This is a genomic window from Rhodoferax sp. LB1P47 (assembly GCF_056521445.1).
Genome location: NZ_JBWMAU010000005.1, coordinates 57672 through 114543 on the forward strand (window position 1 = coordinate 57672; position 56872 = coordinate 114543).

Here is a 56872-nt window from a genome sequence, read left to right on the forward strand (position 1 = left end):
GCGCCAGGTGTCCCCCGCGCCCTGGCCGGTCACCGTCACAAAGCCAAAATTGCGGATGGAAGCGCCCACGCAGGCGGCATCGCGTTCGACCACACACACACGCAAACCACGGCGGGCGGCGGTATACGCATGGGCCAGGCCGACGATGCCCGCGCCCACCACGATCACATCAAAATTCTGAGGATTCTGCATAGAGGAAAACATGGAAGTCATACAAATAGGGGGCCTTTACCGTTCCGTGTTGCGCCACGCCTGGGTACGGACATCGACCCACCGGCCCACGGCCATATAGAGCAGTGTGGCCACGATGGACACTGCCGCGATCAGCACCGCCATAGCCGCCGCCGGGCCGGTATCACCGGCTTCGTCCAGGTTCAAAATGGCGACCGAAGCCAATTTGGTGTCGGGTGCATACAGAAAGACCACGGCCGAGATGGTGGTCATGGCGTTGATGAAAAAATAGCGCGACACGTCCAGCAAGGTGGGCAAGCACAGGGGCAGCGTGACCCGGAAAAACGTCACGTAAAACGGCCGCTTGAGCGAGCCGGACACCGCCTCAAATTCAGGATCTATCGCCTTCAGTGCGGTCAGCATCGTCAAATGGCCGGTGGTGTAGAAATGGACGATGGTGCACAGCACCAGCAGCGCTCCAGTCTGGTACAGGAAGTTCAACGGGTTGTACGGCGCATTGAAAAAGAAGATGTAGCCCAGACCCAATACCAGGCCCGGCACGGCCATAGGCAGTATGGCCACCAGCCGGATCAGCGGGCGCGCCCAGTCCAGCCCGCGTGTTTTCTCCAGCAGATACGCGCCCACAAACACCAGCACCGGGCCGATCAATGCCGTGCCTGCGGCCAGCTGTAGGCTGTTCCCAAAAGCCTGGCCCAACTCGGCATCCACCAGGCCGGACACATAGTGGGTGAGGCTGGGCGCCAGGTTGTACGGCCACAGCGTGGCGAACGAGGCGAATACCGCCATGCAGAACACCGCCAGCATGAGCGCGCAGATGGCGCAGCAAAACAGGGTCATCAGCGCATCAAATCCCCGCGCAGGCCGGGGCACCAGGGCCACAGCCCGCGCGCTGAGCATGGCGGTCTGCTTGCGTTGCACGAAATGGTCTACGGCGAATGTCAGCACGGCGGGAGCCAGCAACAAGAGTGCCACCACCGCGCCGCGCTGAAAGTCTTGCTGGCCAATCACCAGCTTGAAGACATCGGTGGCCAGCACATTGAAGTTGCCGCCCACCACTTTGGGAATGCCGAAATCGGTCATTACCAGGGTCAGACTGATCAGCGCGGCCGAAACCAGCCCGTATTGGGCCCCCGGCAAAGTAATGGTGAAGAACTTGCGCCGCATGCCGGTGCCCAGCGCGTCGGCCGCTTCGTACAGGCGCGCATCGGCCAGGCTCAGCGCCGTCACCAGCACCATCAGCACATGGGGAAACACCGCAAAACATTCGGCCAGCACAATGCCCGAAGCACCGTAGATGCCATCAAAGCCCAGCGCGCGCCAAAATTCCTTGGCGACACCCTGGTTGCCAAACCAGTAGATCAGCGAGATGGCCGACAACAGCGACGGTGCCAACAAGGGCAGCAAAGTAATGGCCCGCAACAGGCCCTTGAACGGCATGCAACTGCGCGTAAGGGCATAGGCAAAAGTGAAGGCCAGCGGCACCACGATCACAGTGACCAGTACCGACACCCACAGGCTGTGCCACAGACTTTGCAGCAGCGCGGGCGATGCCAGGTAGCGGCTGAAGTTGCCCAGGCCGCTCTGTCCCCCGTCGCCCCCCAGGGCCTGCGACAGGATGAACAGCAAAGGGGCCACCAAACCCAGGGCGAGCAGCAGCAGGATGCCCAGCAGCGCGGCATGGGCGAGTCGGTCGCTCCAGGCCATGCGTAGCCGCAGGGGTGCAGATACAAGTACAGCAGACATAGGGGAATCAGGCCGCAGCGACGGGAAACACGCGCAAGCGGTCGGTGCGCAAGGCGAATCGCAGGCGGCCGCCCTCGCGGATGCCGTATTCGTCCATCTGGTTCAATGAAAACTGTAGCTGAATGGCTTGCCCGGGCATCGCATCCACGTCCATCCGCGCCAAGCAGTTACCGCCCAAAAATTCCACCTGCTGCACCGTACCCATGCACAGGCCGGGATCATCCTCGCGCAAGCCGTCGAGGCGGCGGTCTTCGGGCCGCAGGTACAGGTGCACCGCGCGGCCAGGACGGAAATCACCGCCATGGCCCGGCGGGCACGGCAAGCGCATATCGCCACAGCGGAACCAGTGGTCACCCTCGGCCACGGCGCACAGCTTGTTCACCTTGCCCACAAAATCAGCCACAAACGGCGAGGCGGGCTCGCGGTAGACCTGCATGGGTGTGCCCACCTGCTCGATCACGCCGTGGTTCATCACCACGATGCGGTCAGCCACAGACAGCGCTTCTTCCTGGTCGTGCGTCACCATGATGGTGGTCACGCCCAGCTTGCGTTGCAGGGATCGGATTTCATTGCGCAAATGGACCCGCACGATGGCATCCAGCGCCGACAAGGGCTCGTCCAGCAGGAGCAAGCCCGGCGCGGTGGCCAGCGCCCGTGCCAGCGCCACCCGCTGTTGCTGGCCGCCGGACATTTGCGCCGGGTACTTGGCACCCGTTCCCGACAGACCCACCAGTTGCAGCAACTCCTGGACCCTGGCCGTGCGCTGGGCGGTCGGCACACGGCGATTGACCAGGCCGTAGGCAATGTTGTCGGCAATGGTCAGATTGGGAAACAAGGCGTACGACTGGAACACGATGCCGTAATCCCGCTGTGCAGGCGGCAGCACCGAAATATCGCGCTGGCCCTGCACGATGCGCCCGGAGGTTTGGGTTTCCAGCCCGGCAATGGTCCGCAGCAAGGTGGTTTTGCCACAACCCGAGGGGCCCAGAAAACAGACAAACTCGCCCTGCCGTACCGACAGGTTGATCTGCTCCAGCGCCTGAAAGGCACCAAAGCGTTTGTGGATATTCTCCAGCCGAAGATACGCAGGGTCGTGCAGCCCGCTCTCCCCGCGCAATGCGAGGGATTCACCGCCCAGAGGATTACGGGGTGCCAGCACGCTTACTTCTTCTCGCTCTTGGCGTCGTAGCGCTTGGACCATTCCGCCAGGATGCGGTCACGGTTGGTGGCCGAGTGGTTGAAATCCATCTTGATCAGGCGCGACTCGTAATCGGCCGGAATATCGGCCAGCTTGGGCGCAACGCCGGGTTGTGCAGTGATGGCGAAATTCTTGCCGTACAGCACCATCGCGTCCTTGCCAGATGCCCAGTCGGCCAACTGCTTGGCGGCTTCCAGTTTCTTGGTGCCCTTGTAGATGGCAAAGCCTTCCAGATCCCAGCCCAGACCTTCTTTGGGAAACACCAGTTCGATCGGCGCGCCCTTGGCCTTGTTGGCATGGGCCCGGTACTCGAAGGAGATGCCGACTACGTATTCGCCCGCCGCCGCCATGTTGCAGGGCTTAGAGCCAGAGTGCGTGTACTGGCCGATGTTCTCGTGCAGTGCGTCCATGTATTTCCAGCCACCGCCCTTGCCGTCATCGTCGCCCCACATCTGCAACCAGGCCGCAACATCGAAAAAACCGGTCCCGGAAGAAGCTGGGTTCGGCATCACCACCTGGCCCTTGAACTCAGGCTTGGTGAGATCCTTCCAGGTCGTGGGCAGGGCGATGCCTTTCTTCTTGGCTTCTACCGTGTTGAAGCACACCGTGGCACCAAACACGTTCATTCCCCACCAGGCGGGCACCTTACGGGCATCCCGGTACTTGGACATGATGGCGTCGAGGTTGATGGGCGCATAGGGTTCCAGCATGCCGTTTTTATCGAACAGCGCCAGACTGGATGCCGCCACACCCCAGATCACATCCGCCTGGGGGTTGGCCTTTTCGGCCAGCAGCTTGGCGGTCACCACGCCGGTTGAATCGCGCACCCATTTAATTTCAACATCAGGATGGACCTTGTTAAAGGCAGTCTGGTAGGCCTTGATCTGGTCCACCTCCAGGGCGGTGTACACGGTGAGCTGCGTTTTTTCCGCATAGGCGGCACCGGCAAAACCGAGCAGGCCCAACGCGCCGGCCAGAGTGAATTTCCAAAAATACATACGGAAGACTCCTTGTGAAAAGAATGCACTTTGACCATGCCTTGTGTCATCTTGATGAAACATGCCGCACGCAAAATCAATGCCACTCGCTGCTCTAATCGTCTTTTGCATATTGAGAATCGTAGACAATCACCCATAAATCACTATGTTCTTGCTATGCTAAAACCGCCATCACCCCACCCGCACATCGCACTGGTTCAACACCATTCTCTGGCGAGTTTGGTGCAGACCGAAATCGAACGCATGATTTTGGAAGGCCAATTCAGCTCGGGTGCCAAGCTCACCGAATCTACATTGGCCACCCAGCTGGGCGTATCCCGTGGGCCGGTACGCGAAGCCCTGCGCATGCTGGAAGAGTCCGGCCTGGTGCGGACCGAAAAGAACCGGGGTGTCTTCGTACGCGACGTGCCCATCGAAGAAGCCCTGGAGATTTTTGAACTGCGTGCCGTCATGGACCAATACGTAGGGCGCAAGCTGGCACAAACGGCCAGCACCGCGCACATCAAGGAGCTGCGCGTGTTTGTGGATGCCATGGAACAGGCCAGCAAGGCCGGCAATGCACAGGACTACCACCGCCTCAACCTCGGCTTCCATGACCGCCTGCTGGAACTCACCGGCAACTCCAAGTTCAGCGCAACGTACCGCAAGCTGGTCAACGAACTGTCGTTGTTCCGCCGACAAAATCTGACCGACGAATCTATGGCGGTGTACTCGCGTGAGCACCGGCAGATCGTCAAGGCCATTGCCGCACGCGATACCGATGCCGCAGGCCAGGCCATGTTCCAGCACGTCATGAACAGCCGCGAGCGCACCTTGCAAAACTACCAGAATCATCCTGCCGCCGCACACACCAGCGTGGCCGTCGCTGAACCGCGTTACGCCTGACGCCCCCGTCCGTCGCCACACCATGCCATTGCACCTCTGCCCCATGAAAGCTCGGCGTTGGAACTGACCGGGCCTATCGTCCTCGCCGTGCTGCTCGGTGCCGTGCTCCATGCATCATGGAACGCGCTCATCAAATCGGGCCGCGACAAGCAGCTGGACACCGCACTCATCCACAGCATGGGTTTCGTAATTGCGCTGCCGCTGGTGCTCTACGTTGGCCTGCCAGACCGGGCAGCCTGGCCTTACATCGCCGCCACCACCGTGATCCACCTGGGCTACTACATCGCCCTGGCAGGCGCCTACAAACACGGTGACCTGGGCCTGACCTACCCGGTAATGCGCGGCACCGCACCCCTGCTGGTCGCCTTGGGCAGCCAAGTATTTATCGGGGAACGCATCTCGCTGATGGCCTGGGTGGGCGTGGCCTCGATCTGCGTGGGCGTGCTGGCGCTGGGCTTGGCGCCCAGTGCCCTGCATGGCGAAGAAGCCCAGCGCCGCACAGCCTTGCGGTTCGCGCTGTGCAACGCGGCCATCATTGCGCTCTACACCGTGGTGGACGGCCTGGGCGTGCGCGCGTCCGGCAATGCGCTGGCCTATGTGGCCACGCTGTTCCTGTTCGACGGCATTCCCTACTTGTTGCTGGTGATGTGGCAGCGCGACACCAACCGCAGCGCCGCGCTGGCCTATATGGCGGGCCGATGGAAGATGGCCGCCGTGGGCACCGTGGCGTCCCTCAGCAGCTACGGCATCGCCCTGTGGGCAATGACCCGCGCCCCCGTGGCCACCGTCGCTGCGCTGCGCGAAACCTCGGTGCTGTTTGCCGCATTGATCGGCACGGTGTTTCTGGGCGAACGCTTTGGCTGGCAGCGGGCCGCCGGAACAGTGGTGATTTTGGGCGGCATCATGCTGCTGCGTTTTGGTTGAAAATAATGGTAAAAATAGCCTCTAGCGCATATTCCACCTGCGCTAGCAGCTACTTTTTAAATAGCAACCCTAGCGCGCCAGCACCGGCTGCAATGCCAGCCCGGTAGCCGTGCCCAGCTGAACCACAGCCTCCGGCGCAGCCGCCGCAACGATGTGGCCACCGCCATTACCGCCGTCCGGCCCCAGGTCGATCACCCAGTCGGCCTCGGCGATCACGTCCAGATCGTGCTCGATGACCACCACGCTGTGGCCGCCGTCGACCAGGCGGTGCAGCACGCGGATGAGCTTTTCCACGTCGGCCATGTGCAGGCCCACGGTGGGTTCGTCCAGCACGTACAGGGTGTGCGGGGCTTTTTGGCCGCGCTTGGTGATGTCGTCGCGCACCTTGGCCAGCTCGGTCACCAGCTTGATGCGCTGGGCCTCGCCACCGCTGAGCGTGGGCGACGGTTGGCCAATGGTCAGGTAGCCCAGGCCCACGTCTTTCAGCAGTTGCAGCGGGTAGGCGATGACCGGCATCACGGCAAAGAAATCGACGGCTTCGTCCACCTCCATTTGCAGCACGTCGCCGATGCTTTTGCCGCGCCAGGTGACGGCCAGCGTCTCGGGGTTGAAGCGTGCGCCATGGCAGGTTTCGCACTTCACCTTCACGTCGGGCATAAAGCTCATGGCGATGGTACGCAGGCCCTGGCCTTCGCAACTGGGGCAGCGGCCCTCCCCCGTGTTGAACGAGAAGCGCGCCGGGCCGTAGCCGCGTGCCCGGGCTTCCAGCGTTTCGGCAAACAGCTTGCGGATGGTGTCCCAGAAACCGATGTAGGTGGCGGGGCAGCTGCGCGGGGTTTTGCCGATGGGGGTTTGGTCCACTTCCAGCACGCGGTCAATGGCGGCGAAGCCCGCCACGTCGGTGCAACCCAGCCAGGGCGCGTGTTGGCCTGCGGCCCAGCTTTCGCGTCCAGCCTTGGTACTGCGCTGGACGACCGCCGTTTGCACGTTGGCCAGCAGCACGTCACGCGCCAGCGTCGACTTGCCGGAGCCGCTGACCCCGGTAACGGCCACCAGCCGCTTCAAGGGCACGTGGGCGGTGACGTTTTGCAGGTTGTGCAGGGTGGCACCGGTGACGACCAGCCATTGCAAAGGTTCGGCCACGGCGACCGCTTCGGGCTCGGCAGCCGCTTTCTTTTTGGCAGCCGCTTTGCTCTTGGCGGTGGGGGCCACGTAGGGCAGATCGGCCACCGGCAGCGCCACCGCAGCCGCGTCAAACTCGCCCACGGCGCGCCGCGCTTGCAGCGGGTGGCGCATGGCGTGCAGCAGGTAGCGACCTGTGACGGACTCGGCCGCGCCCGAAATATCGGCCACGCTGCCTTGCGCCACCAGCCGCCCGCCGCGCTTGCCTGCGCTGGGGCCTATGTCGATGATGTGGTCGGCGCGGCGGATGGTGTCTTCGTCGTGCTCCACCACTACCAGGGTGTTGCCCTTGCTGCTGAGGGTGTGCAGGGCATTGAGCAGGATGTGGTTGTCGCGGGCGTGCAGGCCAATGGTGGGCTCGTCGAGGATGTAGCACACGCCTTGCAGGTTGCTACCCAACTGCGCGGCCAGCCGGATGCGCTGGGCCTCGCCGCCGCTCAGGGTGGGCGCGCCCCGGTCCAGGGTCAGGTAGCCCAGGCCCACCTCTTCCAGAAACTCCAGGCGACTCTGGATTTCGGGCACCAGGTCGCGGGCGATGTCGCCCTCGCGCGGGCTCATCTGCCCGGCTACTTGCAGGGCCTGCACCCAGACGCGGATATCGCTCACGCTGAGGCGGGCCAGGTCGGTGATGCCCACCCCGGCAAAACGCACGGCGCGGGCGGTGGCGTTCAGGCGCGTGCCCTGGCAGGTGGGGCAGGCGACATCGTGCAGGTCTTCCACCTCGGGCTCGGCAAAGGTTTGCTCGCGGCCCCCGGTGTCGTCGGCGCGCACCGAGTCGTCGAACACGGCCCGCTGGTCGCGGGTGAGCTTTACGCCCGTGCCCACGCAGTCGGGGCACCAGCCGTGCTTGCTGTTGTAGCTGAACAAACGCGGGTCCAGCTCTGCGTAGCTGGTGCTGCACACCGGGCAGGCGCGCTTGGTGGAGAACACCATCACCTTGCCAATGTGTGCGGTGGGTTCACCCGCATCCATCGCGGCCTTGAGCCCGTCAATGTTGACCAGCACGTGCACCACGCCCTTGCCGTGTTCCAGCGCCGTCATCAGGCCCTCGCGCAGGCGGGCTTCGCTGCCGGGGTTCACGTCCAGGCTCAACACCGGCAGCTCGACGGTGTGCTCCTTGAAGCGGTCGATGCGCGGGAAGTTGGTGGTGGGCAAGAAGTCGCCATCCACCCGCAGGTGGGTGTAGTTGCGGGGCCGCGCCCAGTCGGCCAGCTCGGTGTACACGCCCTTGCGGTTCAGCACCAGCGGGGCCATCAGGCCGATGTGTTGGCCTCGGAAGGTTTTGAGCAACTGCGCGGCAATGCTGTCCGGCGTTTGCGGCTGCACTGCCGTGCCGTCATGGATGCAGTGCTGCGTGCCCAGCTTCACATACAGCAGGCGCAGAAAATGCCACACCTCGGTGGTGGTGCCAACGGTGGATTTGCGCCCGCCCCGGCTAAGGCGCTGCTCGATGGCCACTGTTGGCGGGATGCCGTAGACCGCGTCCACCTCGGGCCGACCTGCCGGTTGCACGATGCTGCGGGCGTAGGCGTTGAGCGACTCCAGGTAGCGGCGCTGGCCCTCGTTGAACAGAATATCGAAGGCCAGCGTGGACTTGCCGGAGCCGCTCACGCCGGTCACCACATTGAACTGGCCGCGTGGAATGTCCACGCTCAGCGACTTGAGGTTGTGCTCTTTGGCGTTGACGATCTGGATGGCGTTGGGTGGCACGACCTTGGGCGGGCTAGCCCATGCCGCCGACTTTTCGCGGGCCACCGGCACGCCCATGCCCAGCGTGGATTCGTACTCGCGCAGGGCTGCACCGGTATGCGATGTGGGGTGGTGGCGCACATCCTCGGGCTTGCCCTCGGCCACGACCAGGCCACCGCCATAGCCGCCCTCGGGGCCCATGTCGATCAGCCAGTCGCTGGCGCGGATGACATCGAGGTTGTGCTCGATCACCACCATGGAATGGCCCGCATCCAGCAGCTTGCGCAGCGCCCGCATCAGCTTGGCGATGTCGTCAAAATGCAGGCCGGTGGTGGGTTCGTCAAACAGAAACAGCGTGCCTTTTTTGGCCAGCGGCTGGCGGCCACTGCTTTTGGCGGCCTCGGCCAAGAAACCCGCCAGCTTGAGGCGCTGGGCTTCGCCGCCACTCAATGTGGGCACGGGCTGGCCTAGCTTTACATATTCCAAACCTACATCCAATATCGGCTGTAGCGCACGTATCACATCCCGGTCACCATCAAAAATGAGAGCAGCCTCGCTCACAGTGAGGTTCAGCACATCGGCTACGTTGAACTGCTGCACGCGGGCATCGGCAGCGGCGCGGCGCTCGATGGTCACCTCCAGCACTTCGGGCCGGTAGCGCTTGCCGTCGCAGTCCGGGCAGCGCAGGTACACGTCGCTCAAAAACTGCATTTCCACATGTTCAAAGCCCGAGCCACCACAGGTAGGGCAACGGCCATCGCCGCTGTTGAAACTGAACTTGCTGGCGGTGTAGCCGCGCTGGCGCGACTGGGGCGCGTTGGCAAATATCTCGCGGATGGCATCCCAGGCCCCGACGTAGCTGGCGGGGTTGGAACGGGCGGTTTTGCCAATGGGCGACTGGTCCACAAACACCACGTCGCTCAAAAAGTCGGCGCCCAGCAGGCGGTCATGCAGACCGGGGGCATCGGTGGCCTTGCCGAAGTGGCGCAGCAAGGCCGGGGCCAACACGTCCTGGATCAGAGTGGACTTTCCGGAGCCGCTGACACCGGTGATGCAGACCAGGCGCTGCAAGGGAAATTCGACCGACACGTTTTGCAGGTTGTGTTCGCGGGCGCCTTCCAGCACCAGGCGAGGTGTGCTGTCGGTGACCAGTTTTTTGAAACCCATGCCGATGGTCTTGCGGCCACCGAGGTAGGCACCGGTCAGGGTGTCGGCGCGGCGCAAATCATCGGTGCTGCCGTCAAACACGATTTGCCCACCGCGCTCGCCGGGGCCGGGGCCCATGTCGATCATGCGGTCTGCCGCCAGCATCACCGCCGGGTCGTGCTCCACCACCACCAGGGTGTTGCCCGCATCGCGCAGGCGCTGCATGGCTTCGATGATGCGGTGCATGTCACGCGGGTGCAGGCCGATGCTGGGCTCGTCCAGCACAAACAGCGTATTGACCAGCGAGGTGCCCAGCGCCGTGGTGAGGTTGATCCGCTGCACCTCGCCGCCGCTGAGGGTGCGGCTTTGGCGGTCTAGCGTCAGGTAGCCAATGCCCACGTCGCACAGGTATTTGAGGCGGGTGGTGATCTCGTCCAACAGCAGCTTGAGCGCCTGCTCGTCGCCGCCGCCTTTGCCACCGCGTTCCGCACGGCCGCCCAGTATGCGGTCGGCTTGCAGGTCGAAGAAGCGGCGCAGGCGGTCGATGGGCAAGAGCATCAGGTCGTGCAGGCACAGGCCGGGCAAGGCTTCGAGTTGGGCACGGCTCCAAGACACGCCTTGGGGCAAGTGGCGCTTGGCCGGGTCCAGCACCGTGTTGGCATCCTCCGCACTGCCCAATCGCCACAGCAGGCTCTCGGTTTTGAGGCGCGCGCCCTCGCAGGCCGGGCAGGTGGTGTAGCTGCGGTACTTAGACAGCAGCACCCGGATGTGCATCTTGTAGGACTTGGTTTCCAGGTACTCGAAGAATCTCTTCACGCCAAACCAGTGCTGGCTCCATTTGCCGTTCCAGTTGGGCGAACCGTTAACCACCCAGTGCTGGTGCTCGGGTGTGAGCTTGTAATACGGCGTGTCGCGCGGAATGCCTGCCGCCTCGGCGTGGCGCATCAAATCATCTTGTGCCTCTTTCCAGGCCGGGGTCTGCATCGGTTTGATAGCCCCAGAGCGCAGGGTCAGCTTGTCGTTGGGGATGACCAGGCCGTAGTCCACGCCGATGACGCGGCCAAAGCCCTTGCAGGTTTCGCAGGCCCCCACAGGGGAGTTGAAGGAGAACATCGACGGGATGGGGTCGGTGTAGCGCACATCGCTTTCGGCGCAATGCAGGCCGGTGGAGAACTTCCATAGGGACGTGGCCCCCACGCTCCCCGCTGCGCGTGGTTCGCTGCCCCCCGAGGGGGCTGCCCCGCCTTGGGGCGGCCCGGCGGCGGGGCGCGGCTCCACCGCTTCTTCGGAGGACAGCACGTAGACATTGACCCGGCCACCGCCGCGCTTCAGGGCGACTTCAATCGCTTCGAGTGCCCGGGCTTTCTCGGTCCCTGCGATGCGGAAGCGGTCGGCCACCACGTCCAGCACTTTGCGGGTAGCGGGAGCCGCAACAGCTTTCTTGCTGGCTTTAGCGGGTATGGCGGGGGCCTCCACCGCCACCTCGCGCTCGGCCTGCACCCGGGTGAAGCCGCTGGCCGACAGCCATTGCGCCACTTCTTCGGCGCTGGTGTTGCCAGGCAGTTCGACGGGGAACGTGAGCACCAGCCGCGGGTCCTGCGCCGCTGCGGCGCGCTCGCACAGCTCGGCGTAGACGCTTTCGGGTGTGTCGTGCCGCACGGGCAAGGCCGTCACGCGGTCGAACAGCGACCCGGCGCGGGCGTAGAGCAGCTTTAGGTGGTCGTTCAGTTCGGTCATGGTGCCGACGGTGGAGCGGCTGGAACGCACCGGATTCGTCTGGTCGATGGCAATTGCCGGGGGCACGCCCTCCACCTTGTCCACGGCGGGTTTGTCCATGCGGTCCAGGAACTGGCGGGCATAGGCCGAGAAGGTCTCGACGTAGCGGCGCTGCCCTTCGGCAAACAGGGTGTCAAACACCAGGCTGGACTTGCCGGACCCGCTGGGGCCGGTCACCACCGTGAGCTCGCCGGTGCGGATGTCCAGGTCCAAATTCTTGAGGTTGTGCTGTCGCGCTCCGCGTATGCGGATGGTTCCCTGGGTCATAAGTGCAGTGCTCTGGGGGTAAGGCGAACCATTGTAGGGAGCGCAATGGACGTTACGCACCTGGGGGTTATTTGGCCTTTTGGCTGCGCCCGTCGGCAACAGAAAGCTTGATCCAGCGCAAAGCTGGGCACCGATAGGCCGCCTAAAGTGAATGCTTGAGGCGGCACGGCTACGACCGTCCAACCGCCTCCCCACCCGCTTTTTCAGGAGCCTGCCATGCGCACAATGAAAGCCGCCGTCGTCCACGCCTTTGGCCAACCCTTGCAGATCGAGGAAGTCCCCATCCCGGAGGTCACAGCCGGCCAGGTGCTGGTGAAGGTGGTGGCCTCGGGCGTATGCCATACCGATCTGCATGCCGCCGAAGGCGACTGGCCGGTCAAGCCTGTCCTGCCCTTTATTCCCGGCCACGAGGGCGTGGGCTTTGTGGCGGCCATTGGCGCAGGCGTGAAAACAGTCAAAGAGGGCGACCGGGTGGGCGTGCCCTGGTTGCATACCGCCTGCGGCCATTGCGAACACTGCATTACCGGCTGGGAAACCCTGTGCGACGCGCAGCAAATGACCGGCTACACCGTGAACGGTGGCTATGCCGAATATGTGCTGGCCGACCCCGGCTACATCGGCCACCTGCCCGCCAACCGCACGTTTTCAGAGATAGCGCCGGTGCTCTGCGCGGGCGTGACGGTCTACAAGGGATTGAAGGGGCTGGACTGCAAGCCCGGCGACTGGGTCGCGATATCCGGCATCGGCGGGCTAGGGCATCTGGCTGTGCAGTACGCCAAGGCTATGGGTTTCCATGTGATTGCAGTCGATATCGACGACGCCAAGCTCCATCTGGCAACCCAGCTGGGTGCCGACATGGTGGTCAATGCCGTAACACAAGACCCGGTGCAGGAGGTACAACGCGCTTTGCGGGGTGCCCACGGCGTGTTGGTCACCGCCGTGTCCCGCACCGCTTTTGCCCAGGGCTTGGGCATGCTGCACAAGCGCGGCACCATGTCGCTGGTCGGCCTGCCGCCCGGAGACTTTGCGCTGCCGATCTTCGACATGGTGCTGAACGCCAAAACCGTACGCGGCTCGATTGTCGGTACCCGCAAAGACCTGCAAGAGGCGCTGGAATTTGCCGGGGAGGGCAAGGTGCGCACCATCTACACCGAAGACAGCCTGGACAACGTCAACGCCATACTCGACCGCATGCGCCACGGCAGCATCGAGGGACGCGTGGTGATGCGCATCGCCAGCTAACCTGGTTACCAAAGTGCCAAGCCTCCAACCGGTCCCGCGCAGCATCAAGATGCTGCTCAACGAGCATGCCGAATTGCGCACCATGCTGCGCTCCATCTTGCGCATGCTGGACCGCGGCCCGCAGGATGCACCTGAGCGCTTCTTCGACGTGCTGCGCGCCATGCTGTTCTACATCGACGAGTTCCCCGAACGCTGCCACCACCCCAAGGAGTCCGACTTCCTGTTTCCCCACCTGCTGCGTCTGGCACCCGAGCTGTTTCCCACCATCGAGAAACTCGAACAAGACCACATCCAGGGCGAAAACATGGTGCGGTCGCTACAGCACGCTTTGATAGCCTGGGAAATGCTGGGCGAATCGCATAGCAGCGCCTTCATCGAAGCCGCGCGGGACTACGCGGCACACTACCTGGAGCACATGCAGCTGGAAGAAAGTGTGGTGCTGCCCGCCGCCACGGCCCTATTTAGCGAGAAAGACTGGAAGCATCTCGATGCCGCCTTTGGCACCAGTTACGCGCCGTTTGTGGGCCCCGCCCCGCCGCACAGCCACTACGACCGGCTGTATTTCAAGATCATGGCCAGTGCGCCCCCACCCATAGGCGCAGGCCGCGCCTGACAGAATCCAACCTGCAACAAAAAAGCCCTCCGGCTGGAGGGCTTTTGGGGAGCCTGGGCCGCAGCCCATGGCTCGCCTTAGTCGTTGGCGTAAATGTCAATATCCTTGGTTTCCTTGATAAACAGCATGCCGATCACAAACGTGCCCGCCGCCACTACCACCGGATACCACAGGCCATAGAAGATATCGCCCGTCGCCGCCACCATTGCAAACGCGGTGGTGGGCAGCAAGCCGCCGAACCAGCCATTACCGATGTGGTACGGCAAGGACATCGAGGTGTAGCGGATACGGGTGGGGAACATTTCCACCAGCATGGCGGCAATGGGGCCGTACACCATCGTCACCAGAATCACCAGATACACCAGGATCAGCAGCACCATCGGTTTGTTCATCGCGGCGTTGTCGGCTTTGGCGGTCAGGCCTGCAGCCTTGGCGGCGTCGACCACGGTTTTGCGGAAGTCGTCAATGGTCTTTTTGCCTTCAACAGAGAAAGCATCGCGCTTCTCGTTCAAGATGCCGGTAACCGACGCAATTTCCTTGTCACCCAGCTTGATGGTTGCCATGCTGCCAGGCGCGCCATCTACGTTGGTGTAAGGAATGTAGTTTTGCGTCAGGGTACGTTTGGCAATGTCGCAAGAGCTGCTGAAGTCGATGTCACGGGCAATCGGGCTGCCTTGGAACGAGCACTGCGCTGGGTCGGCGGTAATCACCACGGGTACTGCTTTTTGCGCCGCCACCAAGGCAGGGTTAGCGTATTGCAGCAATGCGGGGAACACCGAGAAGTATGTCAACGCGGCAATCAGGCAGCCGCCCATGATGATGGGCTTACGGCCAATTTTGTCGGACAAAGTACCAAACACAATGAAGAACGGTGTACCAATGACCAGCGCGGCGGCAATGAACAGATTGGCGGTAGTGCTGTCGACCTTGGCAATGGTGGTCAAAAAGAACAGGGCATAGAACTGGCCCGTGTACCACACCACCGCCTGGCCCGCCGTCAAGCCGACCAGCGCCAAAATAACGACCTTCAGGTTCTTCCATTGGCCGAAGGATTCGGTCAGTGGAGCCTTGGAGGTTTTGCCTTCAGCCTTCATCTTTTGAAAAGCGGGGGACTCGTTCATGCTCAAACGGATCCACACCGACACGCCCAGCAAGAAGATGGACAGCAGGAACGGAATGCGCCAGCCCCAGACATCAAATTCAGCGCCCAGCACTTCACGGCAGCCCAAAATAACGATCAGCGACAGGAACAAACCCAGCGTTGCCGTAGTTTGGATCCAGGCCGTATAGGCACCGCGCTTGCCGTGTGGCGCGTGCTCGGCCACATAGGTGGCGGCACCGCCGTACTCGCCACCCAAAGCCAGCCCTTGCAACATGCGCAAGATCACCAAAATGATGGGCGCTGCAATGCCGATGGATGCATAAGTGGGCAACAGACCCACCACGAAGGTGGACAAGCCCATGATCATAATGGTGACCAAAAAGGTGTACTTTCGCCCGATCATGTCGCCCAAACGGCCAAACACAATCGCGCCAAAAGGCCGCACCAAAAAGCCCGCCGCAAAGGCTAGCAGCGCAAAAATGTAGGCCGATGTGGGGTCGAGCCCGCCAAAGAACTGCTTGGCGATGATGGCCGCCAAAGAACCGTACAAATAAAAGTCATACCACTCAAAAACCGTGCCGAGTGAGGAAGCGAAGATGACCTTCTTTTCCTCGCCCGTCATGGGCCGTGGGGCGATGCCCGCTGTTGCTGTTGCCATACGCTTGTCTCCTAATGTTGTAAGGGCCGCCTCCAGGGCGACCTGAATGCAATTTAAGAACACACCCTGACCGTTTGCTGACAAAACCGCACATCCACTTACACGTTAAGTACATACCCTTGGGTGAAGCTTACGTAAGTTCATGGTCAGCCCCCTTCTCCACACTTGCTCTGCGCAAACAAGGCTCCCCGGCTGGACAACGGAGCCCTTCAAACACCTCAACACCTAGGAGACAAACATGACAGACCCCGTCTTGGCCAGAATCGAGGCCAACCCTAAATACCACGAGCTCAAACGCAAGCGCAGCAGCTTCGGCTGGTTGCTCACCGCGCTGATGATGGTCGTGTATTACGGCTATATCGCGCTCATCGCGTTCGACAAACCGTTTCTGGCCACGCCCATGGGCGCAGGCGTTACCAGCATCGGCATTCCCATGGGCATGGGCGTGATTGTGTTCACCGTACTGATCACCGCCATCTACGTGCGCCGTGCCAACAGCGAATACGACCGCCTGACCGAAGAAATCCTGAAAGATGTAGCCCAATGAACGCCATTCTCAAAACCACCAGCGCGCTGGTCCTGGCACTGCTCGCCAGCGCGGCACTGGCCGCCGGGGGCGATCTGGGCCAGGTGGAAAAACAAGCCACCAACTGGGTGGCCATCAGCATGTTTGGCATCTTCGTGGTGGCCACCCTGTTCATCACCAAATGGGCAGCGGCCAAGACCAAATCGGCCTCCGACTTTTACACCGCAGGCGGCGGCATTACCGGCTTCCAAAACGGCTTGGCGATTGCCGGCGACTACATGTCGGCAGCGTCGTTCCTGGGCATTACCGCCACCGTCATGGCCTTTGGCTACGATGGCCTGATCTACTCCATCGGCTTCCTGGTCGGCTGGCCGGTCATCACCTTCCTGATGGCCGAGCGCTTGCGCAACCTGGGCAAGTTCACTTTTGCCGACGTGGCCGCTTACCGCTTCCAGCAAACCCCCATCCGCGTATTTGCCGCCTCGGGCACGCTGGTGGTGGTGGCTTTCTACCTGATCGCCCAGATGGTGGGTGCCGGTGCGTTGATCAAACTGCTGTTTGGTCTGGACTACTGGCTGGCCGTGGTGATTGTGGGCGGCTTGATGATGATTTACGTGCTGTTTGGCGGCATGACGGCCACCACCTGGGTGCAAATCATCAAAGCCTGCATGCTGCTGGCGGGCGTAACCTTCATGGCCTTCATGGTGCTGGCACAGTTCAGCTTCAGCCCCGAAGCGCTGTTTGCCAAGGCGGTGGAAGTCAAAACCCAGTTCGCCTTGAACGACGGCAAGATGCCCGATGCCGCCGCCAAAATAGGCTTGGCCATCATGGGGCCGGGCGGTTTTGTGAAAGACCCGATCTCCGCCATCTCCTTCGGCATGGCGCTGATGTTTGGTACCGCCGGTTTGCCGCACATCCTGATGCGCTTCTTCACCGTGCCCAACGCCAAAGAAGCCCGTAAATCCGTGCTCTGGGCAACCACCTGGATTGGCTACTTCTACGTGCTGATCTTCATCATCGGTTTTGGTGCCATCACCCTGGTGCTGACCAACCCCGAGTTTGCAGATACCGCCAAGGGCATCATCAAGGGCGGTGGCGGATCCAGCAACATGGCCGCCGTACTGGTAGCCAAAGCCGTGGGTGGCAACATCTTCTACGGCTTCATCTCTGCCGTCGCATTCGCCACCATCCTGGCTGTGGTGGCGGGCCTGACCCTGTCGGGTGCCTCTGCCGTGTCGCATGACTTGTACGCTACTGTGTTCAAAAAGGGCAAAGCCGATAGCGCTTCTGAGCTGAAGGTATCGCGCATCACCACCGTGGCACTGGGCATCGTGGCCGTGGCCCTGGGAATTGCATTCGAGAAGCAAAACGTCGCCTTCATGGTGTCGCTGGCCTTCGCGATTGCGGCCTCGGCCAACTTCCCCGTGCTGTTCATGTCGGTGCTGTGGAAAGACTGCACCACCCGTGGCGCGGTGATTGGCGGCTTCATGGGCCTGGTCTCATCGGTGGGCTTGACGGTTGTGTCACCTGCGGTGTGGGAAGCCACTCTGGGCTTTGCCAAGGGCTCGGCCTGGTTCCCCTACACCTCGCCTGCGCTGTTCTCCATGACCATCGGCTTCGTCGGCATCTGGCTGTTCTCGGTGCTCGACCGCAGCCCGCAAGCCGCCAAAGAGCGCGATGCCTTCAAAGCGCAGCAAGTGCGCTCGGAAACCGGGTATGGCGCATCGGGCGCGTCGGGACACTAAACGCCTCTTGGATCGGTATGCCCTGGGGTGGGCATACCGATTCGCCTAACTTTTAGGTGAGCGCACCGCGCTTTGACTCTCCATGCGCCACACGCGGTCTAGCGTGCGTGGCGCATTCCCCTCCCCCACCACTTCCACCGCAGCACGCAAGGGCGTATCGCCACTCGATGGTCCCACCATCAGGTCGAACCAGCCGGGCTCAACCGTGCGTTTTCCGGCCGCCCCGGTGAAGCACAGCATGTCCACCGGCACGGTGAACACCACCGTGGCCACCTCCCCCGCCCGCAGGCTGACACGGCGAAAGGCTTTCAGCTCTTGCACCGGCCGCACGAACGAGGCCAAGCGGTCACGCACATACAGCTGCGGCACGGCCACGCCGTCGCGCGCCCCGGTATTTTCCAGCGCAAAACTCAGTGTGATCTCGCCATCGGCAAGCGCTACCTGCTGCGCTGCCAGCACCAGATGGCTATAGGCAAACCGGGTGTAGCTTTGGCCGTAGCCAAACGGGTAGCGGGCCCCGAAATGGAAGGCCACCGGCGTGCCCGCGCTCTTGAGCTTGTGGTTGTAGAAGTACGGCATGGCCCCGGCGCTGTGCGGCACCGACACCGGCAGGCGGCCCGACGGCTCCTGCTGCCCCGCCAGCACCTCGGCCAGCGCCATACCACCGGCTTGGCCACCCGCAAACGCCATCACGAACGCCGCCACCTGCCCCTCCAGCCCGCCCAGGCTGTAGGGGCGGCCGCCGGTCAGCACCACGATGGTCGGCGTGCCGGTGGCCACAATGCGCTGCAACAACTGCTGCTGCACGCCAGGCAGGTCCAGCGTGTCGGTGTCCGACCCCTCACCCACCGTGCCGGTCTGGAACAGGCCCGCCAGGTCGCCCACGCAGACGATGGCTACATCGGCAGCGGCCGCGCAGGCCACAGCCTCGGGAATCAGGTCGGTTCGTTGCACGATGGGCGACGTAGGCACAGCCCCGGCGGCGGGCACATCGCCCGGAAACACCGGTGCGCCGCTGGCCCGCCCGTCCAGCAGCACGCAGCCCTGGGCATAGTGCACATGGGCCGCGCCAAACACCTGCTGCAAACCTTGCAACGGGGTCACGATGTGGTCGGTGGCCTCGCGCTGGTCTTGCAGGATCAGGTGCACCGGAAAGCTGTAGCCGCTGAGCAGGGCCATCGGGTCGGCAGCGGTGGGGCCGATGACGGCAATGCGCGGTGCACGCGCCGGGTCCAGCGGCAAGATGCCTCGGTTCTCCAGCACCACGATGGCCTGGCGGGCCACATCCAGCGCGGCCTGCCGGGCGGCGGGTTGGCGCAAGGCCGGGGGCGGGCCGTCTGCAAACGACTGTTCAAACAGGCCCAGCCGAAACTTCTCGGTCAGCACGCGGGCCACGATCTCGTCCACCTTGGGCAGGCCCAGCAACCCGCGCTCCAGCGCAGCGGCCAGGTGCTGCGCGCAGTCGTCGCCCGGCAGCTCCATGTCCAGCCCGGCGTTGAAGGCCAGCGCGGCGGCCTCAGCGGCATCGGCGGCCACACCGTGGTGCTGGTACAGCAGGCTGATGCCCACGTAGTCGGCCACCACCAGGCCGTCGAAGCCCCATTGCTGGCGCAGCACCTCGGTGAGCAAATGCCGGGATGCGTGGGCCGGTTCGCCGTCGATGTCGTGGTACGCAGGCATCACCGCCCCGGCGTTGGCCTGCTTCACCACCATCTCGAAGGGCAGTAAAAAAGTGTCGTTCAGCTCGCGCCAGCCCAGGTTTACCGGAGCGTGGTTGCGGGCCCCCTCGCTGGCCGAATGGCCGACGTAATGTTTCAGCGTGGCCAGCACATCGCGCTGCGGGCCTTGCAGACCCTGCACGTAGCGGGTGGCCAGCACGCCGACCAGGTACGGGTCTTCGCCAAAGCATTCTTCGGTGCGGCCCCAGCGCACGTCACGCGACACATCCAGCACCGGGGCCAGGCCTTGGTGGCAACCGATGGCGCGGCATTCCAGGCCGATCTGTGTACCCACCTCGGCAATCAAGTCCGGGTTCCAGGTAGCCCCCATCGCCAGTGCGGACGGAAACAGGCTGCCGTCGCGGGTCATCGTGCCGGTCAGGCATTCCTCGTGCGCGATGGCGGGAATGCCCAGCCGCGTCTCGAAGCGCAAAAACCGTTGCAGCGCGTTCAGCGCCCGCAGGCCCGTGGCCGCGTCCACGCCGTGCGTGCCCAGCGGGCGGGTGATCTGGCCCAGGCCGTTGGCCAGGCGGCGCTGCACGGCGGCCGGGTCGGGGCTGGCGATAAAGGCCTCCCCGGGACGCACTTGGTGCTGGCCGTCGGGCGACAGCACCAGCCAGAAGGCATGCATCTGGGCGATTTTTTCGTCCAGCGTCATGCGCACCAACAGGTCGTGCACGCGGGCGGGGATGGGCTGCCTCGGGTCTTGGTAGAGGTGTGGGGTCATGGGGTTGTCATTCAAAACAGGCCTGGGCACGCTGGGCAATCAAGGCCCACACCGCCCGCTTGCCCGGCGCATCCAGCGTGCCCCAGGCGATGATTTCGTCCAACGTGCGCAGGCAGCCGGTGCACAACTGGCCCGCAGCGTCCATTTGGCAAATGCCTACACACGGCGATGTAATTTCAGCATCATTTAGGCCTCCAGCGCATATGGAACCTGCGCGAGAAGCTATTAAATTCATAGTATTCATGCCGCTACGTCCACCACCGGCGCGCCGGTCAGCCGCACCAGGTCGTCGGGCGAAAGCGCAAACACCGCGTGCGGATGCCCGGCGGCTGCCCAAATCTCGGCAAACCGGAACAGCTCCTGGTCGATCAAGGTTACACAGGGCAGCGCATGCGCCACCGGAGCCACACCGCCGATGCTGAAGCCCGTGCGCGCCTTCACAAACGCCGCATCGGCACGCCCCACCGGGCCGACCAACGCCGCCACCTTGTGCTCGTCCACCCGCCGGTCGCCCGAGGTGACCACCAGCACGGCGACCTCGTCCGAGCGTCTTTTGAAAATGATGCTCTTGGCGATTTGCCCCACCGCAATGCCCAGCGCATCCGCCGCCGGCTGTGCGGTGCGGGCAGCAGCATCCAACATGCGCGGCAGGTGGGGGTGGCCCTGGGCTTGCAGCAGCGCTGCCACGCGTTGTACGCCTTCGGGCAAGGGGTGGAGTTCAGCGCCGCACATCAGCGGGTCCAGACCAATGGCCATTGCCTTCTTTAGACGCGTTATCGGCTATAGACAACAAGTCTTCGATGAACTGCTTGATCGGCGCAAATGCGGCGTGGGCGTAATCCAAGAGTGCCGTCTCCGGCTGCGTCTTTTGCGCCTTGAAGACATTGCCATACGCTCCACCCAGGCTGGCACTGAGCCATGCCTGAACCGCAATTTTGTCTTTCTTCGCAAGCGTTCGCGCACCGATATGCGGTGTCACGCAGTCTCGAAAACCAAGGGCGCAAACCGCTATAGGGTCAGCACCCAGCGCTTGCAGCACCAACGCCTCAAATGCACCGGGCTCTCTCGCATTCGGCAGCTGAAGCAGCTTGCAAGAACGCTGAATCACAGGTTCAACTTCCGCAAACAAATTGGCCCAGCGCTGTGCAGTGGCCAGGGGCGCATCTTCACTATCCGCAATGACACCAACAACCGCTAGCGGACCATGACTACGAACCTTCAGCGCTTTAAAGCGACCCGGAAACTTGTCGGCACCGCGCACGCACTCAATGTCGATTGAGGCCGCACGCCCTGGAAACCAGTGCTCGCACATTTTTTGCACCAAATACTCCTCATCCTCGCCTTCCACCAGCAGCAGCACAGGCGCAGTAATCGCTTCATTTCCCAACTTAGCGGACTTCATAGCCCGCCTCCATCACCGTGTCCAAAGCCTCGTCGTTGATGACGACCGCACGCACGTTGTCGCCGTCGCGCTCCAGGCGGATGAGTTGGAAGTCTTGCAAGCTGTCTGCATCGGCAAAGGTTTGGTACGCGGCACGAATGCAGTCCCAGCTGTGCGTGGTCATCAAGGTCTGAACGCCGTGCTGGGCGGCAATGTTTTGGATACCCTGGAACAACGTAGGCAGCGAGGAATAGTGGATGCCGTTTTCAATCTCATCCATCAGAGCCAGCTTGGCATTGGTGGCCAACAAGCTGCAATACAGATGCACCAAACGGCTGAATCCGTGGCCTAGCTGGGGCAAGGGCAATGCCTCACCCACACCCTGTAACTCCACATAAATACGCTGCTCACCATCTGGCGACAAGGAGTGCATGTCCTCCAACCGGGGCTCAATCTTCTGAAGCATGGCCAACAACACACGTTTTTTTCTGGCCAGCACCGCTTGGTCGAATAACTGGACCAAGCCGAGCTGATTGGGTAGGTGCACAGAGACGGCCAAAGGATCAATAAAAGACAATTGCCGAAACGCATCTATGGGCCCAATCTGATCGGCCCACTCATCCGGATTGTCCACAACGTTAGGGCCACCAACAAATCGGGAAACCCTCAAATCACCGTGATTTATCTGCTTTAGGTCCAAGAATCCCTTGACGTGAGCTGGCGAATTAAATCCTGTCCGCAAAATAATTTCAGCCTCATTGGTCAACTCAATACTACGGCTCATTCCCTTCAAAACCGAATCCACATAGCGCTGGTTGTCGCCGCCTTCTGCCACGCGAAATTGAGCCGCGATTTGCTGAAAGCGATCAATACCCGCAGCCCCCAGATAAACAGCTTCCAGTACGGATGTTTTCCCCACGTTTTGCCCGCCCAAAATCAAGTTGACCTTGCGCAGGGGCGCAATCAACGTGTCCTTGAAGCCTTTGAAGTTTTGGATATGAATTTTGGTCAACATGGCACTACTCTTTCGTGGCGAAACCGCCGTTGCTAGGCTAATGGGGTCCAATACTAAGGGGTTTTGATACCCGCCCCATGGGACACCACCAGCCTGTTATCGCCGCCATTCAATACCCCCTATCACGCTGCACCACCCCCGCCACCGGCAGCCCTTGCAGCAGCTGCTGCAACTTGGCAACGATCTGCGCCAGGCTCTCTGCCTCCAGCGTGCGCGCCGAAATGTGCGGGGTGATGTGGATCTGCCGGTGGCCCCAAAAAGGGTGCTCGGGCGGCAGCGGCTCGGTGCGGAATACATCCAGCGTGGCCCCGGCCAGGTGGCCGCTGTCCAGCAGGGCCAGCAAATCGGCATCCACCAAGTGTGCGCCGCGCGCCACGTTGATGACGTAGCCGCCGGGCTGTAGGCGCGACAAGCTGCGCTGGTTCAGGATGTTGTGCGTGTCCGCCGTCAGCGGCAGCAGGCAGACCAGCACTTTGCTGGCGGCCAAGAAGGCATCCAGCTGCTCGGCACCGGCAAAGCCGCGCACACCGTCCACGCTCTTGGGCTGGCGGCTCCAGGCGTTGACGGGGAATTCAAAGCTGCGCAGCGCCTGCGCCACCCGCGTACCCAGCACCCCCAGGCCCATCACGCCTACCGGGAAGTTGCTGCGCACCGCCGGGGCCTGCTTGCGCCAGCGCCCGGCACGGGCATCGACCTCGTACGCGTCCAGCCCCCGAAAATGCCGCAGCACCGCGTGGCAGACGTACTCGGCCATCTGCACCGCCATGCCCGCGTCCTCCAGCCGCACCACCTGGGTTTGCAGTGGAATACGCAGGCGCATCAGCGCATCCACCCCCGCGCCTAGGTTGAACACCGCCTGCAAGTCCGGCTGCGCATCAAAAAACGCCTGCGGCGGAGCCCAGGCGATGGCGAAATCCGCCGCCGGGCTGCCGGGGCTCCACAGCGCCACCTCGGCCTCGGGCCAAACTGCGCGCAGGCCGTTGACCCAGAAATCCGCCGCACCATCGGGGTTGTACAAAGCGATCCGCATCCACGTTTCCTTTTGTTTCAGATTTGCCGCATATTGTGTCCGCAGCGGTGTGGGCAAACTCCTAGAATTTGCCCTCCCACACCCCACGGAGACCCCTATGACCAACCCATCGTCCACCTTTGTTTGGTACGAACTCACCACCAGCGATGCGCCCGCCGCCTGCACCTTCTACCAAGCCGTCTTCGGCTGGAGCCTGGGCGCCGGGGCCATGCCCGAACTGCAATACACGCGGGCCTCGGTGGGCAGCACCGAGGTGGCAGGCATCATGGCCATCCCGCCCGAGGCCGCCAACGCCGGAGCCCGCCCCTGCTGGACCGGCTACATCTCGGTGCCCGATGTGGATGCCCACGCCCAGCGCGTCACCCAGGCCGGCGGCATGCTGTTTGTGCCACCCACCGACATCCCCGGCATTGGCCGCTTTGCCGTGGTGGGCGATCCGCAGGGTGCAAGTTTTGCGCTGTTTACCGGCCTGGCCACCGCGCCACCGGCTCCGCTGCCGATGGACACGCCCGGCCACTTTGGCTGGAGCGAGCTGCACGCCATAGACGAGGCCGCCGCCTTCACCCTGTACGCCAACCTGTTTGGCTGGACCGCCGACCAGAGCTTCGACATGGGCACGATGGGCAGCTACCAGCTATTTGCCGCAGGCGACGTGGCGATTGGCGGCATGATGCGCCGCGCCGACGGTGGCAGCCGGGCCACCTGGCTGCACTACATCTACGTGGAGCAAATTGATGCCGCCGCCGAGCGCGTGCGCGCCCACGGCGGCCACACCCTGGAAGCCGCCTCCGAAGTGCCCGGCGGCCTGTGGATCGTGCCCTGCACCGACCCGCAAGGCGCGGCTTTTGCACTGCTGGGGTCGCGCTGATTTGCTATTGTTTATATAGCATACTGCGCTGATTAAATATGCGCTGGAGGCCGATTTTACTTAAACCACCCAGCGGCGGCCAGGGCAGGTCGTCCATCCACTCAAGGGGCTAACGGTTTGACCCACACCACGGTGTCGTCTACCGCGTAGAGCTGGCAGGGGGTGGCGCTGATGCGGCGGCAGCGGGCCAGTGCGCGGTCGGCGGGGTCGATCGGGTCGGCTGCATCAGTGGGGCTGGTGCCTACGGTGTAGACCACTTTTTCACCCGACAGCGCAAACGCACGCGGCATGGGCTGGGCCAGCCATTCGCGGTAGATTTTGCGCATGTTGTCGTTGCCCCGGGGCAAGGCGTTCACATCGTCCAGCGCGGCAAAACCCGAGCTGGTGTACGGCACCATGCGCACCATGGGCCCGGCCGTGCCCGCCCCGGCCGTGGGCTCGGTAAACGCCATGTTCTCGGCGAGCAAGGGCGGTAAATCCGGCAAGCTGGGCAGCGTGGCCAGCGAGGTGCGTTTTTCAAAAAACCCGCGCAGGGCTTGCGGCAGGCGCTCGGCCCAGGCCAGCATCTCCTCGTCGCTGGCCATGGACTGCACGGGCACAAAAACCCGCACGCGGCCATAGTCGTATGGCGCATATTTAGCGTACACCACCTCGTACACCGCGCCGGGCAGGCGCACCTGCTGGCCCCGCGCCCACTGCTGGGCCTGGCTGTAGAAGTCGGACTGCACGCCCAGCAGGTGGCCAGCGCGTTTGTAAATTTGCAGGCACTCGGGCTCTTTCCAGCTGCTGCCGTAGTCGTTGCTGTACAGGGGGTTGTTCAGCTTGCAAACGTCGGTTTTCCAGTTGGTTTCTTGCGCGCGGCGGGCAGGCAGCTCCAGCACCACGCCACCGCGCATGCGCCCGTCTTGCACGTCCATCGCGTAGGCCACGTGCACCGGCACGGCGGGCGGGCGGCCTGGCGCGTTCCACTGGGTTTGGGCAATGTAGGTCCAGCTCCCGGCAGGCAGGGCCAGGGTGCGATCAACCACGCTGAGCTTTTGGTCGGCCACCACTTTGGCGGGCGGATTGCCGGGAATTTCCAGGGCCAGGGCGTGGCTGGCACAGGCGGTGAGCGCCAGCGCACTCAGGAGTCGAAGGGGGGGCAAAAACATGGTGTCTCCGGTATTTTTGGGGGCAGTATCCCATGCGGGTCAGGGGGCGGCGGCAGCGTCCCACACCACGGCATCGTCCACCGCGTACAACTTGCAGCTGGCATCCTTGGCCGACACATTGCAGCGGTCCAGCGCGGCCTGCATGGCATTGGCGCGGGCGGCGGAATAAGCCCATGCAGTGCCCGTGGCAGAGATGGCATAGGCCTTGGGCGATTCGGCCGCGCCGTAAGCCAAAAAGCCCTGCTGCCCGCTGTCCTTGCTGCGTGGAATAGCTTTTTCGTCGCTGATCTTGGCAAAACCCGTAGCGGGGGGCGGCGCGGTGGCATGGCCCGACAGCGGCAGGCGGGTGAGCACGGCATGGGGCAAGCCCAGTTCGGCCAGGAACGCATCCACCTCGGGCACCCAGATGGGCAGGCCCGTGCGTGCGCCGAACATGCTGTGCGCGTCGCTACCAAAGTTGCCAAACGCCACCAGCCGTGCCTTGCCACCGCCCTCCAGGTACTTCTGGTGCATTTCTTTGTAGAGTTCGGGGCTCCAATACGAGTCGTTGCCGCCATAAAACCAGAGTGAGGGCACGCTGGTCTGTGCGGCATAGCTTTTGAACGCCCGCACCAGGTTGGATTGCCAGCCCACGCAATCTTCTTGCCGCAAGCCCCCGGCAAAATTCACCAGGCCCTTGACCCCGAGAGACGAGAGCCCGCCAAAGGCCAGTGTGGTCAGCCCGCCGTGCGACTGGCCCACCACCAGCACCCGGCTGGTGTCGGCATCGGGCACGGTTTGCAGGTGTGCCAACACGGCGGCCACGTCTTCGGCCTGTACCCGGCCATTGCTTTCTACATTGCAGCCGCCGCCGATGTACGAACCGCTGGATTTGGAGAACCCTTGCCGCATCGGCACCACCACCATGTAGCCGCGCTGCAAAAATTCGCGGGCTGGGGCTTCATTCCGGCTGCGCGGCTGGAACTTGGGGTTACCCGGAGATTTGCCGTGGTTGATGATGACCACCGGGAACGGTCCCGCGCCGGGTGGGCGGTAAAAAGTGGTTTCCAGTTCGATGGTGAACAGGCCCGTCTTCTTGACCATCTGCACCTCTTCGCGCAGCGCGGTGTTGGGTGGCGGTTCGGTTTGGGCATGCAGACCGCCTGCACACCACAGCGTGGCGCAAGCAAGCAGCCTGGAGCAGTCGGCCAGCCCCGCTAAAAACCAGACGCGGCATGGATTCATGGTGCGCTAATGGGCTCTTTGGGCCACACCACGGCGCCATTTACGGCGTACAACTTGCACGGGGTTTTACTCACTCGGTCGCATGCCACCACGGCTCGCTCTGTGGGATCGGTCGGCAAGGTGTCATCCGATGGTTTCAAACCAACGCTAAATCCACTAATGCCCGATGTTGAAATGGCAAACGCCCGAGGCGTGGGCTTACTCAGCCATTCCCGGTAGCGCTGTCGACCTTTATCACTAAGGTAAGGAATGGCATCCACATCGTCAATATTGGCGTACCCAGATGCGGTGTACGCAATGGGGGCCGCTTGCACTGCGGGCGCTGGTGCATTCAACTTTGGCCTCCGTGCTGGAAGTACTTCACTTACTGCCACAGCATGTGGCTCCACCACGACGGGAGCAACCACCGCATCTGCCCCACGGGGAGCCAGTTTTTTATCCACGGATGTCGCCGCCGTAGTACCCATCAATTCACTCAAGGTGAGCTCGGCAAATTTGTCATACATCCAGTCTTGCCCACCAGCCCAGCCCCCCAACCCGTACGAGGCATGCACTTTGAATGCGTGCACCAACCGACCCTGGCCATCGACCACCTGCACCCGCCCGTGGATGGAGTCCGTACCCGCCATGACCCCCAACAACACCGCCGCTACAGCAGAGCGAACCCGAAACTCCTCTACGGTCACGTGCACTTTGTAGGCGGCGTCCGATTGCAGCAAACCGTTGCCATCCATACGCCTCTGCACGTAACCCGCCAACTCTTGCGTGCTGAATTGCGGGTTGTCAGCCTGTAGCTTGCGGGCAGCATCGGCAAGTACTACGTTCACCGCGCTGTAACGGGCCGCCACCAGTTTGGCCTGCCCGTTGGCACTCCCCATCTCACGCTGGACAGTGCCTGCGCAGCCGCTTAAAAGTACCAAGATACCCACCACCGCGAACACTTTACGCATGCATGTCTCCTGCAAAAAATTGCCGATCACACCACACCCCGCAAGCCCATAAACGCCACCATCCCGCCATAGTCCCGGTCGTTCTGGATCAGGTCGCAGTCGTTGCGGATGCACCAGGCGCCCACCAGCAGGTCGATGGGGCTGCGCACGGTGATGCCTTTGTGGCGCAGGCTACGGTAGATGTCGGCGGCCAGCAAGGCGATGGCTTCGCCGCCTGCGGTGACCACCGGCAAGGCGGCCAGGGCCTGCTGGGCCAGCCGCAGCTCCTGTGGGTGGCGAAAGCCGCGCAGCACTTCCATCAGCACCACGTCGAGCAATACCAGCTCGTGGGAGCTGTCGCCCAGCACGGCATCCAGCGCCTCGGTGTGGGGGGTGGCCGTGCCTTGAAAGTAGTCGATCCAGATGCTGGAATCGGCGGTAATCACAGCGGCTTGGCTCCCAATGCAGCACGGGGTTCTTGCACGCTGTGGCCGTGATCTCCGCTGGGATTGGCGCTCCAGTCGCCGTCCAGGCTCCATTGCAGCTTGCCGCGCAGGGCGCGCAGGTTTTGGTACGCGGCGCGGCGGACCAGCAGGCGCAGGCCTTCTTCCACCGCATCGCGCTTGGTTTTGAAGCCCCCGGCCTGCATGGCGGCATCCATCAGCTGGTCGTCGATAACGATGTTGGTGCGCATAAACGCCTTAATGTGTATGAATTTAAAAAATTATACACATTAGTCGCAAAAAAGCGATGGGGCGGATCACTCCGCCCCATCGCATGCCCACCCGCCGTGGGTTAAACGGCTGGGGTCATCTGCTTGACCAGTGCCATGCGCTTGCTGGTGTGCGAACCCGTCAACACAAAGCCGTGCGCACGCTCGGGTGCGTCTGCCGGGGCAAACCACCATTCGCCCAAGGTTTGCTCCACCCACTCACCTAGGTGGCCGGGTGCGGGTAAGTGCGCCACGATGGGCAGGGCCGGGGTTTTGATGGCCACCGGCATGGCAGCGAATTCCAGCGCAGCATCCGTGCCGCACAGATTGGCCGCCAACACTTTGGCCGCCGCCATGATGGGCATCACGTAGGGCAAAGTGCGGCCGGTAGGTGCGCCGGGGCTGGCCGCGCTGGCGTACTGCGCGCCGTCGCCCAGCGCCCATACATGGGGAGCACTGGTTTGCAACTGCCGGTCCACCACAATGCCACGCTCGCAGGCAATGCCTGCGGCCTGGGCCAGCGTGGTGTCGGCGCGCAGGCCGATGGCGCTGAGCACGATGTCGGCGGCGATGGTTTGGCCGTTACCCAAGGTGAGCGACACGCCTTGCGCGGCGGGTTCCACGGCCTGCACCGTCGTCCCCAAATGCCATTGCACCGACAGGCCGGTCAACGCGGTCTGCAACTGGGCGCTGGCGGTGGGCGGCAGCAAGGCGGCCAGGGGACGGTCGGATGGGTCAATTACCGCCACGGCATAGCCTGCACCGGCCAGGTCGTTGGCAAATTCACAGCCAATCAGGCCCGCGCCCATGATGGCCACGCGTGCGCCTTCACCCAGTGCGGTCAGCCGTTGGTGGAACACGCCGAAGTCGGCCAGCGAATTGACCGATAGCACCTGCTCTGCCGCTGCGCCGCCCAAAGGCACGCGGATGGGCTGTGCGCCGGTGGCCAGCACCAGGTCGCGGTAGCCCAGCGGGCCTGCACTGGTCTGCACGGTCTGCGCGGCGGTGTCGATGGTGCTGACCTGGGTGTGCGGCAGCAGCGTTACGTTCAGCGTCTGCGCGATGGTGGCCGCCGGGGTAGTCACCAGCTGCGCCGGGCCGCGCTTTTGGCCAAACGCGTTGGACAGCGTGGGCTTGGCGTAGAAGTCGCCCGCGTCAGCCGTGACCAGGGTGATGGGCGTGCTGGTGTCGAGCTTGCGGAACTCGCGCACCGCCTGCCAACCGGCCAGACCCGCGCCGATGATGAGCAGCGGCTGGTCCATTAGATTTCAACAGGCTCGAAGTCGGCCTTGGCCACGCCGCAGTCGGGGCATTCCCACGCGGCAGGCACATCGGCCCACAAAGTGCCAGCGGCAATGCCATCTTCAGGGCGGCCAGCCGCTTCGTCGTACACAAAGCCGCAAACGATACAGATATAGGTTTTCATGGGAATTTCTCGGTTTTATAAGTAAAAAGTGCCTCTAGCGCATATTCAACCTGCGCTAGCAGCTATGAAAAGCGTAGTGATTATGCCAACGTCGCCAAGTGGGCTTTGTAGTGGTTGGCGTGGCGCTCTTCGACCTTGGCCAGGGCGGAAAAGCGCTTTTGGGCCTTGGCCAGGGTGGCGACAAACTGGGCGGCGTGGACCTTGGATTCCTCGATCTGCTCGTCCATCTCGGCCACGGCGGCGGCGTTGCCCTCGGCTTCGGCGGTGGCGCGGAAGCCGGGGTACATCTCGGTGTACTCGTAGGTTTCACCGTCGATGGCGATTTGCAGCGCCTTGGCCGGGGTCATGCTGGCCTTGGGGTAGAGCAAATCAAGGTGGCCAAAGGCGTGCATCACCTCCTGGTCGGCGGTGGCCTCAAACACCTTGGCCGTGGCCTCGTCGCCCGCTTCCCGCGCCAGCTTGGCGAAGTAGCGGTATTTGATGTGGGCCATAGATTCGCCTGCAAAAGCGGATTCGAGGTTGGCGAGGGTTTTGATTTCGGGACGTTGGCTAGCGATGGACATCGTGGGCTCCTGGGGGGTTGTAGTGCGAACAGGAGCAATCTTACGGTGATCCGATATACCAAGACAATTGACAATGAATAATTGATTGTTAGTTTCTATCAATAACCCCAACTACTCGGCCCGCCGCAGCGCGTCGATCAGCATGGCGATGCTGCCGACCTGTAGTTTTTCGTAAATTGCCTGGATCTGGTTGCGCACGGTGGCGGGCGCGCGGTTTAGGGCCTGGGCAATCTCTTTGTGGCTTTCGCCGTGGGCAATGCGCCGGGCAATCGTCCACTCGCGCAGATTGAGATGGTCCGCCAAGCACCGTGGTCGGGCTTTTAAAAAAACCAAGCCATGCTCAAAGTACCGACGCACCACGAGGGTTTGGCCAACAAAGATATCCTGACCAGACGACAACACAGTGGCCATCAGCGCGGTGGGCAGCGCGGGTCCGCGCCAGTCGCACCATTCGGCCTGCGCCAAGCGGTTAAATTGTGGGTCAGCATGGTGCAGCACGCCGCGCACATCGGAAATCGCATTGCCGTAGGGCGACATGGCATTGTCTGCGGCCTCCAGGTGGCCTAGGTGCATCACGCGGTTCAGCGCCAGCGCCTGCATCACATGCGGGGCCAGTTGCGCCAATAGCAGGCGCTCGGCCTCGGTGCAATGCGCCTGCTTGTCGGCGCGGTACAGACTGACCCAATGGACGAAATGGGTACGCGGATTGCTGTCGGCGGCAATCAAGACGTTTTGCTGGTGAAACTGGTGCAGAAATGCCCGCATGTCCCGGCTCTCTGCTCCCGCAAACCAGCTATCGGTATGGAAAGCGCCGGTCACATGGGATTTGCCCGACATGCTAGATGCGGCGCTGTCCAGGTGTTTGACCGACTCATACGCCACCAGCATCTCGGGTGACTTCTGGTGCAGGTGCACGGTGTGGATGTCGATCCCGCCGGGCGTGGTGGTGGCTGTGCCCCACATTGACGAGTCAAACGGCAGCACCTGTTTAATTTGCGCCAACGCCGCATCCTGAAAGTGCTGGATCGGCAGCTCTTGCGATAGGCGATAGAGCCGCAGCAACAGCGTATTGAAGTCCGCAGGCAAGTCGTGGCGGTCATGCATGGCGAGGGCATCCGGGTAGTGCATTTGCACTATTGTGGCTTGCGCAGTGGTAGCTGAAACTGGTCTTGTTTACAAAACAACACATTCCATCAACACACTGAGGAGTCTTCATGAAACAGCAGAAAAGAGCCATGGGCATCGCCCTGTCTAGCATCGCATTGCTAGTGTTAAGTGCCTGCGGTGGTGATGGCGACAGCCCGGCCACGCCCGTCAGCACCACCTTCAGCGGCGTGGCGGCCACGGGCAAAGCGATGGCCAATGCAGCCATTGACATTCGCTGCGCCAGCGGCTCAGGCACCACCACGGCTTTGGCCAACGGCAGCTACAGCAAAGACATCGTTGGCGTCACCCTGCCTTGCGCCCTGCAAGCCACCGGCAGCGACGGTACGGTGCTGTATTCGGTCACCAGCGCTACCGCCACCGGCAGCAACACCCAGGTTGCCAATATCACGCCCCTCACCCAGTTGCTGGTCGCCAGCCTCACGGGCACTGACCCGGCTACGTTCTTTAGCACGGTCAGCACCACGCCCGCCAGCATTACCAGCGTGGTAACCGACAGCGCCATCGGCACCGCCCAGACCGCCGTACTCGCCATCTTGGCGGATGCGGGCATCAGCACGGCCAGCTTGCCAAACCTGATCAACGGCAGCCTAGTGGCAGACAGCACCAGCAGCGTCTACGACATGGCGCTGGAAACATTGAAAACCACCATGGCCAATAAAGACATTACTCTGGCCACCTTGGTCACTGCGGCAGCCGCCGCCAACCCCACCAGCACGCCCACCACGGGGGTCGCCAGCCTGCCTGCCAATCTGCTGTTGAAACCGGCGGCCAGCAACTGCAGCGCCTTACGCAGCGGGGACTACGTGGTGATTAATCCGCGCAGCGGCAGCACCTTGGCGGACCAAACAGGCACCGTCAGCTTCAACGCCAGCACCCTGACCTGGACCGACGCCTCGCACACCGACGGCGGCGGCACCATGACTGCCAACGGCGACTGCCGCTACACGATAGACACCGACAACTACGTGGTATCGCAAGCGGGCGTCTTGATGGGCTCTAACACCGAAGCCGGTGTAACGGGCCTGAGCATCATTTTCCCCAAGCAAACCATTGCCGTATCTGAACTGGCAGGCACCTGGAACATGGCGGGTATCGAAGCAGGGGAAAACAGCCCGCTCAACAACGGCACAGTCACTATCGACAGCTCCGGCTTGGCCACCACCCTCACCGACTGCGACGGCGCAGCCCCCGGCGGGGCGTGTGAAACTGTGACATCTACCGCCACCAACGGCATCCGGGTCAGCAGCAACAGCGCAGGCGGGTTTGATCTGGTCAGCACCCTGGTGGGCGAGGCATGGACGGACCGCCTGTTTGCCTACCGCGCAGGCAGTGGCCACCTGATGCTGGTGTCGCTGTCGGGCAATGGCAGCCTCACGGTCTTAACCAAGCAGCGCACCCTGGGCCTGCCCACCGTGGGCGATGTAGGCCTGGGTGGCTGGGATTTGGCAGTTAACAACCAGCTACAGGCTGGCAGCCTCAATAGCTATGCCTCAGGCTCCAGTACCGTGGTTTCGGTGGATGCCACCGCTGGCAGCAGCACCCGCATGCAGAAAAACACGGCAGGCGTAAATGACTACACCGACACCGTGGTGCAAAACAGCCCCCGCGCAGGTTTCAACTACCGCGCGGCGGGCACCACCACGTCGGTGCTGGATGGCCGCACCGTCACCATCCGCGCCCGCGCCAGCCTAACCATGCGCGGCATGGGCGTGAGCTTCCAGTTGGTACCCCACATCAACAGCCTGCGGATGTCGGTGGATATGGCGAACTAGCCCCCACCGGTAAAAACCAGGCCCGCCCCGCATCCAGCGCGCCGGGCCTGGTTGTTTGCGCCAGCAGCCCCATGCAGGAGCCACCTCCCCCGTTTAGGGGATGTGTAGCCCCGCGAACAAGCACAGCATGGCACTCCCACTACGCCGAAAGGACACCCCATGCGCTACATCTACACCCCTCTGGGCCTTGCCATCGCCACTCTGCTCGGCATCACCGCCTGCGGCAGCGGTGGCGACAACCCGCCAGCCATCGTCGCCCCCTTAGCCAGCACTTTGATCACCGGCACCGCCGCGTCGGGTGCGCCCATCATCGGCAAGGTGACGGTCAAAGACAGCCTCGGGGCGCAAAAGACAGTCGATATCCAGACCAATGGCGCCTATAGCGTCGATGTGGCGGGCATGACGGGGCCGTTTGTTTTCATGGCAGACGGCACCGTGGGCGGACGAACGGTACAGGTTGTTTCGGCGGCAACGGTCGATGACATCAACAAGACGATCAACATCACACCTTTCACCGACCTGATCGTCGCCAACATGGCAGGCCAGGCGGCGAAGGCCTACTTCGCATCGCCAAACTTTACTTTGCTGACCACGGCTGAGTTGAATGCCGCGCGGCAAACTCTGACGAACCGGCTGCTGCCGATCTTGAATGCCATGGGCGTGTCGGCCAGCTTCGACCTGCTGCGGTCTTCGTTTGCCGCCGACCATTCGGGTTTTGATGCCGTGATGGATGTGGTGCGCGTCAGCACCGACCCTGCCACGCAGATTGCGACGATCACCGACCTGGTGAACCAGACCCAGATCCAGGACGACCTGGCCAGCAAGGCCGATACCACGGCGCTGCCGACCCCGGTGGCGAACTTGAGCGACACCGTGGCCAGCCTGAAGGGCATCAATCAGACCCTGGCGAACTTTTCAGCGGCATTTGCCAGCGGCATCCCCGCATCCAACAACGCGGTGCTGCGGGCGCTGATGGCTGCCGACATGCTTGATTGGGGCGGAGGTGTCGATGAGTTTCTCAGCAGCCAAGGGGTGCTGACATCCGAGATGGTGGGGGTTCAGCAATCAGGGGCATCCATCGTCGCCGTCAAGGATGGGGGTGCAACCATAGACGTCGAATTCCCGAGCGTCACCAAGACGGCAAACAACGGCCACTCTACGGACATATGGCGTCACCAGTTCCGTCGCAATGCCCAAGGCGTTTGGCAATATGCCGGGAACCGAGAGTGGATGTATACGGAGGCCAACTCCATCAATGCAAGGTCTCCCCAGCAGGACGGCGGGAACTATCGGGCTTACCTCATGGAATGGGTAACAAGCCGCAATCCCCAAGCAGCCTATGCGCTGTGGTCCGGCCCCGGGATCGGCAACTGGGCACCGCCGAGCTTGGCGGGCGTTACGCTCTCAGGCACCGTACTGGGGCGCAGCGGCAGCAGATTTCAGCTCTACACCGTGAACGGCGTGCCGGAAAGCACCTGGTTGCCGGACTGCGCCGTTCCGGTCGACCAGCGCCCCTGGGAGGTGACCTGTGTGAACCTGGCGGACGTGAGCGCTGGTGCGGTCTACACCGTCACCCTGCTCGATGCCAACGGCGCGCCGATCGGCACGCCTGCGACGACGACACTGGTCGGCAAGCCCTCCAGCACCAGCGAGGCCACCGCTGCCGGCAACGCCTGGTTCCCGGGCCCCGTGGCAACGGATCCATCCACGATAGCCGGCCTGGTCAACGGCAAGCACATCAGCTTCATGCTGACAGCACCGACGAATGCCAGCTACACCTTTTGGACGGCGGCCTTGACGACACCGACAACCTATGTAGACACGCGCGTCACCGGCACCACGGCCGACCTGGGCGTATGGAGCGGCCCACCGCCCGCCAGCGCGCAAGCCGTAGTGACGGCAAAGGATGCCATCGGACGCCGCTTCGTCAGCTTCTACGACATACCGTGACGCGCGTTTTAACCCATCACACCAGCAGCCCCGCCAACTGGTCCATATCCGTGAACGTGCAAAAAGCCCCCGCATCCATAAGCGCCTGCGCGTCCACATGCCCAGAGGTGGCAGGCGCGTAGCCAAACACCGTAGCCCCGGCGGCTACGCCTGCGCGCACGCCGGTGGTGGTGTCCTCCACCACGGCACAGCGGGCCGGGTCTACCTTCAGTGCAGCGGCCGCTGCCAGGTACACGTCGGGCCAGGGCTTGGTGCGGGGCATTTCATGGCCGCTGAAGACCATGCCTTTGAAGTAGTCGGCCAGGCCCACCTTCGCCAGTTGCAGCTCGATCTTGATGCGGTCGGCCCCCGACGCGCAGGCGATGCGGCCCGCATAGGCGGTGTACACGGCATGCAGAGCCGCGTGGATGTGGGGAATGGGCTGCAACTGGGTTTGCAGCGCGTGGTTACGCCGGGCGCGGAACGCCAGTATCCAGGCCTCGGTGAGGGGCTGGCCGGTGTGGGCTTCGATGGCGGGGGCTTCGTCCATTACGGTTTTGCCAACGAACAGGCGCATGCACTCGGCCAGCGTCATGTTCCAGCCGCTCTCGGCCAGCATGTCGCGCAGCACGCCAATCGTCAGCGGCTCGGAATCGACCAACACGCCATCGCAGTCAAACAATACGGCTTCAAATTGCATGGGTTTTGCTTTCGGTAAATTTATGGGTGAAATTGGTATCTAGCGCATATTCTGCCTGCACAAGCAGCTATGAATACTATAGCTTCACAGTCGCCCTCCGCATTGCTATGCTCTAGGCATGGCCCATTTACTCATAGTTGAAGACGACGATTTGCTGCGCGACGGTCTGGCGGCCCAATTGGGGCAGGCCGGCCACCAGGTGACTACCGCCGCCAATGGCGCACTGGCCCAAGAACTGTTGGAGGCCACCCGCTTTGACGGCGTGGTGCTCGACCTGGGCTTGCCGCTGGTAGACGGCATGGCGCTGCTGCGCTGGATCCGCAAACGGCTGCTGGCCCTGCCGGTGCTGATTTTGACGGCCCGTGACGGCGTGGAGGACCGCATCGAGGGCCTGAACGCCGGGGCCGACGACTACCTCACCAAACCCTTCAACATGGCCGAGCTGGAAGCCCGCCTCGGTGCCATGCTGCGCCGCTCGCGCCTGCCCGCCTTTGGTGGCACGCTGGAGCTGCAAATGGGCGATACCGGCCGCCTGCGGCTGGATGCCACCCAGCCGCTGGCCTGGCTGGGCGACGAGCCGCTGGAGCTAACCCACCGCGAGTGGGCACTGCTGTCGCTGCTGGTGGTCAACGCCGGCCAGGTGGTGGGCCGCGAGGACGTGCTCAGCGCCTGGAAGACCGACCCCGGCACCACCGGAAACTCTGGCGAGGTGGGCGACAGCACCAACACCGCATCCAACGCGCTAGAGGTCTACGTACACCGCCTACGCCGCAAGCTGGCCGACTCGGGCCTGAGCATCCGCAACGTGCGCGGCCTGGGCTACATGCTGGAGCCCACCGCGCCATGAGCCTGCTGGGTTTACCGCCGGGCCTGCAAAAAGACAAAGCCCCCGGCCTTTCCCTGAAACGCCAGTTGCTGCTGTGGCTGCTGCTGCCGCAACTGCTGCTGTGGCTGGTGGGCGGGCTGCTGGCCTACCGCATCGCCCTGAACTATGCCGAAAAAGGCATCGACCAGTCGCTGACGCAGTCGGTGCGCTCGCTGGCGCGCCAGGTCAAACCGATGGGTTCGGGCCTGCTGGTGGACTTTCCACGGGCCGCGCAAGACATCATCGAGCAAGACCCGACCGACCGCGTCAGCTACATGGTGTCGTCGCCACCCGGCCAGTTTGTACTGGGTAACAGCCAACTGCCCGACCCGCTGCTAGGTGTCCGCGTGGAGCCCGGCGAGCCGCTGATCTATGAAACCCTGCTGGACAAAAAACCGGTGCGCATCGCCCTGCTGGAGGTCAACTACGGCGATGCCGACGCGCCGCAGCGCCTGCGCGTGCAGGTGGCCAAAAGCCTGGCCGTGCAGCAGCGCATTGCCCGCGAGCTGGTGGCCGACATGCTGCTGCCCCTGGTGCTGCTGGGCGCGCTGATTGGCGTGCTGGTACACATCGGCGTGGGCCGGGGCCTGCAACCCCTGAAGCGCCTGGAAGCCCTGCTGGGCGACCGTGCCCACCGCAGCATGAGCACCCTGCTGCCCATCGAGCTCACCCAGGCCCCGCTGGAAGTGCACTCGCTGGCCGAAGCGGTGAACCAGATGCTGGCGGCCGTGCGGCGCAGCCTAGGGCAAGAAAAACGCTTCATCAACGATGCCGCCCACCAGCTGCGCACCCCGCTGGCGGGTTTGATCAGCCAGACCGAGCTGGCCCTGACTGAACTGGCCAAGATCGAACGCGATCCGCAAGCCCTGCAAGAGCGGCTCACCAAGGTCCACGCCGGAGCCTTGCGCAGCGCCCACTTGGTCCACCAGCTGCTGGCACTGGCCCGCACCGAGGCCGACATCACCCCCCAGCCGCTGGACATGGCCGCCCTGGCCCGCGAGGTGGCCCGCGAATGGACCCCGCGCGCCATCACGGCGGGCATCGACCTGGGCTACGAGGGCGCAGACGACCTGATCACCCAGGGCGAAAAGCTGCTGCTGCGCGAAGCCATCAGCAACCTGATCGACAACGCCCTGCACTACGCTGGCCGGGGTGCCACCGTGACCCTGCGCGTGCAGCGCCTGGACGGCCACGCCGTGGTGGAGGTAGAAGACAACGGCCCGGGCTTGGCCGAGGCCGATGCGCAGCGCGTGTTCGAGCGCTTCTGGCGCGCCAGCGAACTGCCCGGCGGCTGCGGCCTGGGCCTGGCCATCGTGCAAGAAATTGCCCGGCGGCATGGCGGCAGCGCCTCCGTGGTGCACATGCAGCCGCAGGGGCTGTGCGTGCGGCTCAAGCTGCCGCTACCCGAGTTTCCACTGACATCGGGGGACTTTAGGCACCCACCGCCGTTGCCACCCGCGGTATAGATGCATGCTGTTGGCACCCATCCTGGCCTGTAGCAACCACTTGGGCAACTACTTGGCGAATTTAAAAACTATGCAATGGACCGCAATGGAGCGACATCAGAGTCGCTCAACCTAAACACAGCCACCGTCTGCACCAGCTCTTGTGCCTGGGCTCTTAGGCTGCTGGCGGCGGCGGCCATTTGCTCAACCAGCGCGGCGTTCTGCTGGGTGGCCTGGTCGATCTGGGCCACCGCTTCAGACACCTGGGCCACGCCAGAGTTCTGCTCGGAACTGGAGGCGCTGATCTCGCCCATGATGTCGGTGACGCGGCGGATGCTGTCCACCACTTCGGCCATAGTGGCACCGGCGCGGTCGGCCAGCGCACTGCCCTGCTCGACGCGCTGCACACTGGCGCCGATGAGGTTTTTGATCTCTTTGGCGGCATCGGCCGAGCGGCCTGCCAGGCTGCGCACTTCGCTGGCCACGACCGCAAAGCCACGACCCTGTTCGCCAGCCCGCGCCGCTTCCACGGCGGCGTTCAGTGCCAGGATATTGGTCTGGAAGGCGATGCCGTCGATCACGCTGATGATGTCGGCGATCTTCTTGCTGCTGTCGTTGATGCCCTTCATGGTGGCGACCACCTGGCCCACCACCTCCCCGCCCTGCATCGCTACGCTGGACGAGCCCATTGCCAGCTGGTTCGCCTGCTTGGCATTCTGGTCGTTGTGGTTGACGGTGGCGCGCAGCTCTTCCATCGACGCTGCGGTTTGCTCCAGCGCGCTGGCCTGGTGCTCAGTACGGGCGCTGAGGTCGTGGTTGCCCTGGGCGATCTCGGCGCTGGCAATGGCCACGTTCTCGGCATTCGCCTTGACGCTGCGCACAATGCCGCTCAAGTTGGCTTGCATGCGCGCCATGGCGTTGAGCAGTTGCAGGGTTTCGTCGTTGCCCACGGGGCGCACCGGCTGCGACAAGTCGCCCTCGGCCAGCTGGTCGGCAATCTGCACCGCATAGGCCATGGGCCTGCCCAGGTGCCGGGCCAGCCAGAGCGCGGCCAGCACCAGCAGCACGATGGCCGCAACCAGGGCCGCACCCACCAGCATGGTGGCCTGCTGAACCACCTGGCTGGAGTGGCCGCTCAGGGCCTGCACGTCTTTGTCGATGGCCGACACCTGGACGGCCATCTGCTTTTCCAACTCGGCAAACAGCCGGTTGAACTCGGGGATAGCACCGGCCGCCATCGCGCCCTTGGCGGTCAGGTCCAGCACGCGGCTGGCGGCTTCGGTGTACTGCTTCACCTGGGGTTGGGTGGCGGCGATAACCGTCTTCACATCCGGCGACAGCGGCAGCGTGTCCAGCTTCTGGAACGCATTGTTGAACAGCGCAATGTGCTCCGCCAGATCTTTCTGGGCCCCGCTGACCTGCTCCTTGTCGCGGCTGATGGAGCCGAACAACGCGCGCAGCACGTCGCCGCGCACCGCGCCCTGCATCATCGCCGCCTGCTGGCTGCTCTGCACGGCCTGGCCCATGCTGACCGAGTTGTCTAAAGCACCCGCCAAACGCCCGGCGCTAAACAACCCCATGCCGCCGACCAAAGATGCCAGGACCGCACCGGCCAAACCAATGGCCAGAATCTGATTTCGCAAGCGCATAACAATACTTTCGGATGGGGTGCGCGCCAACCCCGTGGCGCGCACGGTGAGGCATCTTGCGATGCTGGCAAGGTCTTTACAACGACAAACAGGGATAGACGGGGCGCAGCGGCCCCGTCAGCACATGGCTACAGCCGTACGCCGCTCTTCACATCAAACCAGCTCACGTTGGCCGCCGCAATGTGCAGGCCCACGGTGTCGCCGGGCTTGACGCTCACCTGCGGCGCGGTGCGCACGGTGATATTGCCGGCATCGGTTTTGACCACCACGTAGGTGTCGGCCCCGGTGGGCTCGACCAGGCTGACCTCGCCGCGCCAACCAGCACCGTCCACCAGCTCGATGTGCTCGGGGCGCAGGCCCAACAGGGTGTCCACACCGGGCGCGGGGCAGTCCAGCGGCAGGTTCGCACCTTGTATAGAAAATGTGCCGCTAGCGCTTGCAGTACCTGCGCTACCAGCTATCAAATTCATAGCTGGCGAGCCAATGAAGCTGGCTACGTAGGTGTTGGCCGGGCGGCTGTAGATGTCGTCGGGCGTGCCCAACTGTTGCAGCACGCCGTCTTTCATCACCGCGATGCGGCTGCCCAGGGTCATGGCCTCGATCTGGTCGTGGGTCACGTAGACGCTGGTGATGCCTGACACCTGGTGCAGGCGTTTGATTTCAGCGCGCATCTCGACGCGCAGCTTGGCGTCCAGGTTACTCAGCGGTTCGTCAAACAAAAACAGCTGCGGCTTGCGCGCCAGAGCCCGGCCCATGGCCACGCGCTGGCGCTGGCCACCGGACAGCTGCGCGGGGCGGCGGTCCAGCAAGTGGGTAATTTGCAACATGGCCGCAACTTCGTTGATGCGCTTTATGCGGTCAGCCTTGGGGACTTTGCGCATTTCCAGCGCGAAGCCGATGTTCTCGGCCACGCTCATGGTGGGGTACAGCGCGTAGCTCTGAAACACCATCGCGATGTCGCGCTGGGCCGGGGCCACGCCCACCACGTTGCGCTCGCCGATGCGGATTTCGCCTTCGGTGGGTTCTTCCAGCCCGGCGATGATGTTGAGCAAAGTGGACTTGCCGCAGCCGGACGGACCGACCAGGATCAAGAATTCGCCCGGGGCCACGTCGATGTCGATGCGCTTGAGCACCTCGACCATTTTGTCGCCGCTGCCGAAGGTTTTGCGGATGCCTTGAATGTGGAGTGCGGATGCCATAACTTTTTATCCTTTCACAGCACCGGCTGTGAGTCCTTTAACGAAGAATTTGCCTGCCAACACATAGATCAGGATGGTGGGCAAGCCCGCGATCACGGCAGCCGCCATGTCCACGTTGTAGTTTTTCACGCTGCTGGTGGTGTTGACCATATTGTTCAGGCCCACGGTGATGGGCTTGCTGTCGGCGCCGCTGAAGGCCACGCCGAACAAAAAGTCGTTCCAGATGTTGGTGAACTGCCAGATCAGCGTGACCATCACGATGGGTGTGGACAGCGGCACGATGATGCGGATAAAGATGCGCCAGAAGCCCGCACCGTCGATGCGCGCTGCATTCACCAGCTCTTTCGGGATGGCGGCGTAGTAGTTGCGAAAGAACAGCGTAGTGCCCGCCAGACCGGCCAGGCAGTGCACAAAGATCAAACCGCCCACCGAGCTGGAAATGCCCAGCCAGCCCAGAATCTGGCTCATCGGCAGCAGCACCACCTGGAACGGCATGAACACACCAAACAGCATGAAGCCGAACAGCACTTCGCTGCCCCGGAACTTCCACAGGCTCAGCACGTAGCCGTTGATGGCGCCCCACAGGGTGGAGATCAGCACCGCAGGCACCACGATCAGCACCGAATTCCAGAAGAAGGGCTGCAAGCCCCGGCAGTCGGTGCCGGTGCAGGCGCTGGACCAGGCCAGCGTCCAGGCTTCAAAGTTCAGGCTGCCGGGCAGGCTGAGCAGGTTGCCGCTGCGGATTTCTTCCGCGTCCTTGAACGAGGTGGCCAGCATCACATACATCGGTGCCAGAAAAAACAGCGCCGCCAGCAGCAGCACGCCGTAGATCAGCACACGGGAAAAGGTCTTACCGATCATGGGGTTTGCTCCGCAGTTCACTGTACAAATAGGGCACCACGATGGCCGCCACCGTGGCCAGCATCATGGTGGCGCTGGCCGCGCCCAGGCCAATCTGGCCCCGGGTAAAGCTCATCACGTACATGAAGGTAGCGGGCACGTCGGTGGCATAGCCGGGGCCGCCGCCGGTCAGGGCCATCACCAGGTCGAAGCTTTTGATCGACAGGTGCGACAAGACCATGATGGTCGAGAACACCACCGGCCGCAGGATCGGCAAAATAATGCGCCAGTAGATGCGCGGCAGGCTGGCACCGTCGATCTGCGCGGCCTTGATGATGCTGTCGTCGATGCCGCGCAGGCCCGCCAAAAACAGCGCCATCGCGAACCCGGCAGATTGCCAGATGCCGGCAATCACCACGCAGTAAATCGCGGTGTCGCTCTGCACCAGCCAGTCAAAGCTGAAGCTGGTCCAGCCGATGTCGTGCATCAGCTTCTCCAGCCCCAGGCTGGGGTTGAGCATCCACTTCCAGGCGGTGCCGGTGACGATGAACGACAGCGCCATCGGGTACAAATAAATGGTGCGCAGCAGGCCTTCGGCGCGGACCTTTTGGTCCAACACGATGGCCAGGGCCATGCCGATCAGCATCGCGCCGCCCACGTAGAGCACGCTGAAGATGCCTAAGTTTTTCAGGGCCAGCCACCAGCGGTCCATCTCCCAGAGCTTGGCGTATTGTTCCAAGCCCACAAATTCGTCGTAATTGGGCAGCATGCGCGACGCGGTCATGGACAGCACGCCGTTCCAGATCATCAGCCCGTAGATAAACGCAAAGCCCAGCACAAAGCCGGGCGCGATCACCAGCTTGGGCAGGGATTGCTCAAAATTTAACTTCATAGGGTCACTCTTAAAAAATAAAGCCCCACCCCGCGTAAGCGGAATGGGGAGCAGCTGCCGCAATAGACGCGACTGTCTTCACCAAGGAACCCAGGGAACCGGCTTTGCCGGGCCCAAAGGTTCGCCCCCTGCTGGGGGTTGGCGAAGCGACACGCAGTGCGCGCAGCCTGGGGGTGTGCCCTATTACTTCGTCTTGGCGGCAGAGGCGATGTTCTTCATCGCATCGGCAACGCTGATCTTGTCGTCGTTCCAGAACTGGCTCACAGCGTCCTTGATCGCACCTTCAGCTGCGGGGCTGACGGCCATGCCGTGGGCGATGGAGGGCACCAGGCTGCCGGTTTTGGCGGTGGCCACGAAGTCCTTGGCGGAGAGCTTGGCGCAGTCGTCAAACTTGTCCAGGTTCATGTTCAGGCGCACCGGAATGGAGCCCTTGTTCAGGTTAAAGATTTCCTGGAACTCGGTGCCCATGATGGCGGCAGCCAGGTCGCCCTGGGCTTTTTGCGCATCGGCCGACTTCAGCTTGAACATGGCGAACGAGTCGATGTTGTAGGTGTAAGCCGATGCCGTGCCGGGGGCGGCAGCGCACAGGAAGTCCTTGCCCGGCACCTTGCCAGCGGCCAGAAACTCGCCCTTGGCCCAGTCACCCATGAACTGGAAGCCCGCCTTGCCCTGCATCACCATGGCGGTGGTCAGGTTCCAGTCACGGCCTGCGGAGGCAGCGTCGGTGTAGCCCTTGATCTTGCGGAAGGTTTCCAGCGACTTGGTCATCGTAGGGCTGGTCAGGGCCTTCTGGTCCAGCTTCATCAGCGCGTCGTTGTAGAACTTGGCACCGCCCACGCCCAGCACCACCGACTCAAAGGTGGTGAAGTCTTGCCAGTTTTGGCCACCATGCGCCACGGCGATCAGGCCGGCGGCCTTGATCTTGTCGGCTGCGGCGAAGAATTCGTCGTAGGTCTTGGGCATGCCCGCCACGCCGGCCTTCTTCAGCACTTCGGGGTTCGCCCAAATCCAGTTCACGCGGTGCACGTTGACCGGTGCGGCCACGTAGTTGCCCTTGTACTTCATGCCATCGGCCACGGCCTTGGGCAGCAGGCTGTCCCACTTCTCGGCCTTGGCGGTAGCGTCCAGATTGGCCAGCACGCCTTCGGCTGCCCATTCTTGGATGGCAGGGCCCTTGATCTGGGCAGCAGCAGGTGGGTTACCCGACACGACGCGGCTCTTCAGCACGGTGGCTGCGTTGTCACCACCGCCACCGGCCACGGCGAAGTCTTTCCAGACGTGGCCCTTGGCTTGCATGATTTTCTTGAGTTCGGCGACCGACTTGGCCTCGCCACCCGAAGTCCAGTAGTGCAGCACTTCGACCTCGCCAGCGTGCAGAGCGCCCGCAGCAACAACAACAGCCACGGCCAGCGCCAATTTGGAAAGCTTCATCATCAATCTGTCTCCTAGGTGTGCCGCCCGCATCGGATGGAGGGCAAGGCAACGGGTGGGTTCAGCGGGGCACCATGCCACACCGAGAACGTTAATTTTTCATTAATTAACGAATTATGAATACTAGGGCTTTCCCTTGGGATCAGCAATGCACTACAGTTTTAATAGCTACTTGCGCATATACATATTGCGCTAGAGGCACTTTTTATAGATAAAACAGCCCGTGGCCCTGCCCTACCCGTTTATCATTCCCGCCATGCTCGCCACCTTCACCAGCTTCCTTTTGCTCGGCATCGTGCGGCTGTTGACCGGGGCGCAGGCCCGCTGGCACGGCTGCCCGCCCAAGGCCGAACAGCGCATTTATTTCGCCAACCACCAGAGCCACGTCGATCTGGTGCTGATCTGGGCCGCCCTGCCGACCGAGCTGCGCAGCACCACCCGCCCCATCGCCGCCAAAGACTACTGGACCGGGTCACGTTTTAAAAAGTGGCTGACCAGCGCCGTCTTTAACGCGGTGTATGTAGACCGGGTGCGGACCGGCGAACAAGACCCGCTGGAACCCTTGGCCGAAGCGCTGCACAACGGCGACTCCATCATCCTGTTCCCCGAGGGCACGCGCGGCCACCTGCCCGAGCCGCAGCCCTTCAAGGCCGGGCTGTACAACCTGGCGGTGCAGTTTCCGCACGTGGTGCTGGTGCCCACCTGGATCCACAACGTGCAGCGCGTGATGCCCAAGGGCGAGGTGATTCCGGTGCCGGTGCTGTGCTCGGTGACCTTTGGCACGCCGATGCAGGTAGCGCCGGGCGAGGAGCGGCGGGCGTTTTTAGACCGGGCTCGCTTGAACGTGATTGCCTTAAGAGACATATGAATCAATTCATACGCGCCTTGAGCGGCAGCCAGCAAGTGGCCGCATTGTTTCTGCTGGTGTTTGGCGTGCTGTCTCTGGCCAGCGTGGCACTGATGCTGGTGTCGCTGCGTGAGCGTGACGACGGGGACTTCAAGGCCACCTTTGGCTCCGACCTGGACGACCTGCGCCGCCTGCTGCGCCACACCTGGTTCATGGCCGCCACTTTCTGGCTGGGCTGGGTGCTGGGCGGCTGGGTGGCGATCAGCCTGTTTGGGCTGGTGGCATTTTTTGCGCTGCGCGAATTCATCACCCTGTCGCCCACCCACCGGGGCGACCACCGCAGCCTGATTTTGGCGTTTTTTGTGGTGCTGCCCGCGCAGTTTTGGCTGGTGGGCGGGCGGTACTTTGACCTGTTCACGGTGTTTATCCCGGTGTATGTGTTTTTGGCGCTGCCGCTGGTGGGCGCGCTGGCCGACGACCCGCACCGCTTTCTGGAGCGCAACGCCAAAATGCAGTGGGGCATCATGGTCTGCGTCTACGGCACCAGCCACATCCCGGCGCTGGTCCGGCTGGAGATTCCGGGCTACGCCGAGAAAAGCGCGTTTTTGGTGTTCTTTCTGGTGCTGGTGGTGCAGACCTGCATGCTGGTGCAGCACCTGGCCGCTCGCAAGCTCCAGCGCCCGCCGCGTGCGCCCCACATCAGCCAAAGCTTTAACTGGACCAGCTGGGCGATTGGCGTGGCGGCGGGCGGCCTGGTGGGCGGCTTGCTGGCGGGCATCACCCCGTTTAAACCCGGCCAGGCCCTGGCGATGGCGCTGATCGCCTGCGTGGCGGGCACGGCTGGCCACCTGGTGATGAAAGCCCTGAAGCGCGACCGGGGCATCACCAACTGGGGCAATGAGGGCCAGTCCATCACCGGCGCCAGCGGCCTGCTCGACCGGGTGGATGCACTGTGTTTTGCGGCACCGATCTTCTTCCATTCGGTGCGGTGGTTTTTTAGGCTGTAGCGCATATGCTACCTACACAACCAGCTACAAAATAAATAGCATGCGACTTCTTGGTATTGACCCCGGCTTACAAACCACTGGCTTCGGCCTGATCGACGTGGACGGCTCCAACCTCAGTTACGTGGCCAGCGGCACCATCAAAACCACGCACCTGGACCTGGGGCAGCTGCCTGCGCGCATCAAGATTTTATTTGACGGAATCTGCGAGGTCTGCGCCCGCTACGAGCCGGATGCCGCGTCGGTGGAAATCATTTTTGTCAACGTGAACCCCCAGTCCACCCTGCTGCTGGGCCAGGCGCGCGGGGCCAGCCTGGCGGCGCTGGGGCACAGCAATTTGCCGGTGTCGGAATACACCGCACTGCAAATGAAAAAAGCCGTGGTCGGCCACGGCCGGGCCGACAAAACCCAGGTGCAAGAGATGGTGAAACGGCTGCTCAAACTGCCCGTGCTGCCCGGCAAAGATGCCGCCGACGCACTGGGCATGGCCATCACGCACGCCCACGTGGGACATGCAATGGCCCGTTTGGCGCAAGCCACGCCGCTGTCGCGCAAGACCAGCGGCATGTACCGCGACGGGCGGATCAATTAGTGGCTCAGGCCAAGCGTTCCAAAATCAACACCGTGAAGAAGCCAAACGCCGCCAGCAGCGTCCACTTCAAAATTACCCAGCCCCAGCGCAAATAACGGTGGTTGTGCGTACCCACATAAAACGCAAACGACACTCCCGCGCCCAACAGCAGGAACAGGATGGCCCAGCGGAACAGCAGCATGGTGCTACCAGGCTTTGGCGAGTTGGGCGAAGCCTGCGGGGGCTTTAGACGCATCATCAAACGTCACGATTTCCCAGGCCTCGGTGTTCACCATGAGTTCTCGGATCAGCTTGTTGTTCAGCGCGTGGCCGGACTTCATGGCGCTGTAGCTGGCCAGCAGCGGCTTGCCCAGCATGTACATGTCGCCCATCGCGTCCAGCACCTTGTGCTTGACGAATTCATCGTCGTAGCGCAGGCCACCGGCGTTGAGCACCTTGTAGTCGTCCATCAGGATGGCGTTGTCCATACCGCCGCCCAGGCCCAGGCCGTTGGCGCGCAGCATCTCGGCATCGCGGGTAAAGCCGAAGGTGCGGGCGCGGGCAATGTCGCGGATATAGGAATCGGAGCCCAGGTCAAACTCGACATGCTGCCCGGTGGAATCTACCGCCGGGTGGTCGAAGATGATGTCAAAACTCAGCTTGTAGCCGTGGTACGGCTCTAGCCGGGCCCACTTTTCGGCCGTGCCCGTGCCTTCGCGCACTTCCACCGGCTGGGTCACGCGGATAAAGCGGCGCGGGGCTTTTTGCAGCTCGATGCCCGCCGTTTGCAGCAGGTAGACAAAAGCCGCCGCCGAACCGTCCAGGATGGGCACTTCTTCGGCGGTGATTTCCACGATCAGGTTGTCAATGCCCAGGCCCGCGCAGGCCGACATCAGGTGCTCCACGGTAGACACCTTGGCCGAACCGCTGGACACGGTGGTGGCCATGCGGGTGTCGGTCACCGACTCAGCCGTCATGGCAATGTCCACCGGCACCGGCAGATCGGTACGGCGAAACACGATGCCGGTATCGGGCGGTGCGGGGCGCAGCGTCAATTCGACCCGCTGGCCGCTGTGCACGCCCACGCCAACGGCTTTGGTGAGGGACTTGAGGGTTCTTTGCTGGAGCATGGGCATGATTTTAATTGGCAGGCCTATTCCTCGCGGCCTGTAAGTCAAAGCGTGGCCGTCGCAATTTCCATCCAGGCAATGCCGGGCTGCTTCTCAATGGCGATGCGCGGGCCGTCCAGCCGATAGGTCAATGTGCAGAGCTGCCGTGGGCTGGACAAAACACCGGGGTTCAAGACCGCATAGTTGTGCCCTGCCGCATGGCGCACCGAGGGTGTCACCAGTCCGGGATGCCCTTCGCGGTGCAATCTTGCGCCGACAGACTGTGTGGTGCGGTAGTCGGTCTTGTGCAGCAAGCTGGGCTGTTGGCCCGCCAATGGCCGCAAGTCCACCAAAGCCGCATCGCAGGCAACCTCGTACAGTTTGCGCTCACCCACGACCGGCTCTTTTTCAAATCCGGCATCGGTCAAGAATCCATTAAACCAGTGGTATGCCGTTTCAAAAACCGAGGTTTCAGCCGAGTCACAGCCGTACCAAATACCAAATGAGCCGTCAGAGAAGCGGCTGGCTTGCCAGTGCTTGAAGGGCCAGCCAATCGCATTCCACCATTCGGCATCCTCAAAGGGGCGGTGTATGACGGGGGTTCTGGACTGGTACAGCGGCGGCTTCACTGCATCCTCCACTTGCTGCGCAAGTGCCCACTCTTCAGGGCTACTGGTCAGGTCATCAAACAGGTCTTGTGCTGCGCGAATGGACACAATATTGCGGATGGCGTTGCAATGCACATCGGCCAACATGAGATGCGAAAACAACGGGTCCATCACATACCGCGCGCCCGGTCCAGATAGGCCCGCACCATCAACAAGCCCGAAAAACCCCACTCCCGCACGATGTCCACGGGGGTCAGGTTGTCAAATGCCTTGTTGCGTGTAGACATCCAGCGGTAGGCCAAATCGCGGTTGTGCGGAAACAGCAAACGCAGATTCTTGTGGATGCCCAATATATGGCCAACCCGCTCAAACTGGTCGCGGCTGGTGCCGATGGGCTCGCCCTTGCGGTAGCGCGTCAGTGCCGCGCGGTTGCTGGCGGCAATCCCCAACAGCGCCGCTTGGTCTTCCGTCGGCAACGTCCAATGGTCAAGCAAAGTCATCACCATTTTTGCCAGCGCACCCCGGTCTTGTGAGGCCGGTACGAGGTCAGCGTGCTCTAGTACAGCGGACATGTCTGCCCTCCTTTGTGGCGAGTCGATGGGATGGTGTCAATATAGCACGCCGTTCTTTTTGCAACAATTATTGTTGCAAAAAGAACGTATCATGCATTAACCACACGCTTCAACTCGCACCGGTTCCCATCAGGGTCAGTGAACACGCCGATACAGCCCCAGTCAAACGACAACCGCTGCACCGGGCAGCCCCGGCTCTCCAGTTCGGCCGCTGCGGCCTCCAGGTCGCTGACGTTGAAGCGCAGCACGGTTGGATTCTGGGAGCGGGCCTTTTCGGGCATGCCGCACACCCCACCGTCCTCCACCATAAGGTAGACCGCACCAAAGTCAAAACAAGTCAAAGATGCCTGCACATAGGCCACAGGAAGTGCTACGACATCGCGATAAAAGCGGACGCACTCGCCGTACTTTTCAACGAAAAGAATGACCCCGTGCTTAACGATGTGCATGGTGATGAACGTGAGCTGGTTAGAGCACTACCGCAAGATTAACGCGAGCACGCAGCCCCCAAGGCGAGCGCAGCAACGCCCCTTCGTGAACAGCGCAGAACCGGCTTCGCCGGGCTGCTGCTGTTGCCCCCTGCAAGGGGGTTGGCGCTGCCACATGCGTTATCGGCCCTTTGGACCGATTCCGGGGCAGTGGGCAAGCCTGGGGGTGTACCAAGCTAGTCGGCTTGTTTGCGCAGGAAGGCCGGGATCTCGTAGTCGTCCATGCCACCCGACGACAGTGCGTCCACCCGGGCGCTGGCCTGGGTGCGGTTAGGGGTGCGCCAGACGGCGGGGCCGCGCAGGGATTCGTAGTCGGGCTGGCTGTTGCCCATGCCGGAGCTGATGCCACCTGCTTGCACGGGCAGGGTGAAGCCTACGTTGTCGGTGCCGGTGCGCTGCACCACCACTTGCAGCGGAGCGGCGACGCGGCGTTTGCTCAAACCGGTGGCAACCACCGTCACGCGGATTTTCTCGCCCAAGCTGTCGTCGTAGGCGGTGCCGTAGATCACGTGCGCGTCGGGCGAAGCGTAGGCGCGGATGGTGTTCATGGCCAGCTTGGATTCGTTCAGCTTGAGCGAGCCCTTGGCGGCGGTGATCAGCACCAGCACGCCCTTGGCACCCGACAGGTCGATGCCTTCCAGCAGCGGGCAGGCCACGGCCTGCTCGGCGGCGATGCGGGCGCGGTCGGGGCCGTCGGCCACAGCGGTGCCCATCATGGCTTTGCCAGGCTCGCCCATCACGGTACGCACGTCTTCAAAGTCGACGTTCACATGGCCGGGCACGTTGATGATTTCGGCAATGCCGCCGACGGCGTTTTTCAGCACGTCGTTGGCGTGGGCAAAGGCTTCGTCTTGGGTGATATCGTCGCCCAGCACTTCGAGCAGCTTCTCGTTCAGCACCACAATCAGCGAATCGACATTGGCTTCCAGCTCGGCCAGGCCGTTGTCGGCATTGGCCATGCGTTTGGGGCCTTCAAAGTCGAAGGGCTTGGTGATCACGCCGACCGTCAGGATGCCCATTTCTTTGGCCACGCGGGCAATCACAGGGGCCGCACCGGTGCCGGTACCGCCGCCCATGCCAGCGGTGATGAACAACATGTGCGCACCAGAAATCGCGGCGCGGATATCGTCCACGGCCAATTCGGCGGCTTCACGGCCCTTGTCGGGCTTGCTGCCCGCGCCCAGACCGCTCAGGCCCAGCTGGATGGTCTTGTGCGCCACGCTGCGGCCCAGGGCCTGCGCGTCGGTGTTGGCGCTGATGAACTCCACGCCCTGCACGTTGCAGCCAATCATGTGCTCCACGGCATTGCCGCCGCCGCCGCCGACACCGATCACTTTGATCTGGGTGCCTAGGTTAAATTCTTCGACTTCAATCATTTCGATGGCCATGTGTTACTCCTGATATCTTAATTAAGTGGGTTGCTTGCATACATGTGTTGTTTTTGTTTTTAGGGGGCATCACACCTCCAGGGCGGATGGCAGTGACGCCATCGCCCATCCTTTGGGGGACTTCCCCGCGCGAGCCAAATTTTGGCGTGCATGGTTAAAAGTTCCCCACAAACCAGTCTTTGACGCGGCCGACCGCTGTCTTCATGGAACCGTTTTTCTGCGCTACCTTGAAGCCGCGTGCGCGGCCAATGCGGGCCTCTTCCAGCAGGCCCATCACGGTGGCGGCGCGGGGCTGCGACACCATGTCGGACAGGGCACCACGGTACTTGGGCACGCCCCGGCGCACCGGTTTCAGAAAAATATCTTCGCCCAGCTCGACCATGCCGGGCATAACTACGCTGCCGCCGGTGAGCACAATGCCACTGGACAGCACGTCTTCAAAGCCCGACTCGCGGATGACCTGGGCCACCAGTGAGTAGATTTCTTCCACACGCGGCTCGATGACCCCGGCCAGCGCTTGGCGGCTCAGCATGCGCGGGCCCCGGTCGCCTAGACCTGGCACTTCCACCTGCGCGTCCGGGTCGGCCAGCAACTGCTTGGCGTAGCCGCTTTCAACCTTGATGTCTTCGGCATCTTTGGTGGGCGTGCGCAGGGCCATCGCGATGTCGCTGGTGATCAGGTCGCCGGCAATCGGGATCACCGCCGTGTGGCGGATCGCACCGTTGGTGAAGATGGCCACGTCGGTGGTGCCTGCGCCGATGTCCACCAGGGCCACGCCCAGCTCACGTTCGTCTTCGGTCAGCACCGACAGGCTGCTGGCCAGCGGGTTCAGCATCAGCTGGTCCACGTCCAGGCCGCAACGGCGCACGCATTTGATGATGTTCTCGGCGGCGCTTTGCGCGCCGGTCACGATGTGCACCTTGGCCTCCAGGCGGATGCCGCTCATGCCGATGGGCTCTTTTACGTCCTGCCCGTCGATGATGAATTCCTGCGGCTCCACCAGCAGCAGGCGCTGGTCGGTAGAGATGTGGATGGCCTTGGCGGTTTCCACCACGCGGGCCACATCGGCGGCGGTGACCTCGCGGTCTTTCACCGCCACCATGCCGCTGGAGTTGATGCCCCGGATGTGGCTGCCGGTGATGCCGGTGTAGACGTGCGAGATCTTGCAGTCGGCCATCAGCTCGGCCTCTTTCAGCGCCATCTGGATGCTCTGCACGGTGGCATCAATGTTCACCACCACGCCGCGCTTCAAGCCGTTGCTGGGGGCCACGCCGAACCCGGCCAGCTTCAGCTCGCCGCCCGCCAGCACCTCGGCCACCACCACCATCACCTTGGCGGTGCCGATGTCCACCCCGACGACTAAATCTTTGTACTCTTTTGCCATAGTGCGTCCTGTAATTCAATGTCCAGTTTGTTTGGGCTTGGGCACCAAGGGCGGTGCGGCCAAGGTGGTCACGCCGCGCAAGCGCAGGGCGTAACCTTCTGTGTAGCGCAGGTCGGCCTGCTCCACGGCATCCACCGTGCGGCCATATTCCTTGGCCACCTGGGCCACGGTGCCGATAAAGCGCTGCACGCGCTGGGTAATTTCTTCGGCCGTGCCCCGGCCCAGCTCTACGGCACCACCGGCATCGGTTTGCAGGCGCCAGCCGCCGCGTTTGCTCAGGGTGAGCTGGTCCAGCGTCACGTCCAGCGGGGCCAGCAAGGGGGCCAGCGTGCGGTACATGCCCAGAATCTGGCCGGCCTGCTCTTCGGGGCCATTCAGGCGCGGCAGGTCGTCGCGGTCTACCTCGCCCACGTTCGCCTCAAACACTTCGCCAAAGTTGTTCAGCAGGCGCAAGTCGCTGTCATCGCCCCAGTAAGCCACCGCTTGCTGCTCTTGCAGCACCACCCGCAGGCGGTTGGGAAACTCGCGCCGCACCACCGCCTTGCGGACCCAGGGCAGCGCCTCGAACGTGGCCTTGGTAGCCGCCAGGTCTACCGTAAAGATGGTGCCCTTGATCTTGCCGCCCAGGTTGGCACGCAGGGTCACGTCGTTGGTGTGCGCCACATCGCCCACCACCGATATACCGCCAATCGCAAACAGCGACTGCCGCGCCGTCCACTGCACCAGCGCCACCAACCCGAGGACGAGCGCGCCCAGGAACAGCACCAACGCGGTGGTGTTCATGAGCTTGACGTCGAAGGGGGCGGACAGCTTGGGCATGCTTATGGCGCGGTGGTCGTTCCGTAGTCCAGCACCGCCGTTTGCAGCAGGCGCACACACAGGGCTTCATAGCTGATACCGGCGGCGCGGGCCGACATGGGCACCAGCGAATGGCTTGTCATGCCGGGCGCGGTGTTGATCTCCAGCAGGTAGGGCTGGCGGGTGGTTGCGTCGATCATCACGTCGGCCCGCGCCCAGCCCCGGCAGCCCAGGGTCAGGAAGGCTTTGCGCACGATGGCCTGGATGGCGGCTTCCTCGCCCTCGGGCAGGCCGCAGGGCACCAGGTACTGGGTGGTGTCGGTAAAGTATTTGTTCTGGTAATCGTAGTTGCCTTCGGGCGCTTGGATGCGGATCACCGGCAGCACCTCGGTCTGGTCTCCGCTGCCCAGCAGGGGGATGGTGACCTCGTCGCCCGCTACAAATTGCTCGCACAACACCTTGGGGTCGAGCTGGGCGGCCAGGGCGTAGGCGGCGTCCACCTGGTCCAGCGACAGCACCTTGGTCAACCCCAGCGACGAGCCTTCTCGGGCGGGCTTGACGATCATCGGAGCGCCCAGGGTGGCAAAGGCCACGCGGGTGGCCTCGGCGCTGTCCACCTCGCACCAGCCCGGTGTGGGCAGGCCCTCGGCACGCCAGATGCGCTTGGTCATCACCTTGTTGACGGCGATGCTGGAGGCCATTACGCCGGAGCCGGTGTACGGAATGCCCAGCAATTCGAGGGCACCTTGCACCGTGCCGTCTTCGCCAAAGCGGCCATGCAGGGCGATGAAGCAGCGGGCAAAGCCTTCGCGCTTCAAGTCGCCCAGATCACGCTCGCTGGGGTCGAACGCATGCGCGTCCACGCCCTGGCTGCGCAGCGCGGCCAGCACGCCGGTGCCCGACATGAGTGACACCTCGCGCTCGGCGGAGGCCCCGCCCATCAGCACAGCCACTTTTCCTAATGTGGCCCCCACGTTTGTCGCTCCGCGTACTGCACTGCCCCCCAAGGGGGCGTTCACGTCTTGGGGCGGCCCTGCGTCGCTCATATTTACAGAATTAATGCTCATAGCGCAATTTCCGCCTGCACAGGCAGCTCTTTATTTAATAGCAAATCAACCACCTTGCCGGGCACGGCACCGATGGAGCCAGCGCCCATGCACAGCACCACGTCGCCGTCGCGGGCGGTGTCGGCAATCGCCTGCGGCATGGCGGCGATGTCGTCGATGAAGACTGGTTCCACCCGGCCCGCCACGCGCAGGGCGCGGGCCAACGCACGGCCGTCGGCCGCCACGATGGGGGCTTCGCCCGCCGCGTAGATTTCGCCCAGCAGCACCACATCGGCCTCGCCAATCACCCGCACAAAGTCTTCAAAGCAGTCGCGCGTGCGGCTGTAGCGGTGCGGCTGGAAGGCCAGCACCAGGCGGCGACCGGGGAATGCACCGCGTGCAGCAGACAAGGTGGCCGCCATCTCGACCGGGTGGTGGCCGTAGTCATCCACCAGGGTGAACGTGCCGCCGTCTTTGGCAGGCTGCTCTCCGTAAGGCTGAAAGCGGCGGCCCACGCCCTCGAAGGTAGCCAAAGCGCGCTGCACGGCGGCATCGGGCACATCCAGCTCGGCAGCGATGGCGATGGCCGACAAGGCGTTCAGCACGTTGTGGCGGCCCGGCAGGTTGAGCACCACGTCCAGGTCGGGCAAGACCACGCCGTTGCGGCGCTGCACGGTGAAATGCATCTGAGCGCCCACGGCACGCACGTCCACGGCACGCACTTGCGCGCCTTCTTCAAAACCGTAGCTGGTGACGGGGTTGGTCACCTCGTCCACGATGGCGCGTACGCCGGGGTCGTCGGTACACAGAATGGCCGTGCCGTAAAAGGGCATGCGGTGCAGAAAATCAACGAAGGCTTTCTTCAAATTATTGAAGTCGTGGCCGTAGGTTTCCATGTGGTCGGCATCGATATTCGTCACCACCGCCATCACCGGCAGCAGGTGCAAAAAGGAGGCATCGGACTCGTCGGCCTCAACCACGATGTAGTCACCGGTGCCCAGCCGGGCATTGGCCCCGGCGCTGTTCAAGCGGCCACCGATCACAAAGGTCGGGTCCAGCCCGGCCTCGACCAGCACGCTGGCCACCAGGCTGGTGGTGGTTGTTTTGCCGTGGGTACCGGCGATGGCGATGCCTTGCTTCAGGCGCATCAACTCGGCCAGCATCAAGGCGCGTGGCACGATGGGCACGTGCTGGGCACGGGCGGCAATCACCTCGGGGTTATCGGCCTTCACGGCGGTGGAGGTGACGATGGCATCGGCCCCGGCAATGTTCTCTGGCGTGTGGCCGATACAGGTGGTGATGCCCAGGCCGCCCAGGCGGCGCAGCGTGGCGCTGTCGCTCTGGTCAGAACCCGACACCACGTAGCCCAGCTTGTGCAGCACCTCGGCAATGGCCGACATGCCCGAGCCGCCAATGCCGACGAAGTGGATGTGGCGTACAGCGTGTTTCATGGGGCTAATTCCTCACAGGCGGCGACTACGGCTTCGGTAGCGCCTATTTTTTGCATCTTTTTGGCCTCTAGCGCATATTGCACCAGCGCAGGCCGCTCTAAATTTTGTAGCATTTGGGCCAAACCCTGTGCCGTCAGGTCGCGCTGCTGCACCAGCATGCCGCCACCGGCTCGCACCAAAAACTGGGCATTGGTGGTCTGGTGGTCGTCCACCGCCGCCGGGAACGGCACCAACAACGCCGCCACGCCCACCGCTGCCAGCTCGGTCACGGTGCTGGCACCGGCGCGGCAGATCACCAGATCGGCGTGGGCGTAGGCGGCTGCGGCATCGTCGATGAACGGGGTCAAGTCGCCCTGCACCCCTGCTGCCGCATAGCTGGCACGCAGAGCCTCCATTTGCTTGGCACCGCTTTGGTGGCGCACCTGGGGCCGCTGGTCGGCGGGCAGCAGCGCCAGCGCCTGGGGCACCGTGTCGTTCAAGGCCTTGGCCCCCAAGCTGCCGCCCACCACCAGCACCTGCAAGGGCCCGGTGCGGTGGGCAAAGCGGGTGGCGGGATCGGCCTGGTGCAAAAATTCGGTGCGCAGCGGGTTGCCCACCCACACGCCGTTAGACAGCACATGCGGAAACGCGGTGAACACCCGCTTGGCGACCCGCGCCAGCAACTTGTTGACCAGCCCGGCAACCGAGTTTTGTTCGTGTAGCACCAGCGGCTTGCCCAGCAGCACGGCCATTAGCCCGCCGGGGAAAGCGATGTAGCCACCCAGGCCCACCACCACGTCGGGTTGGACGCGGCGCAGCACCTGCGCACTGTGCCAGCAGGCCTTGGCCAGCCGCAGCGGCAGGCGCAGCAGCGTACCCAGACCTTTGCCGCGCACGCCGCCAAAATCCACCGGCTCAAAAGCAAAACCCCGTGGTGGCACCAATTGCTGCTCCATGCTGCCGGGCACGCCCAGCCAGTGCACGCGCCAGCCTTTGGCCCGCAGCGCTTCGGCCACGGCCAAGCCAGGGAAGATGTGCCCCCCGGTGCCACCGGCCATGACAAGTGCGCAGCGCTGCGTCATACGCGGGCTCCGTGCATCAGTTGTCT

53 protein-coding genes (2 of these 53 only partly in view) are annotated in these 56872 nt (G+C 63.0%); 14 read left to right on the forward strand and 39 right to left on the reverse strand.

The features are described from left to right. The 4 genes in view from AC0969_RS08190 to AC0969_RS08205 are tightly spaced (at most 44 nt apart) and all read right to left on the reverse strand, a layout consistent with a single transcriptional unit that may run on beyond the window. Positions 1-204 carry the 5' end (the start) of a TIGR03364 family FAD-dependent oxidoreductase gene (locus tag AC0969_RS08190; RefSeq protein ID WP_479623660.1) on the reverse strand. Its footprint begins 933 nt before the window's first position, so the window shows 204 of its 1137 coding nt (coding positions 1-204); it begins with the start codon at positions 202-204; its stop codon lies off the left edge, out of view. 24 nt (positions 205-228) lie between these two features. Beyond that, positions 229-1935: a putative 2-aminoethylphosphonate ABC transporter permease subunit gene (locus AC0969_RS08195; protein WP_479623661.1), complete on the reverse strand. Its 1707-nt coding sequence runs from the start codon at positions 1933-1935 to the stop codon at positions 229-231. Positions 1936-1942: 7 nt separating this feature from the next. After that, on the reverse strand, positions 1943-3052 hold the full coding sequence (locus AC0969_RS08200) for a putative 2-aminoethylphosphonate ABC transporter ATP-binding protein (RefSeq protein ID WP_479623783.1): 1110 nt from the start codon (positions 3050-3052) through the stop codon (positions 1943-1945). Between the two features lie 44 nt (positions 3053-3096). Next, positions 3097-4131, reverse strand: a complete 1035-nt coding sequence (locus AC0969_RS08205; RefSeq protein WP_479623662.1) for a putative 2-aminoethylphosphonate ABC transporter substrate-binding protein — start codon at positions 4129-4131, stop codon at positions 3097-3099. Positions 4132-4287: 156 nt separating this feature from the next. Between AC0969_RS08205 and AC0969_RS08210 the strand changes: the two genes are divergently transcribed. Together AC0969_RS08210 and AC0969_RS08215 are read left to right on the forward strand one after the other, a co-directional pair. Further along, positions 4288-5016 carry a phosphonate utilization associated transcriptional regulator gene (locus AC0969_RS08210; protein WP_479623663.1) on the forward strand — a complete coding sequence of 243 codons (729 nt, stop codon included), beginning with the start codon at positions 4288-4290 and terminating at the stop codon, positions 5014-5016. Between the two features lie 57 nt (positions 5017-5073). Further along, positions 5074-5940: an EamA family transporter gene (locus AC0969_RS08215; protein ID WP_479623664.1), complete on the forward strand. Its 867-nt coding sequence runs from the start codon at positions 5074-5076 to the stop codon at positions 5938-5940. 69 nt (positions 5941-6009) lie between these two features. On the opposite strand, the gene uvrA is transcribed toward AC0969_RS08215, so the two are convergent. Then, positions 6010-12000, reverse strand: a complete 5991-nt coding sequence (uvrA, locus tag AC0969_RS08220; protein ID WP_479623665.1) for an excinuclease ABC subunit UvrA — start codon at positions 11998-12000, stop codon at positions 6010-6012. Between the two features lie 216 nt (positions 12001-12216). Here uvrA and AC0969_RS08225 point away from each other — a divergent pair, with 216 nt between their 5' ends. Both AC0969_RS08225 and AC0969_RS08230 read left to right on the forward strand, forming a co-directional pair. After that, positions 12217-13242, forward strand: coding sequence for a zinc-dependent alcohol dehydrogenase (locus AC0969_RS08225; protein ID WP_479623666.1), 1026 nt, complete (start codon positions 12217-12219; stop codon positions 13240-13242). A gap of 13 nt (positions 13243-13255) precedes the next feature. Next, the gene (locus AC0969_RS08230; RefSeq protein WP_479623667.1) at positions 13256-13855 is read left to right on the forward strand and encodes a hemerythrin domain-containing protein; all 600 of its coding nucleotides are present in this window, start codon (positions 13256-13258) and stop codon (positions 13853-13855) included. Positions 13856-13932: 77 nt separating this feature from the next. Here the strand turns inward: AC0969_RS08230 and AC0969_RS08235 are convergent, their stop codons facing one another. Next, a complete protein-coding gene (locus AC0969_RS08235; protein ID WP_479623668.1) occupies positions 13933-15615 on the reverse strand; it encodes an MFS transporter in 1683 nt (560 codons plus the stop codon). Between the two features lie 238 nt (positions 15616-15853). Here AC0969_RS08235 and AC0969_RS08240 point away from each other — a divergent pair, with 238 nt between their 5' ends. Then, complete coding sequence (locus AC0969_RS08240) at positions 15854-16162, forward strand: DUF485 domain-containing protein (protein ID WP_479623669.1); 309 nt, start codon at positions 15854-15856, stop codon at positions 16160-16162. Beyond that, positions 16159-17886, forward strand: coding sequence for a cation acetate symporter (locus AC0969_RS08245; RefSeq protein ID WP_479623670.1), 1728 nt, complete (start codon positions 16159-16161; stop codon positions 17884-17886). The genes AC0969_RS08240 and AC0969_RS08245 overlap by 4 nt, the downstream gene beginning before the upstream one ends. Positions 17887-17931: 45 nt before the next feature. On the opposite strand, the gene AC0969_RS08250 is transcribed toward AC0969_RS08245, so the two are convergent. The 6 genes from AC0969_RS08250 to AC0969_RS08275 form a co-directional block, all read right to left on the reverse strand. Next, positions 17932-20331 carry a glycoside hydrolase family 3 N-terminal domain-containing protein gene (locus tag AC0969_RS08250; protein ID WP_479623671.1) on the reverse strand — a complete coding sequence of 800 codons (2400 nt, stop codon included), beginning with the start codon at positions 20329-20331 and terminating at the stop codon, positions 17932-17934. A 7-nt stretch (positions 20332-20338) separates the two neighbouring features. Beyond that, positions 20339-20476: a DUF1289 domain-containing protein gene (locus tag AC0969_RS08255; protein ID WP_479623672.1), complete on the reverse strand. Its 138-nt coding sequence runs from the start codon at positions 20474-20476 to the stop codon at positions 20339-20341. 95 nt (positions 20477-20571) lie between these two features. Next, positions 20572-21063, reverse strand: a complete 492-nt coding sequence (locus AC0969_RS08260; protein ID WP_479623784.1) for a YbaK/EbsC family protein — start codon at positions 21061-21063, stop codon at positions 20572-20574. Beyond that, the gene (locus AC0969_RS08265) at positions 21050-21733 is read right to left on the reverse strand and encodes a DUF3226 domain-containing protein (RefSeq protein WP_479623673.1); all 684 of its coding nucleotides are present in this window, start codon (positions 21731-21733) and stop codon (positions 21050-21052) included. Before AC0969_RS08265 ends, AC0969_RS08260 begins: the two co-directional genes overlap by 14 nt. After that, entirely contained in the window at positions 21720-22727 is a 1008-nt protein-coding gene (locus tag AC0969_RS08270) for an AAA family ATPase (RefSeq protein WP_479623674.1), read from the reverse strand. The genes AC0969_RS08265 and AC0969_RS08270 overlap by 14 nt, the downstream gene beginning before the upstream one ends. Before the next feature lie 109 nt (positions 22728-22836). Next, positions 22837-23757, reverse strand: a complete 921-nt coding sequence (locus AC0969_RS08275; protein WP_479623675.1) for a 2-hydroxyacid dehydrogenase — start codon at positions 23755-23757, stop codon at positions 22837-22839. 97 nt (positions 23758-23854) lie between these two features. On the opposite strand from AC0969_RS08275, the gene AC0969_RS08280 reads away from it, so the two are divergent. After that, the gene (locus tag AC0969_RS08280) at positions 23855-24625 is read left to right on the forward strand and encodes a VOC family protein (protein WP_479623676.1); all 771 of its coding nucleotides are present in this window, start codon (positions 23855-23857) and stop codon (positions 24623-24625) included. 101 nt (positions 24626-24726) lie between these two features. On the opposite strand, the gene AC0969_RS08285 is transcribed toward AC0969_RS08280, so the two are convergent. The 9 genes from AC0969_RS08285 to AC0969_RS08325 form a co-directional block, all read right to left on the reverse strand. Then, complete coding sequence (locus AC0969_RS08285) at positions 24727-25776, reverse strand: hypothetical protein (protein ID WP_479623677.1); 1050 nt, start codon at positions 25774-25776, stop codon at positions 24727-24729. 39 nt (positions 25777-25815) lie between these two features. Then, positions 25816-27000: a dienelactone hydrolase family protein gene (locus AC0969_RS08290; RefSeq protein ID WP_479623678.1), complete on the reverse strand. Its 1185-nt coding sequence runs from the start codon at positions 26998-27000 to the stop codon at positions 25816-25818. After that, entirely contained in the window at positions 26997-27950 is a 954-nt protein-coding gene (locus AC0969_RS08295) for a DUF4410 domain-containing protein (RefSeq protein WP_479623679.1), read from the reverse strand. The genes AC0969_RS08290 and AC0969_RS08295 overlap by 4 nt, the downstream gene beginning before the upstream one ends. A gap of 26 nt (positions 27951-27976) precedes the next feature. After that, entirely contained in the window at positions 27977-28375 is a 399-nt protein-coding gene (gene vapC, locus AC0969_RS08300) for a type II toxin-antitoxin system VapC family toxin (protein WP_479623680.1), read from the reverse strand. Continuing rightward, positions 28372-28623 carry a type II toxin-antitoxin system VapB family antitoxin gene (locus AC0969_RS08305; protein ID WP_479623681.1) on the reverse strand — a complete coding sequence of 84 codons (252 nt, stop codon included), beginning with the start codon at positions 28621-28623 and terminating at the stop codon, positions 28372-28374. The genes vapC and AC0969_RS08305 overlap by 4 nt, the downstream gene beginning before the upstream one ends. Positions 28624-28724: 101 nt before the next feature. After that, positions 28725-29903 (reverse strand): FAD-dependent oxidoreductase, encoded by a 1179-nt coding sequence (locus tag AC0969_RS08310; protein WP_479623682.1) that lies wholly within the window; start codon positions 29901-29903, stop codon positions 28725-28727. Further along, positions 29903-30067 (reverse strand): rubredoxin, encoded by a 165-nt coding sequence (locus AC0969_RS08315; protein ID WP_479623683.1) that lies wholly within the window; start codon positions 30065-30067, stop codon positions 29903-29905. The genes AC0969_RS08310 and AC0969_RS08315 overlap by 1 nt, the downstream gene beginning before the upstream one ends. Before the next feature lie 80 nt (positions 30068-30147). Next, positions 30148-30630: a rubrerythrin family protein gene (locus tag AC0969_RS08320; protein ID WP_479623684.1), complete on the reverse strand. Its 483-nt coding sequence runs from the start codon at positions 30628-30630 to the stop codon at positions 30148-30150. Positions 30631-30741: 111 nt separating this feature from the next. Next, positions 30742-31734, reverse strand: coding sequence for a helix-turn-helix transcriptional regulator (locus AC0969_RS08325; RefSeq protein WP_479623685.1), 993 nt, complete (start codon positions 31732-31734; stop codon positions 30742-30744). 110 nt (positions 31735-31844) lie between these two features. Between AC0969_RS08325 and AC0969_RS08330 the strand changes: the two genes are divergently transcribed. After that, entirely contained in the window at positions 31845-33569 is a 1725-nt protein-coding gene (locus AC0969_RS08330) for a hypothetical protein (protein WP_479623686.1), read from the forward strand. A 159-nt stretch (positions 33570-33728) separates the two neighbouring features. Next, a complete protein-coding gene (locus AC0969_RS08335) occupies positions 33729-35519 on the forward strand; it encodes a hypothetical protein (protein WP_479623687.1) in 1791 nt (596 codons plus the stop codon). A gap of 16 nt (positions 35520-35535) precedes the next feature. Here AC0969_RS08335 and AC0969_RS08340 read toward each other — a convergent pair whose 3' ends face one another. Further along, positions 35536-36198 (reverse strand): HAD family hydrolase, encoded by a 663-nt coding sequence (locus tag AC0969_RS08340; RefSeq protein WP_479623688.1) that lies wholly within the window; start codon positions 36196-36198, stop codon positions 35536-35538. A gap of 118 nt (positions 36199-36316) precedes the next feature. Between AC0969_RS08340 and AC0969_RS08345 the strand changes: the two genes are divergently transcribed. After that, positions 36317-37045, forward strand: coding sequence for a response regulator (locus AC0969_RS08345; protein ID WP_479623689.1), 729 nt, complete (start codon positions 36317-36319; stop codon positions 37043-37045). After that, entirely contained in the window at positions 37042-38529 is a 1488-nt protein-coding gene (locus tag AC0969_RS08350; RefSeq protein WP_479623690.1) for a sensor histidine kinase, read from the forward strand. The genes AC0969_RS08345 and AC0969_RS08350 overlap by 4 nt, the downstream gene beginning before the upstream one ends. A gap of 68 nt (positions 38530-38597) precedes the next feature. Here AC0969_RS08350 and AC0969_RS08355 read toward each other — a convergent pair whose 3' ends face one another. The 5 genes from AC0969_RS08355 to AC0969_RS08375 all read right to left on the reverse strand — a co-directional run bounded on the left by AC0969_RS08355 (position 38598) and on the right by AC0969_RS08375 (position 44522). Continuing rightward, the gene (locus AC0969_RS08355; RefSeq protein ID WP_479623691.1) at positions 38598-40157 is read right to left on the reverse strand and encodes a methyl-accepting chemotaxis protein; all 1560 of its coding nucleotides are present in this window, start codon (positions 40155-40157) and stop codon (positions 38598-38600) included. A gap of 128 nt (positions 40158-40285) precedes the next feature. Beyond that, positions 40286-41356 (reverse strand): ABC transporter ATP-binding protein, encoded by a 1071-nt coding sequence (locus AC0969_RS08360; protein ID WP_479623692.1) that lies wholly within the window; start codon positions 41354-41356, stop codon positions 40286-40288. A 6-nt stretch (positions 41357-41362) separates the two neighbouring features. Beyond that, positions 41363-42217: a carbohydrate ABC transporter permease gene (locus AC0969_RS08365; RefSeq protein WP_479623693.1), complete on the reverse strand. Its 855-nt coding sequence runs from the start codon at positions 42215-42217 to the stop codon at positions 41363-41365. Then, entirely contained in the window at positions 42207-43088 is an 882-nt protein-coding gene (locus AC0969_RS08370) for a carbohydrate ABC transporter permease (RefSeq protein ID WP_479623694.1), read from the reverse strand. Before AC0969_RS08370 ends, AC0969_RS08365 begins: the two co-directional genes overlap by 11 nt. A 183-nt stretch (positions 43089-43271) precedes the next feature. Then, a complete protein-coding gene (locus AC0969_RS08375; RefSeq protein WP_479623695.1) occupies positions 43272-44522 on the reverse strand; it encodes an ABC transporter substrate-binding protein in 1251 nt (416 codons plus the stop codon). A gap of 253 nt (positions 44523-44775) precedes the next feature. On the opposite strand from AC0969_RS08375, the gene AC0969_RS08380 reads away from it, so the two are divergent. The 3 genes from AC0969_RS08380 to ruvC are packed head-to-tail and all read left to right on the forward strand — an operon-like array spanning position 44776 to position 46962. Next, positions 44776-45387: a lysophospholipid acyltransferase family protein gene (locus AC0969_RS08380; protein WP_479623696.1), complete on the forward strand. Its 612-nt coding sequence runs from the start codon at positions 44776-44778 to the stop codon at positions 45385-45387. After that, on the forward strand, positions 45384-46373 hold the full coding sequence (locus AC0969_RS08385) for a phosphatidate cytidylyltransferase (protein WP_479623697.1): 990 nt from the start codon (positions 45384-45386) through the stop codon (positions 46371-46373). Before AC0969_RS08380 ends, AC0969_RS08385 begins: the two co-directional genes overlap by 4 nt. 40 nt (positions 46374-46413) lie before the next feature. Then, on the forward strand, positions 46414-46962 hold the full coding sequence (ruvC, locus tag AC0969_RS08390; RefSeq protein ID WP_479623698.1) for a crossover junction endodeoxyribonuclease RuvC: 549 nt from the start codon (positions 46414-46416) through the stop codon (positions 46960-46962). 4 nt (positions 46963-46966) lie between these two features. Here the strand turns inward: ruvC and AC0969_RS08395 are convergent, their stop codons facing one another. From AC0969_RS08395 to ftsW, 12 genes are all read right to left on the reverse strand, one after another. Beyond that, a complete protein-coding gene (locus AC0969_RS08395; protein WP_479623699.1) occupies positions 46967-47143 on the reverse strand; it encodes a hypothetical protein in 177 nt (58 codons plus the stop codon). 4 nt (positions 47144-47147) lie between these two features. Continuing rightward, complete coding sequence (lpxC, locus tag AC0969_RS08400) at positions 47148-48071, reverse strand: UDP-3-O-acyl-N-acetylglucosamine deacetylase (protein WP_479623700.1); 924 nt, start codon at positions 48069-48071, stop codon at positions 47148-47150. Positions 48072-48115: 44 nt separating this feature from the next. Beyond that, positions 48116-48820, reverse strand: a complete 705-nt coding sequence (locus tag AC0969_RS08405; RefSeq protein WP_479623701.1) for an RES family NAD+ phosphorylase — start codon at positions 48818-48820, stop codon at positions 48116-48118. Between the two features lie 8 nt (positions 48821-48828). Then, entirely contained in the window at positions 48829-49230 is a 402-nt protein-coding gene (locus AC0969_RS08410) for an MbcA/ParS/Xre antitoxin family protein (RefSeq protein WP_479623702.1), read from the reverse strand. Positions 49231-49319: 89 nt separating this feature from the next. Beyond that, complete coding sequence (locus AC0969_RS08415; RefSeq protein ID WP_479623703.1) at positions 49320-49679, reverse strand: VOC family protein; 360 nt, start codon at positions 49677-49679, stop codon at positions 49320-49322. A gap of 215 nt (positions 49680-49894) precedes the next feature. Continuing rightward, positions 49895-51106, reverse strand: coding sequence for a cell division protein FtsZ (gene ftsZ, locus AC0969_RS08420; protein ID WP_479623704.1), 1212 nt, complete (start codon positions 51104-51106; stop codon positions 49895-49897). Positions 51107-51260: 154 nt separating this feature from the next. After that, positions 51261-52490 (reverse strand): cell division protein FtsA, encoded by a 1230-nt coding sequence (gene ftsA / locus AC0969_RS08425; protein ID WP_479623705.1) that lies wholly within the window; start codon positions 52488-52490, stop codon positions 51261-51263. Between the two features lie 15 nt (positions 52491-52505). Then, positions 52506-53309, reverse strand: coding sequence for a cell division protein FtsQ/DivIB (locus AC0969_RS08430; RefSeq protein ID WP_479623706.1), 804 nt, complete (start codon positions 53307-53309; stop codon positions 52506-52508). Between the two features lie 2 nt (positions 53310-53311). Continuing rightward, positions 53312-54349 carry a D-alanine--D-alanine ligase gene (locus AC0969_RS08435; RefSeq protein WP_479623785.1) on the reverse strand — a complete coding sequence of 346 codons (1038 nt, stop codon included), beginning with the start codon at positions 54347-54349 and terminating at the stop codon, positions 53312-53314. A gap of 2 nt (positions 54350-54351) precedes the next feature. Further along, the gene (gene murC, locus AC0969_RS08440; protein WP_479623707.1) at positions 54352-55785 is read right to left on the reverse strand and encodes a UDP-N-acetylmuramate--L-alanine ligase; all 1434 of its coding nucleotides are present in this window, start codon (positions 55783-55785) and stop codon (positions 54352-54354) included. Further along, entirely contained in the window at positions 55782-56846 is a 1065-nt protein-coding gene (murG, locus tag AC0969_RS08445; RefSeq protein WP_479623708.1) for an undecaprenyldiphospho-muramoylpentapeptide beta-N-acetylglucosaminyltransferase, read from the reverse strand. Before murG ends, murC begins: the two co-directional genes overlap by 4 nt. Continuing rightward, positions 56843-56872: the 3' portion of a putative lipid II flippase FtsW gene (gene ftsW, locus AC0969_RS08450; protein WP_479623709.1), read on the reverse strand. It continues 1227 nt past the right edge of the window; only the last 30 of its 1257 coding nucleotides appear in the window; the start codon falls outside the window, past its right edge; it ends in the stop codon at positions 56843-56845. The genes murG and ftsW overlap by 4 nt, the downstream gene beginning before the upstream one ends.

Bases quoted from the DNA above. Each gene is read 5' to 3' on its own strand.
- AC0969_RS08195 (WP_479623661.1), bottom strand. From the start codon at position 1,935: ATGTCTGCTGTACTTGTATCTGCACCCCTGCGGCTACGCATGGCCTGG.
- AC0969_RS08205 (WP_479623662.1), bottom strand. From the start codon at position 4,131: ATGTATTTTTGGAAATTCACTCTGGCCGGCGCGTTGGGCCTGCTCGGT.
- AC0969_RS08210 (WP_479623663.1), top strand. From the start codon at position 4,288: ATGCTAAAACCGCCATCACCCCACCCGCACATCGCACTGGTTCAACAC.
- uvrA (WP_479623665.1), bottom strand. From the start codon at position 12,000: ATGACCCAGGGAACCATCCGCATACGCGGAGCGCGACAGCACAACCTC.
- AC0969_RS08225 (WP_479623666.1), top strand. From the start codon at position 12,217: ATGCGCACAATGAAAGCCGCCGTCGTCCACGCCTTTGGCCAACCCTTG.
- AC0969_RS08235 (WP_479623668.1), bottom strand. From the start codon at position 15,615: ATGGCAACAGCAACAGCGGGCATCGCCCCACGGCCCATGACGGGCGAG.
- AC0969_RS08240 (WP_479623669.1), top strand. From the start codon at position 15,854: ATGACAGACCCCGTCTTGGCCAGAATCGAGGCCAACCCTAAATACCAC.
- AC0969_RS08245 (WP_479623670.1), top strand. From the start codon at position 16,159: ATGAACGCCATTCTCAAAACCACCAGCGCGCTGGTCCTGGCACTGCTC.
- AC0969_RS08250 (WP_479623671.1), bottom strand. From the start codon at position 20,331: ATGACCCCACACCTCTACCAAGACCCGAGGCAGCCCATCCCCGCCCGC.
- AC0969_RS08255 (WP_479623672.1), bottom strand. From the start codon at position 20,476: ATGGACGCTGCGGGCCAGTTGTGCACCGGCTGCCTGCGCACGTTGGAC.
- AC0969_RS08260 (WP_479623784.1), bottom strand. From the start codon at position 21,063: ATGTGCGGCGCTGAACTCCACCCCTTGCCCGAAGGCGTACAACGCGTG.
- AC0969_RS08265 (WP_479623673.1), bottom strand. From the start codon at position 21,733: ATGAAGTCCGCTAAGTTGGGAAATGAAGCGATTACTGCGCCTGTGCTG.
- AC0969_RS08270 (WP_479623674.1), bottom strand. From the start codon at position 22,727: ATGTTGACCAAAATTCATATCCAAAACTTCAAAGGCTTCAAGGACACG.
- AC0969_RS08275 (WP_479623675.1), bottom strand. From the start codon at position 23,757: ATGCGGATCGCTTTGTACAACCCCGATGGTGCGGCGGATTTCTGGGTC.
- AC0969_RS08280 (WP_479623676.1), top strand. From the start codon at position 23,855: ATGACCAACCCATCGTCCACCTTTGTTTGGTACGAACTCACCACCAGC.
- AC0969_RS08285 (WP_479623677.1), bottom strand. From the start codon at position 25,776: ATGTTTTTGCCCCCCCTTCGACTCCTGAGTGCGCTGGCGCTCACCGCC.
- AC0969_RS08290 (WP_479623678.1), bottom strand. From the start codon at position 27,000: ATGAATCCATGCCGCGTCTGGTTTTTAGCGGGGCTGGCCGACTGCTCC.
- AC0969_RS08295 (WP_479623679.1), bottom strand. From the start codon at position 27,950: ATGCGTAAAGTGTTCGCGGTGGTGGGTATCTTGGTACTTTTAAGCGGC.
- AC0969_RS08305 (WP_479623681.1), bottom strand. From the start codon at position 28,623: ATGCGCACCAACATCGTTATCGACGACCAGCTGATGGATGCCGCCATG.
- AC0969_RS08310 (WP_479623682.1), bottom strand. From the start codon at position 29,903: ATGGACCAGCCGCTGCTCATCATCGGCGCGGGTCTGGCCGGTTGGCAG.
- AC0969_RS08315 (WP_479623683.1), bottom strand. From the start codon at position 30,067: ATGAAAACCTATATCTGTATCGTTTGCGGCTTTGTGTACGACGAAGCG.
- AC0969_RS08320 (WP_479623684.1), bottom strand. From the start codon at position 30,630: ATGTCCATCGCTAGCCAACGTCCCGAAATCAAAACCCTCGCCAACCTC.
- AC0969_RS08325 (WP_479623685.1), bottom strand. From the start codon at position 31,734: ATGCATGACCGCCACGACTTGCCTGCGGACTTCAATACGCTGTTGCTG.
- AC0969_RS08330 (WP_479623686.1), top strand. From the start codon at position 31,845: ATGAAACAGCAGAAAAGAGCCATGGGCATCGCCCTGTCTAGCATCGCA.
- AC0969_RS08335 (WP_479623687.1), top strand. From the start codon at position 33,729: ATGCGCTACATCTACACCCCTCTGGGCCTTGCCATCGCCACTCTGCTC.
- AC0969_RS08340 (WP_479623688.1), bottom strand. From the start codon at position 36,198: ATGCAATTTGAAGCCGTATTGTTTGACTGCGATGGCGTGTTGGTCGAT.
- AC0969_RS08345 (WP_479623689.1), top strand. From the start codon at position 36,317: ATGGCCCATTTACTCATAGTTGAAGACGACGATTTGCTGCGCGACGGT.
- AC0969_RS08350 (WP_479623690.1), top strand. From the start codon at position 37,042: ATGAGCCTGCTGGGTTTACCGCCGGGCCTGCAAAAAGACAAAGCCCCC.
- AC0969_RS08355 (WP_479623691.1), bottom strand. From the start codon at position 40,157: ATGCGCTTGCGAAATCAGATTCTGGCCATTGGTTTGGCCGGTGCGGTC.
- AC0969_RS08360 (WP_479623692.1), bottom strand. From the start codon at position 41,356: ATGGCATCCGCACTCCACATTCAAGGCATCCGCAAAACCTTCGGCAGC.
- AC0969_RS08365 (WP_479623693.1), bottom strand. From the start codon at position 42,217: ATGATCGGTAAGACCTTTTCCCGTGTGCTGATCTACGGCGTGCTGCTG.
- AC0969_RS08370 (WP_479623694.1), bottom strand. From the start codon at position 43,088: ATGAAGTTAAATTTTGAGCAATCCCTGCCCAAGCTGGTGATCGCGCCC.
- AC0969_RS08375 (WP_479623695.1), bottom strand. From the start codon at position 44,522: ATGATGAAGCTTTCCAAATTGGCGCTGGCCGTGGCTGTTGTTGTTGCT.
- AC0969_RS08380 (WP_479623696.1), top strand. From the start codon at position 44,776: ATGCTCGCCACCTTCACCAGCTTCCTTTTGCTCGGCATCGTGCGGCTG.
- AC0969_RS08385 (WP_479623697.1), top strand. From the start codon at position 45,384: ATGAATCAATTCATACGCGCCTTGAGCGGCAGCCAGCAAGTGGCCGCA.
- ruvC (WP_479623698.1), top strand. From the start codon at position 46,414: ATGCGACTTCTTGGTATTGACCCCGGCTTACAAACCACTGGCTTCGGC.
- AC0969_RS08395 (WP_479623699.1), bottom strand. From the start codon at position 47,143: ATGCTGCTGTTCCGCTGGGCCATCCTGTTCCTGCTGTTGGGCGCGGGA.
- lpxC (WP_479623700.1), bottom strand. From the start codon at position 48,071: ATGCTCCAGCAAAGAACCCTCAAGTCCCTCACCAAAGCCGTTGGCGTG.
- AC0969_RS08410 (WP_479623702.1), bottom strand. From the start codon at position 49,230: ATGTCCGCTGTACTAGAGCACGCTGACCTCGTACCGGCCTCACAAGAC.
- AC0969_RS08415 (WP_479623703.1), bottom strand. From the start codon at position 49,679: ATGCACATCGTTAAGCACGGGGTCATTCTTTTCGTTGAAAAGTACGGC.
- ftsZ (WP_479623704.1), bottom strand. From the start codon at position 51,106: ATGGCCATCGAAATGATTGAAGTCGAAGAATTTAACCTAGGCACCCAG.
- ftsA (WP_479623705.1), bottom strand. From the start codon at position 52,490: ATGGCAAAAGAGTACAAAGATTTAGTCGTCGGGGTGGACATCGGCACC.
- AC0969_RS08430 (WP_479623706.1), bottom strand. From the start codon at position 53,309: ATGCCCAAGCTGTCCGCCCCCTTCGACGTCAAGCTCATGAACACCACC.
- murC (WP_479623707.1), bottom strand. From the start codon at position 55,785: ATGAAACACGCTGTACGCCACATCCACTTCGTCGGCATTGGCGGCTCG.
- murG (WP_479623708.1), bottom strand. From the start codon at position 56,846: ATGACGCAGCGCTGCGCACTTGTCATGGCCGGTGGCACCGGGGGGCAC.